This is a genomic window from Saccharospirillum salsuginis (assembly GCF_014651855.1).
In the GTDB taxonomy this organism is placed as follows: Bacteria; Pseudomonadota; Gammaproteobacteria; order Pseudomonadales; family Natronospirillaceae; genus Saccharospirillum; species Saccharospirillum salsuginis.
Genome location: NZ_BMXR01000001.1, coordinates 662,312 through 719,351, shown reverse-complemented (window position 1 = coordinate 719,351; position 57,040 = coordinate 662,312). Strand labels below are relative to the sequence as shown.

At 58.2% G+C, this 57,040-nt stretch carries 52 protein-coding genes and 1 tRNA gene (1 of these 53 only partly in view); 26 read left to right on the top strand and 27 right to left on the bottom strand.

Annotation, left to right across the window (positions count from 1 at the left end):
- Nucleotides 1–165: 165 nt before the first annotated feature.
- Nucleotides 166–1,869: an ABC transporter permease gene (locus tag IE111_RS03055; RefSeq protein ID WP_229805170.1), complete on the bottom strand. Its 1,704-nt coding sequence runs from the start codon at nt 1,867–1,869 to the stop codon at nt 166–168.
- Nucleotides 1,866–3,068, bottom strand: a complete 1,203-nt coding sequence (locus IE111_RS03050; RefSeq protein ID WP_189607000.1) for an ABC transporter substrate-binding protein — start codon at nt 3,066–3,068, stop codon at nt 1,866–1,868. Before IE111_RS03050 ends, IE111_RS03055 begins: the two co-directional genes overlap by 4 nt.
- Before the next feature lie 630 nt (nt 3,069–3,698).
- Between IE111_RS03050 and IE111_RS03045 the strand changes: the two genes are divergently transcribed.
- From IE111_RS03045 to IE111_RS03035, 3 genes are all read left to right on the top strand, one after another.
- Nucleotides 3,699–5,240 carry a phosphoenolpyruvate carboxykinase gene (locus IE111_RS03045; protein WP_189606999.1) on the top strand — a complete coding sequence of 514 codons (1,542 nt, stop codon included), beginning with the start codon at nt 3,699–3,701 and terminating at the stop codon, nt 5,238–5,240.
- 425 nt (nt 5,241–5,665) lie between these two features.
- Nucleotides 5,666–6,610, top strand: coding sequence for a thiamine-phosphate kinase (gene thiL / locus IE111_RS03040; protein WP_189606998.1), 945 nt, complete (start codon nt 5,666–5,668; stop codon nt 6,608–6,610).
- A gap of 52 nt (nt 6,611–6,662) precedes the next feature.
- A complete protein-coding gene (locus IE111_RS03035) occupies nt 6,663–7,145 on the top strand; it encodes a phosphatidylglycerophosphatase A family protein (RefSeq protein ID WP_189606997.1) in 483 nt (160 codons plus the stop codon).
- A gap of 281 nt (nt 7,146–7,426) precedes the next feature.
- Here the strand turns inward: IE111_RS03035 and IE111_RS03030 are convergent, their stop codons facing one another.
- The 3 genes from IE111_RS03030 to ptsP all read right to left on the bottom strand — a co-directional run bounded on the left by IE111_RS03030 (nt 7,427) and on the right by ptsP (nt 11,752).
- Entirely contained in the window at nt 7,427–8,272 is an 846-nt protein-coding gene (locus IE111_RS03030; protein ID WP_189606996.1) for a hypothetical protein, read from the bottom strand.
- The gene (locus tag IE111_RS03025; RefSeq protein ID WP_189606995.1) at nt 8,269–9,072 is read right to left on the bottom strand and encodes a hypothetical protein; all 804 of its coding nucleotides are present in this window, start codon (nt 9,070–9,072) and stop codon (nt 8,269–8,271) included. The genes IE111_RS03030 and IE111_RS03025 overlap by 4 nt, the downstream gene beginning before the upstream one ends.
- Nucleotides 9,073–9,499: 427 nt before the next feature.
- Nucleotides 9,500–11,752: a phosphoenolpyruvate--protein phosphotransferase gene (gene ptsP / locus IE111_RS03020; RefSeq protein WP_189606994.1), complete on the bottom strand. Its 2,253-nt coding sequence runs from the start codon at nt 11,750–11,752 to the stop codon at nt 9,500–9,502.
- 783 nt (nt 11,753–12,535) lie between these two features.
- On the opposite strand from ptsP, the gene IE111_RS03015 reads away from it, so the two are divergent.
- From IE111_RS03015 to IE111_RS02980, 8 genes are all read left to right on the top strand, one after another.
- Entirely contained in the window at nt 12,536–13,162 is a 627-nt protein-coding gene (locus IE111_RS03015) for a TetR/AcrR family transcriptional regulator (protein WP_189606993.1), read from the top strand.
- Nucleotides 13,159–15,594 (top strand): efflux RND transporter permease subunit, encoded by a 2,436-nt coding sequence (locus tag IE111_RS03010; RefSeq protein ID WP_189606992.1) that lies wholly within the window; start codon nt 13,159–13,161, stop codon nt 15,592–15,594. Before IE111_RS03015 ends, IE111_RS03010 begins: the two co-directional genes overlap by 4 nt.
- Entirely contained in the window at nt 15,591–16,409 is an 819-nt protein-coding gene (locus IE111_RS03005; RefSeq protein WP_189606991.1) for an outer membrane lipoprotein-sorting protein, read from the top strand. Before IE111_RS03010 ends, IE111_RS03005 begins: the two co-directional genes overlap by 4 nt.
- The gene (locus IE111_RS03000; protein ID WP_189606990.1) at nt 16,406–17,782 is read left to right on the top strand and encodes a DUF1302 family protein; all 1,377 of its coding nucleotides are present in this window, start codon (nt 16,406–16,408) and stop codon (nt 17,780–17,782) included. The genes IE111_RS03005 and IE111_RS03000 overlap by 4 nt, the downstream gene beginning before the upstream one ends.
- Before the next feature lie 101 nt (nt 17,783–17,883).
- Nucleotides 17,884–18,276, top strand: a complete 393-nt coding sequence (locus IE111_RS02995) for an OsmC family protein (RefSeq protein ID WP_189606989.1) — start codon at nt 17,884–17,886, stop codon at nt 18,274–18,276.
- Nucleotides 18,277–18,438: 162 nt separating this feature from the next.
- Complete coding sequence (locus IE111_RS02990) at nt 18,439–19,467, top strand: YjgN family protein (protein ID WP_189606988.1); 1,029 nt, start codon at nt 18,439–18,441, stop codon at nt 19,465–19,467.
- A 53-nt stretch (nt 19,468–19,520) separates the two neighbouring features.
- A complete protein-coding gene (locus IE111_RS02985; RefSeq protein WP_189606987.1) occupies nt 19,521–20,546 on the top strand; it encodes a M48 family metallopeptidase in 1,026 nt (341 codons plus the stop codon).
- Between the two features lie 119 nt (nt 20,547–20,665).
- Nucleotides 20,666–20,742, top strand: a tRNA-Ile gene (locus IE111_RS02980).
- Between the two features lie 200 nt (nt 20,743–20,942).
- Here the strand turns inward: IE111_RS02980 and IE111_RS02975 are convergent.
- The 7 genes from IE111_RS02975 to rnk form a co-directional block, all read right to left on the bottom strand.
- Nucleotides 20,943–21,101: a hypothetical protein gene (locus IE111_RS02975; protein ID WP_189606986.1), complete on the bottom strand. Its 159-nt coding sequence runs from the start codon at nt 21,099–21,101 to the stop codon at nt 20,943–20,945.
- Nucleotides 21,102–21,238: 137 nt separating this feature from the next.
- On the bottom strand, nt 21,239–22,108 hold the full coding sequence (locus IE111_RS02970) for a HEPN domain-containing protein (protein WP_189606985.1): 870 nt from the start codon (nt 22,106–22,108) through the stop codon (nt 21,239–21,241).
- A gap of 187 nt (nt 22,109–22,295) precedes the next feature.
- Nucleotides 22,296–22,547 carry a type II toxin-antitoxin system Phd/YefM family antitoxin gene (locus IE111_RS02965; protein WP_189606984.1) on the bottom strand — a complete coding sequence of 84 codons (252 nt, stop codon included), beginning with the start codon at nt 22,545–22,547 and terminating at the stop codon, nt 22,296–22,298.
- 197 nt (nt 22,548–22,744) lie between these two features.
- A complete protein-coding gene (alr, locus tag IE111_RS02960) occupies nt 22,745–23,815 on the bottom strand; it encodes an alanine racemase (RefSeq protein WP_189606983.1) in 1,071 nt (356 codons plus the stop codon).
- Between the two features lie 151 nt (nt 23,816–23,966).
- Nucleotides 23,967–25,232 carry a D-amino acid dehydrogenase gene (locus IE111_RS02955; protein WP_189606982.1) on the bottom strand — a complete coding sequence of 422 codons (1,266 nt, stop codon included), beginning with the start codon at nt 25,230–25,232 and terminating at the stop codon, nt 23,967–23,969.
- Complete coding sequence (locus IE111_RS02950) at nt 25,229–25,741, bottom strand: Lrp/AsnC family transcriptional regulator (RefSeq protein WP_189606981.1); 513 nt, start codon at nt 25,739–25,741, stop codon at nt 25,229–25,231. The genes IE111_RS02955 and IE111_RS02950 overlap by 4 nt, the downstream gene beginning before the upstream one ends.
- 19 nt (nt 25,742–25,760) lie before the next feature.
- Nucleotides 25,761–26,168: a nucleoside diphosphate kinase regulator gene (gene rnk / locus IE111_RS02945; protein WP_189606980.1), complete on the bottom strand. Its 408-nt coding sequence runs from the start codon at nt 26,166–26,168 to the stop codon at nt 25,761–25,763.
- Between the two features lie 542 nt (nt 26,169–26,710).
- Between rnk and IE111_RS24770 the strand changes: the two genes are divergently transcribed.
- Nucleotides 26,711–27,079: a GreA/GreB family elongation factor gene (locus IE111_RS24770; protein ID WP_189606979.1), complete on the top strand. Its 369-nt coding sequence runs from the start codon at nt 26,711–26,713 to the stop codon at nt 27,077–27,079.
- 281 nt (nt 27,080–27,360) lie between these two features.
- On the opposite strand, the gene IE111_RS02935 is transcribed toward IE111_RS24770, so the two are convergent.
- Nucleotides 27,361–28,146, bottom strand: coding sequence for a uroporphyrinogen-III synthase (locus IE111_RS02935; protein WP_189606978.1), 786 nt, complete (start codon nt 28,144–28,146; stop codon nt 27,361–27,363).
- 89 nt (nt 28,147–28,235) lie between these two features.
- Nucleotides 28,236–29,072, bottom strand: coding sequence for a MurR/RpiR family transcriptional regulator (locus tag IE111_RS02930; protein WP_189606977.1), 837 nt, complete (start codon nt 29,070–29,072; stop codon nt 28,236–28,238).
- A gap of 95 nt (nt 29,073–29,167) precedes the next feature.
- Here IE111_RS02930 and IE111_RS02925 point away from each other — a divergent pair, with 95 nt between their 5' ends.
- The 8 genes from IE111_RS02925 (at nt 29,168) to IE111_RS02890 (ending at nt 36,807) form a co-directional block, all read left to right on the top strand.
- Complete coding sequence (locus tag IE111_RS02925; protein WP_229805164.1) at nt 29,168–29,974, top strand: N-acetylmannosamine-6-phosphate 2-epimerase; 807 nt, start codon at nt 29,168–29,170, stop codon at nt 29,972–29,974.
- Nucleotides 29,971–30,879, top strand: coding sequence for an ROK family protein (locus IE111_RS02920; RefSeq protein ID WP_189606976.1), 909 nt, complete (start codon nt 29,971–29,973; stop codon nt 30,877–30,879). The genes IE111_RS02925 and IE111_RS02920 overlap by 4 nt, the downstream gene beginning before the upstream one ends.
- 110 nt (nt 30,880–30,989) lie before the next feature.
- Entirely contained in the window at nt 30,990–31,955 is a 966-nt protein-coding gene (locus IE111_RS02915) for a sialic acid TRAP transporter substrate-binding protein SiaP (protein WP_189606975.1), read from the top strand.
- A 73-nt stretch (nt 31,956–32,028) separates the two neighbouring features.
- On the top strand, nt 32,029–32,511 hold the full coding sequence (locus IE111_RS02910; RefSeq protein ID WP_189606974.1) for a TRAP transporter small permease: 483 nt from the start codon (nt 32,029–32,031) through the stop codon (nt 32,509–32,511).
- Nucleotides 32,508–33,779 (top strand): TRAP transporter large permease, encoded by a 1,272-nt coding sequence (locus tag IE111_RS02905; RefSeq protein WP_189606973.1) that lies wholly within the window; start codon nt 32,508–32,510, stop codon nt 33,777–33,779. Before IE111_RS02910 ends, IE111_RS02905 begins: the two co-directional genes overlap by 4 nt.
- A 4-nt stretch (nt 33,780–33,783) precedes the next feature.
- Nucleotides 33,784–34,659 (top strand): N-acetylneuraminate lyase, encoded by an 876-nt coding sequence (locus IE111_RS02900; protein WP_189606972.1) that lies wholly within the window; start codon nt 33,784–33,786, stop codon nt 34,657–34,659.
- A gap of 515 nt (nt 34,660–35,174) precedes the next feature.
- The gene (locus IE111_RS02895) at nt 35,175–35,789 is read left to right on the top strand and encodes an SGNH/GDSL hydrolase family protein (protein WP_189606971.1); all 615 of its coding nucleotides are present in this window, start codon (nt 35,175–35,177) and stop codon (nt 35,787–35,789) included.
- A gap of 115 nt (nt 35,790–35,904) precedes the next feature.
- Nucleotides 35,905–36,807, top strand: coding sequence for a DMT family transporter (locus IE111_RS02890; RefSeq protein WP_189606970.1), 903 nt, complete (start codon nt 35,905–35,907; stop codon nt 36,805–36,807).
- Between the two features lie 63 nt (nt 36,808–36,870).
- Here the strand turns inward: IE111_RS02890 and alr (IE111_RS02885) are convergent, their stop codons facing one another.
- From alr (IE111_RS02885) to IE111_RS02860, 6 genes are all read right to left on the bottom strand, one after another.
- On the bottom strand, nt 36,871–37,944 hold the full coding sequence (alr, locus tag IE111_RS02885; protein WP_189606969.1) for an alanine racemase: 1,074 nt from the start codon (nt 37,942–37,944) through the stop codon (nt 36,871–36,873).
- A 79-nt stretch (nt 37,945–38,023) separates the two neighbouring features.
- On the bottom strand, nt 38,024–39,388 hold the full coding sequence (locus tag IE111_RS02880; protein ID WP_189606968.1) for an alanine/glycine:cation symporter family protein: 1,365 nt from the start codon (nt 39,386–39,388) through the stop codon (nt 38,024–38,026).
- A 374-nt stretch (nt 39,389–39,762) separates the two neighbouring features.
- A complete protein-coding gene (locus IE111_RS02875; protein ID WP_189606967.1) occupies nt 39,763–40,368 on the bottom strand; it encodes a nucleotidyltransferase in 606 nt (201 codons plus the stop codon).
- Complete coding sequence (locus IE111_RS02870; protein WP_189606966.1) at nt 40,365–40,739, bottom strand: winged helix-turn-helix domain-containing protein; 375 nt, start codon at nt 40,737–40,739, stop codon at nt 40,365–40,367. The genes IE111_RS02875 and IE111_RS02870 overlap by 4 nt, the downstream gene beginning before the upstream one ends.
- 105 nt (nt 40,740–40,844) lie before the next feature.
- The gene (locus IE111_RS02865) at nt 40,845–42,752 is read right to left on the bottom strand and encodes a Clp1/GlmU family protein (protein ID WP_189606965.1); all 1,908 of its coding nucleotides are present in this window, start codon (nt 42,750–42,752) and stop codon (nt 40,845–40,847) included.
- Between the two features lie 162 nt (nt 42,753–42,914).
- Nucleotides 42,915–43,463 (bottom strand): rhomboid family intramembrane serine protease, encoded by a 549-nt coding sequence (locus IE111_RS02860; protein WP_189606964.1) that lies wholly within the window; start codon nt 43,461–43,463, stop codon nt 42,915–42,917.
- 218 nt (nt 43,464–43,681) lie between these two features.
- On the opposite strand from IE111_RS02860, the gene malE reads away from it, so the two are divergent.
- Nucleotides 43,682–44,932 (top strand): maltose/maltodextrin ABC transporter substrate-binding protein MalE, encoded by a 1,251-nt coding sequence (gene malE / locus IE111_RS02855; RefSeq protein ID WP_189606963.1) that lies wholly within the window; start codon nt 43,682–43,684, stop codon nt 44,930–44,932.
- Nucleotides 44,933–45,051: 119 nt separating this feature from the next.
- Here the strand turns inward: malE and IE111_RS02850 are convergent, their stop codons facing one another.
- The 3 genes from IE111_RS02850 to IE111_RS02840 form a co-directional block, all read right to left on the bottom strand.
- Nucleotides 45,052–45,894, bottom strand: a complete 843-nt coding sequence (locus IE111_RS02850) for a carbohydrate ABC transporter permease (RefSeq protein ID WP_189606962.1) — start codon at nt 45,892–45,894, stop codon at nt 45,052–45,054.
- A 12-nt stretch (nt 45,895–45,906) separates the two neighbouring features.
- The gene (locus IE111_RS02845; RefSeq protein ID WP_189606961.1) at nt 45,907–46,821 is read right to left on the bottom strand and encodes a carbohydrate ABC transporter permease; all 915 of its coding nucleotides are present in this window, start codon (nt 46,819–46,821) and stop codon (nt 45,907–45,909) included.
- A gap of 505 nt (nt 46,822–47,326) precedes the next feature.
- The gene (locus IE111_RS02840; RefSeq protein ID WP_189606960.1) at nt 47,327–48,580 is read right to left on the bottom strand and encodes an ABC transporter substrate-binding protein; all 1,254 of its coding nucleotides are present in this window, start codon (nt 48,578–48,580) and stop codon (nt 47,327–47,329) included.
- Nucleotides 48,581–48,885: 305 nt separating this feature from the next.
- Between IE111_RS02840 and IE111_RS02835 the strand changes: the two genes are divergently transcribed.
- From IE111_RS02835 to IE111_RS02815, 5 genes are all read left to right on the top strand, one after another.
- A complete protein-coding gene (locus tag IE111_RS02835; protein ID WP_189606959.1) occupies nt 48,886–50,124 on the top strand; it encodes an ABC transporter substrate-binding protein in 1,239 nt (412 codons plus the stop codon).
- Complete coding sequence (locus tag IE111_RS02830; protein WP_189606958.1) at nt 50,124–50,855, top strand: response regulator; 732 nt, start codon at nt 50,124–50,126, stop codon at nt 50,853–50,855. Before IE111_RS02835 ends, IE111_RS02830 begins: the two co-directional genes overlap by 1 nt.
- Entirely contained in the window at nt 50,842–52,314 is a 1,473-nt protein-coding gene (locus tag IE111_RS02825) for an ATP-binding protein (protein WP_189606957.1), read from the top strand. Before IE111_RS02830 ends, IE111_RS02825 begins: the two co-directional genes overlap by 14 nt.
- Nucleotides 52,315–52,560: 246 nt before the next feature.
- The gene (locus tag IE111_RS02820) at nt 52,561–53,040 is read left to right on the top strand and encodes a YbhB/YbcL family Raf kinase inhibitor-like protein (RefSeq protein WP_189606956.1); all 480 of its coding nucleotides are present in this window, start codon (nt 52,561–52,563) and stop codon (nt 53,038–53,040) included.
- Nucleotides 53,033–53,488: a nucleoside deaminase gene (locus tag IE111_RS02815; protein WP_189606955.1), complete on the top strand. Its 456-nt coding sequence runs from the start codon at nt 53,033–53,035 to the stop codon at nt 53,486–53,488. The genes IE111_RS02820 and IE111_RS02815 overlap by 8 nt, the downstream gene beginning before the upstream one ends.
- Before the next feature lie 105 nt (nt 53,489–53,593).
- On the opposite strand, the gene IE111_RS02810 is transcribed toward IE111_RS02815, so the two are convergent.
- From IE111_RS02810 to dxs, 4 genes are all read right to left on the bottom strand, one after another.
- Nucleotides 53,594–54,421: a phytanoyl-CoA dioxygenase family protein gene (locus IE111_RS02810; protein ID WP_189606954.1), complete on the bottom strand. Its 828-nt coding sequence runs from the start codon at nt 54,419–54,421 to the stop codon at nt 53,594–53,596.
- Between the two features lie 272 nt (nt 54,422–54,693).
- A complete protein-coding gene (locus IE111_RS02805; protein ID WP_189606953.1) occupies nt 54,694–55,350 on the bottom strand; it encodes a glutathione S-transferase family protein in 657 nt (218 codons plus the stop codon).
- Nucleotides 55,351–55,379: 29 nt separating this feature from the next.
- Nucleotides 55,380–55,772: an MmcQ/YjbR family DNA-binding protein gene (locus tag IE111_RS02800; RefSeq protein WP_189606952.1), complete on the bottom strand. Its 393-nt coding sequence runs from the start codon at nt 55,770–55,772 to the stop codon at nt 55,380–55,382.
- Between the two features lie 84 nt (nt 55,773–55,856).
- Nucleotides 55,857–57,040, bottom strand: the 3' portion of a protein-coding gene (gene dxs, locus IE111_RS02795) for a 1-deoxy-D-xylulose-5-phosphate synthase (protein ID WP_189606951.1). The gene runs 700 nt beyond the window's last position; 1,184 of the gene's 1,884 nt are visible here — the last part of the coding sequence; its start codon lies off the right edge, out of view — the gene reads right to left on this strand; it ends in the stop codon at nt 55,857–55,859.

Sequence of the window (57,040 nt, the reverse complement as noted above, 5' to 3'; positions counted from 1 at the left end):
CCCAGATTCCCGAGGGCACTTCAGACTAGCGCCGGGTGCCGGGTAGTCCTATTCGGGGATGTCGGCAGCCATGGATGGCTGCCGTCAAGCCCCCATGGACGGGTTTACGGCGACCCTGAATAGGTCTACCCGGCACCCGGTGCGGGTTCTGGCACTTCAGTAGCCTCATCGGTGCTGCATCGCCCGGTGGTGCCTGTATCGCCAGGCCGGTAACAGTATGGCCAGTAAGAATCCGAGCAGGGGCAGGCCCTGTTGGACGAGGGCGTAGACGGCGGTGGTGCGTCGGTCGCTGCCGCTGGCGAGGCTGACGGCTTCGGTGGTGACGGTGGCGAAACGGCCGCCGCCGATGAACAGGGTCGGCAGGTATTGAGCGACGGAGACGGCGAAACCGGTGGCGAGGGTGTAGGCGATGGGGCGCCAGAGCATGCCGAGTTTGATCTGCCAGAAGCTGCGTACTGTGCTGCCGCTGAGGCTGATGGCGACCCAGGCGTAGCGGTCGTCGAAGGCGCGGTAGGGGCCGCTCAGCGTGAGAAAGGTGTAGGGCAGCACGAAGACGAGGTGGGACCAGACGAGGACCCACCAGGTGCCGTCGATGCCGAGCCAGATGAGGCTGACCTGGAAGCCGAACAGGAAGGCGATCTGGGGGACGAGCAGTGGAAGATAGAGGACCCAAAGCAGGTGTTGGCTGTTGAAACGGCTCTGGCTGTAGCGCAGGCGGACTTCGTTCTCCAGCGCGCCGATGACCAGGATCAGGGCGATGACGGCGCTGGTCAGGCCGGTGCTCAGGGTCAGCCAGAGCGGGTCGGCGATCCGGTCGAGCGAGTCGGTCCAGTGACGCAGGCTGAACCCGGCCGGCAGGGCATCGGGGTAGCGCCAGCGGTCGGCGATGGACCAAAGCAGCAGGATGCACAGGGAGCCGGCGTAGGCGATGGCGCCGACAGCGACGGACAGGCCGCCGAGCATGCGCAGCGAGCCGGCCTTTTGCCAGCGCCGGCCATTGGCGAGCCAGCGGGTGAGCAGCCGGTGGCCCGGGTATTCGAGCAGGCGCAGAAACAGCAGTGAGCCAACGGTGACCAGCAGCAACAGGGTCGCTCCGGCAGCGCCGGGCAGGCGCAGCAGCAGGTCGGGGTCGTTGAACAGCCGGGTGACCAGGACGGCGAGCGTCGGCGGTGTGGTCGGGCCGGCGATCAGGGCGATGTCGACGACGGACAGGGCGAAGGCGACGACGGCGTAGAACGGCAGCCGCAGCCGGTCGTACAGCGGCGGCCAGAGCAGCATCAGCCAGGTTTTCAGGCGGCCGTAGCCGAGGCTATGGCCGAGCCACAGGGTTTCGCGCACCTTGAGGGCGGGCAGGGAGGCCAGGGCCATAAACAGCAGAAAGGGGATTTCCTTGAGCGCAAGCACGCCGATCAGGCTGAACCCCCAGGGGTCTTTGAACGTCAGCCAGTTGGGCGGGATAGACGGCCAGCCGGTGACGGTTTCAATGATGCGCAGCAGCCAGCCGCTCGGCGCGACCAGGAAACCGATGCCGATGGCGAAGGCGGCGTGGGGCACGGACAGAATCGGGGCCAGCAAACGCTCCAGACGCCGGAACGGACGCGAGGGGTAGAACGCGACCAGGATGATGGCGGTGACGGCCAGAGCGAGGACGGCCGATCCGAGCCCGGTGACCAGCGTCAGCCGCAGCGCATGCCCGACGCCCGGGTAGGCCATCAGGTCAACCCAGGGCGCGAACGTCAGTCGGGTCTGGTCAAGCGCCGGAAACCACCCCAGAGCCGGCAGCCAGGTGCCGGCCAGGCCCAGAACCACCGGCGTCAGGAAGGCGGCGATGGTCAGGCGTGGAAACCAGCGCAGTATGGCCGGTCTCAATTGGCGTAACGTTCCTGCCAGGCGCGTTCCAGGGCCTCCACCCAGCTGGTGTGCGGTTCGCGCAGAACGGCGCCGAGTTCATCGGCGCTCAGCGTGGCCTTGCCCTGGGGCAGGGCTTCGAACAGGGCGCGGTCTTCGGCCGGGAGTCGGTCCACGTCCAGCACGGTGGGGTCACCCCAGATGTCGGTGTTGGCCTTGCGGGCCTGGGCTTCGGGCGACATCAGGAAGTCGGCGAGAACCATGGCCCCTTCGGCACTGCCGCTGTTGTAGGGAATGGCGACGAAGTGGGTGTTGCCTATGGAGCCGTCGTCGTGAACGTAGGTGCGGATTGTCTCCGGCAGTTCGCCGGTGGCGATGGCGTTACTGGCGTCGTTCGGGTTGAAGCTCAGGGAGATCGCGATTTCACCGTCGTTGAGCAGTTGCTTCATTTCCGGAGCGCCGGAGGTGAAGGTCTGGCCGCGACGCCACATCAACGGGTGCAATTGGTCGAGGTAGTCCCAGAGCGGAGCGGTCACGGCGTCGAAGTCGGCGTTGTCGACCGGGTTATACAGCGGTGTGCGGTTGTCGGCCAGTTCCAGCAAGGTTTGCTTGATAAAGGTCGTGCCATAAAAGGACGGCGGTGCCGGGTAGGTCACACGGCCCGGGTTTTCGCGGGCGAAGTCGAGAAGGCTTTCCATCGAGGTTGGCGGTTCACCGATTTCGGCGCTGTCGTACATAAACACCAGTTGCGCCATGCCCCAGGGCGCTTCCATGTTCTCGACCGGAGTGGTGAAGTCGAACAGGGTGGTGGGTTTGTCGGCGGTGTCGACCCATTGGTAATTCGGCAGCCATTGCGTGAACGGGCCGTACAGCAGGTCGTTGTTTTTCATGGCGGCGAAGTTTTCGCCGTTGATCCAGACCAGATCGACCGCGCCGTCGGTATCGCGACCGGCGGTTTTTTCCGACAGCACCTGGCTGACCACATTGCCGGTTTCGGTAACCTTCACGTGTTGAACATTCACGCCGTACTCTTCCTGAACGCGCTGGGCGGCCCAGTTGATGTAGTCGTTGATCACGTCGCTGCCGCCCCAGGCGTGAAAGTAGACGGTCTGGCCTTCGGCGGTGTCGGTAATCTCATCCCAGCGGTCTTCGGCCTGGGCCGTACCTGCAGTGAGGGCGGCGGCGAAGGTGGCGGTCAGGAATAAAGCGGATTTGTACATTCTGTGTCCTTCAGTCGTGTGTCGATCGGAGTTCGTTGAGCATATTGGAGGTGAGACCGGGATTTCCAGACAAAGTTCCGGCTCGCTTGCTACGCAAGGCCGCTCATTTTGGTTCAGAGCATCCACTGTCGGTGCCCGGCTGTTCGATTAAAGACAGTTTTTCGATATTCACATCAATGAAATCGAATTACGAAATCCCCCGTTCAAAACGGTAAATCTTGTAACTTAACAACAAATGGCCGTTAAGAATTGACAAAAAGTGTATGCAACGCCCCCGCCTTTTGCCACGGTTCTGTGGCGGTTTCAGCGGTGGCTATTGCGAACCGGTGCCCGAATGGTCGATCTGCTGGGTTTTCCGGGCGGCACTATTCGTGTGCTTGGGACGGCCCGGGTGGATCGGCAAGCCGGAACAGGGAATCTCTGATCGAACGGTCAGGTGTCGCTTTCTTTCAGTCTTACCTCTTTGGGATGACGCATGTCAGAAATTCTTTGACGAATTATTGTTTTTTGTCCTGGCCCGGGCGCAGTACACTGGCGGCGCCTATCAAGACATATCAATAAAAGAATTTCCAAAAACAAAACGACTCAGTTACGACGCTGGACAATCCCCAATTTAAGGAGACCAACGCGATGGCCGCTTTTTCCCCTCATGCCCATGTGGACCTGAGCACCCCCTTGCTGCTGGAGTTCGCCGTTCGCCGCGAGGAAGGCGAATTCGCGAGCAACGGCGCATTCGTGGCGCGCACCGGGGTTCGTACGGGCCGGTCCCCGAAGGACCGTTTTATTGTTGAGGAGGCGAGCAGCCGCGACAACATCGAATGGGGCAAGGTCAACCAGCCTTTCCCGGCCGACAAGTTCGATGCCTTGTGGCAGCGGGTCTCCGACTATGTGAACGATCGCGAGCACTTCGTCGGCCATCTGGAAGTGGGCGCCTCCGAGCGGCACGCCGTGTCGATGCAGGTGACCACCGAACTGGCCTGGCACCAGGTGTTCGCACGTAACCTGTTCATCGTACCGGAGCAGTGGAATGTCTCCGGTCGCGATACCTGGGAAGTGATGAACGTACCCAGTTTCGTCTGCGATCCGGATCGCGACGGTACCCACAGCGACAGTGCGGTGATCCTCAATTTCGAAAAGCGTCGCGTGTTGATCGCCGGTCTGTACTACGCCGGTGAAATGAAAAAGGCGATGTTCTCGGTCCAGAATTACCTGTTGCCGGCCGAAGACGTGTTGCCGATGCATTGCTCGGCGAACGTGGGCGACGACGGCAAGACGACGCTCTTCTTCGGTCTGTCCGGCACCGGCAAGACCACGCTGAGCGCGGACCCGGACCGCTTCCTGATCGGCGACGACGAACACGGCTGGGGACCGGGCGAGGTCTTCAACATCGAGGGTGGTTGCTACGCCAAGTGCATCAACCTGTCCGAAGCGAACGAACCGGTGATCTGGAACGCCATCCGCTTCGGCACCATTCTGGAAAACGTGGTGCTGGGCAAGCATCGCGAGCCGGACTACGCGGACGACAGCCTGACGCAAAATTCCCGCGCGGCCTACCCGCTGGAGCACATCGAAAAGCGTCAGCCGAGCAATCGCGGTGACGAACCGAACGCGGTGGTCTTTTTGACCTGTGACCTGAATGGCGTATTGCCGCCGGTCTCCAAACTCTCGAAGGAAGCGGCCGCCTACCACTTCCTGAGCGGTTACACCGCCCTGGTCGGTTCCACCGAGATGGGTGCCGGCAGCGGCATCAAAACCACCTTTTCGACCTGCTTCGGCGCTCCCTTCTTCCCGCGACCGGCCGGTGTCTATGCCGAACTGCTGATGAAGCGAATCGAGCAGGCCGGTACCGACGTCTACCTGGTCAACACCGGCTGGACCGGTGGCGCCTACGGCGAAGGCAAACGCTTCAGCATTCCGGTGACCCGGGCCGTGATCAGCGCCATCACCAGCGGCGCCCTGTCGGATGTCGAGACCAAGCACATCGATGGCCTGAATCTGGACGTGCCGGTTGCCGTGCCGGGTGTCGATGCCAAACTGTTAGAGCCGCGCCAAACCTGGAAGCACGAAGACGATTACGATGAGCGCGCCAAGGCGTTGATCGAGGAGTTCCAGCAGAACTTCGCCAAGTACGATGTGGCGGACACCATCGTTGAGGCCGGGCCGCACCTTTAGTTGTGGTTCCATGGCTGGGCCTGCTACCAGTACCGTGGCTGGGTTCGCCCCTGAGGCGGGGGTAACCCTCCCAGGGGCCGCCATGAACCCATCCATGGGGGCTTGACGGCAGCATCCCTGCTGCCCACATCCCCTGGGAGGGCCACCCCCGCCTCAGGGGCTTGCTGGGGTGCCAACGTAGGGTGGGCATTGCCCACCATAGAAGGATACCTTGGCTCCGGTCTGTCTATTGGCTGAAAGTGGTCAGTCTGTAGGTTGGATTAGTCGCAGACGTAATCCAACGATCCTGGTTGAGTCTCCCAAACCTAAGCGGGCACACTAGGTTGGATTACGCCTTTGGCGAAACATCGGCCGATCCAACCCACGACCTCAACCAACCCCTCACTGTATTGTCTTTTACCCCGCCCGGGGCGACACTTCCCGCCATGACGGAATTCGAACTGATAGAACGCTGCTTCGGCGGCTGGTCCCTGACCGATCCCGGTCTGATCGTGGGCCAGGGGGACGATTGCCTGGTGTGGCAGGACAGCGCGCCCCTGGCGATGTCGATCGACACGGCCGTATCCGGCCGCCACTTCCCGGAAAACGCGACGGCGGAACAGGTGGCGCAGCGCGCCTTTTTGCCGGCGGTGAGTGATCTGGCGGCCATGGGCGCGGATCCGGCGTTCTTCACCCTGGCGCTGACGTTGCCCAAAACCGTGGACGATGTCTGGTTGCTGGCGTTCGGTCGACGGTTGCGCGAGCTGGCGGAGCAATGGGGGCTGGTTCTGGCCGGTGGCGATACCACCTCGGGGCCGGTTGCGGTGATCTCCGTGCAGGTTCATGGCCGGGTACAGCACCCGCTGTTGCGCTCGGGGGCGCGACCGGGTGACGACGTCTGGGTGTCCGGGCAAACGGGTCTGGCCGCCGCCGTCTTGCCGAACATTCTGGACCCGACGCTACCGCCCGTGCCGGAGCACTGGCTGGCGGCCTACTGGCAACCCGTCCCCCGAATCGAGTTGGGGCAAAAGTTGGTCGGCCTGGCGTCGGCCGCGATTGATGTTTCCGACGGTCTGGCGGCGGACCTCGGGCACCTGGCCGAGGCCAGCGGCGTGCGCATCCATGTCGATTGTGAGCGCCTGCCCATGGAGACGGAGTTGCGGACGCGTTTCGGCGAGGCGGTCTGGGAGACGGTGCTGGCCGGCGGGGATGATTACGAACTGGCCTTTACCGCACCGGCGGAACACCGCGAAACCCTGGGCTCGCTGGGCCGGTCGTTCAACCTGGCACTGACCCGCATCGGCCGGGTGGAGGCGGGCGACGCCGGCGTGCAAATCCGGCATAATGGCCGCCCGCTGACCTTGGGGCACCGGGGCTTCGAGCATTTCTGAACACCCGGATACCCCTCTTCGTGCAGAAACACCATCAGACAGGAAGGATCGCATGACCGAACATTCGGCTCGTCGCTGGCACAATCACTGGACGCACTTTCTCGCCTTCGGTTTCGGCAGTGGTGCCCTGCCCAAGGCGCCGGGTACCTTCGGCACTCTGGCGGCGATTCCGGTGTTCCTGGTGCTGGCGCAGGCGCCGTTCTGGTTGTATGCGGTGTTGGTGGTGCTGGCGTTCGTACTGGGGTGCTATCTGTGCGATTGGGTGTCCCGGGATATGGGTGTGCACGATCACGGCGGTATTGTCTGGGATGAGTTCGTCGGGTTCTGGATCACGATGATGCTGGTGCCGGTGAGTTGGATCACGGTGGTGCTCGGGTTTGTTCTGTTTCGCTTTTTCGATGTGCTGAAACCCTGGCCGATCAAATGGTTCGACCAGCGGATTCACGGTGGCATCGGCATCATGATCGACGACGTCATTGCCGGCGTGTTTGCCTGGGTGTGTTTGCAGGGGATTGTTTGGGTGGCTGGTTTTTAGTTAGGTGGTTGGGTCCGCATGGGGTGCCGGGGTGGACCCTTGCGGGGTCGCGCGGTATGCCGCCCACTCAATACGTCCATGTAGGCTTGACCGCAGCATCCATGCTGCGAACATCCCCGCCAGGGTCCACCCCGACACCCCATGCTCGCAACTCGAACCAAGCTCCAAACTGCGTAGCCAGGTAGGGTGGGCACCGCCCACCATAGAAATAAAACCTCCCACGGAAACAACCCAATACCTCCTGTGACTCCTTATCCTTCCCATGGTGGGCCGTGCCCACCCTACGGAACCCTCCGCACCATCAACATTCCGGTAATTCGCCCTTCTTCCTCCACAACCAACTCATCCTCGACGGGCCCGATACGTGTCTGCTCTCGCAACGCATCCAACAACGCCCGCCAATAATCGACAAACGGATCGGGCCTTTCCATCTCGAATTGCACCTCGCAAAACCGCGCACTGCATTGCAACGCCAACATGCCGGCGTTGTGTTGGTACCGGTCGTTCTGTTGGGCCAATACCGGTTCTATCAGGTCATACAGTTGCTCCTGGTACGGGTAGTCCGGCGCCTGAAGGATGATCTGGTAGTGTCGCTGCACACGCTCCAGGTGTTGGCGGGGGTGGGCTCGCATTTGTTCACGCAGGATGTCGGAGTCGTTCAACGGGTGCGGGTAGGCGAGCATGGAGTCGAGCCGGTATTGCGCGTCGAGGTCGCTGAGTTCGGCCTGTCGTTGCTGTTGCTCGGCGATCCGGTCGGCAATGGCCTGGTCGAGCTCGGCGAGGCGGTCTTCGATGTCGGATTTGCGTTCTTCGTAAGCGGCGAGAAAGGCATCCCGCTCGGCCTGGTAGCGGTCCAGTTCATCCATCAGGGTTTGCGCGCGCGCCTGGGCGAGGCTGTGCTGGCCGCGGATGCGGTCGACTTCGGTTTCCAGGCGTTCGATGTTTTCGACCAGGATGTCTTGTTGGTCGTTCAACTCGGGCTTGGTTAATTGCAACGGCGGTTGCTCTTCCAGCAAGCGTTGCGCGGCCGGTTCCGGCGTCGGTGGTTGCAGATAGTAATGCAAGCCCACGGTGCCGCCGAAGCTCAGCAGGAACACCAGCACTGTCGTCCAGACCACCTGTTTCATGACCCGGCTCCGAGAATCCAGACCTGTATCTGCACACCCTCGCCCCGGTACTGGTGCGCCCCCGCCAGCCGCGTCAGATCATACCAATCCGTCCGCTCCAAATCGTGATAGATAGCCTCGTAGGCCTGGTAATACGGATCCTCCCATTCGCCCGACAAATGCAATTCGCACAAGGACTGCCGGCACTCGATGATCACCCTGTTCAGATCGTATTCCGACAAAAACCGGCGCAATGGCCCCTCATACCGAGCCGCGAAACTGACATCCCGGGGTTCCTTGATAAATCGATTGTGAGCCCGGGCAACCTCGCCGCCTTCGCGCACGATCAGATCCCGATACACCGACGGAAGCGCCATCAGCGAATCGCCATCCTCCAACGGCACGAAACTCTCCGTCTCCGACATCGCCCGCTGATAATCCCGGTACCGGCTCACCAGATCGATGTACAACTGCGTCTGCTCCTCCTGCGTCATCCGCACCCGTTCCTGATGCAGCGACCGGTACGTGCGCACATCCGCCTCCAGCGGTGCCAGATAATCGTTCACCGAATTCAATCGCGCCAAAGCGTCCGACCGTTGTCGTTCAAGCGCTTCCACCCGGGACTGGTAGATCGCGTTTTGCAACGCCAGCGATTCCCGGGAGTCGGGCGTGACCAGTGCTTTCAGGGACGTAACGAAATAGGTTCGGTCCGGCACCCGGTTCAAATCAAGCCGATAGACGAAGGAATTCCCCGACCAGATACCCAGGATGATGGCCAGCAGGCCGGTGAACAGCAGGGTTGGGGTTCGGCTTTGGGGCATTGTTGTGGCCGTGGTTGATTGAATAGTGTGCAGTTTAGGTGGGGATTTGTTGGGTGGGCAAGTTGGGGGGGGGAGGCGGTGGGATAATTCGGGGGTTGGTCAGTGTATTTGGTGGGCGGTGCCCACCCTACGATGTGGCGAGGTGTTCCAGTTGGGTTCGATCACATTATGGCGGTGATGACGTGGCACAGTTGCGAGCGCCGGGTGTCGGGGTAGACCCAGACGGGGATGTCTGCAGCATGGATGCTGCGGCCAAGCCTACATGGACGTATTTACGGCGACCCCGACTGGGTCTACCCCGACACCCGGTGCGTACCCAGCCCCATGGATGGTTTCACGGCGCCCCCTAATGGACACCCCCCGGGCACCAAGCGCGGACCCCGGCACCCGGAGCGAACCCAAGCTCCCGGCACGGACCAGTGCCAGCTCACTGGATCAACGCATTCAACCCCAAATCCCGGAGGTGATTGTTGATCAACCCTCGCAGCTCGGCCTCGGTCGCGCAATCCCGGGCCTGGTCCAGCAGGGCGATGCAATCGCCGATGTGCAAATAGCGGATCAGCCACTTGATCCGGGGCAGATGGAACGCCGACAGACTCAGAGTGCGAACCCCCATCCCCAAGAGTAATACCACCGCCGCCGGATCCGACGCCATCTCCCCGCAAATGCTCACTGGCAGATTCAACCGCCTGCACTCCCGCACCAACCCGCGCAACGCCTCCAGCACCGCCGGGTGCAGATGACTGTACAACTTAGCCACCCGCGGGTTGTTCCGGTCCACCGCCAACAGATACTGCGTCAGATCGTTCGAACCGATCGACACGAAATCGATGGTGTCGCGCAGACGCGGCAGCAGCCACAACACCGCCGGCACCTCCACCATAATGCCCACCGGCGGCTTGCTGACCGGGTGGCCTTCCTCCTTCAACTGCGCCACCGCCTCGTCGACCAGCGCATGGAAACGCTCCAGCTCATCCTCACGGCTGAGCATCGGGATCATCAACTGCAGGTTCTGGGTCTCGATGTTGGCGATCAGCATCGCCCGGATCTGGTCGAGCAGAATGTTGCGATAGTCCAGCGTGAAGCGAATACCCCGCCAGCCGAGAAAGGGGTTTTCCTCCTTGATCGGGAAGTAGGGCAGGGCCTTGTCGCCGCCGATATCCAGCGTACGCATCACCACTGGCTTCGGCGCGTAGGCGGTGAGCACCCCCCGATAGATGCGCACCTGCTCTTCCTCGGTCGGGAAGGTATTGTGCACCATGAACGGAATTTCCGACCGGTACAGACCGATGCCCTCGGCGCCGCGTTCCAGCCCCGGCGTAATGTCCGCCAGCAGGCCGGTGTTGGTGTAGAGCCGCACCCGGACATTGTCCTTGGTCTCCGCCGGCAGCGTCTTCAAATGCGACAGATCCGCCTGCAGCGCCCGCTCCTGGCGGGTCAACCGCTCGAATTCCTCGCGCAGACTGGCTGGGGCGTGGGCGACCACCTGACCGCGATACCCGTCGACGATGATTTCGGTGTCGTGCAGCGTCGTCAGGTCTTCATCGCCGATGCCGACCACCGCCGGAATCCCCAACGCGTTGGCCAACACCGCCGTGTGCGACAGCGCCGACCCTTCCAGGCTGACGATGCCGACCAGCTTGTCGCGGTCGATGCGGGTGAAATGGGAGATATTGATGGTCCGCCCGACCAGAATGACCGGATGATCGGGTTCGATCCGCTCCGTCAGTTCCTCGTGCATGTGGCGATAGATGCGCACCGCCAGCACGCGTAAATCCTCGGCCCGGGCCTTGAGATACGGGTCTTCCATGGCCTCGAACACGGCGATCTGCCGCTGCATGCCGCGTTTCAGGGCCGTGCTGGCACTGACTTCCGTTTCCAGCTCTTCTTCAATGGCCTGGTTCAATTCCGGGCTGACCAGCAACAGCTTGTAGACTTCCAGTAGAGAATCCAGCGTATCGCTGCCCGCGCCCAACTGATCGAGCCCGGCGTCGAGTTCCTCCTGGGTCTCTTCCAGCGCTTCCTGGATACGTCGCCGCTCGAAATCGACACCGCTGCCGTTGCGCTCGGGAATGTCCTCCATGCGGATGTCGTCTTTCACCACATAGGCCGGTGCGATCTGAATGCCCGGCGCCCCCTTGATGCCCTGGAAGCGCAGGACCGGCATCTGGCTGTCGGCGGTCGGTCGCGCCGCCTTTTTCAGATTTCCGGCCAGGCTGCCCGCCATGTGAGCGGCCATGGTCACCAGAAAGGCTTCTTCCTCTTCGGTGAACCGACGGGACTCGCGCACCTGCACCACCAGTACGCCGAGCGTCTGGCCGAGATGGATCATGGGTACACCGAGGAAGCCTTCGAAGCGTTCTTCGCCGGTTTCCTCGAAGTAGCGGAAGCGGGGGTGCTGGCTGGCGTGGTCGATGTTCAGGGTATGCTGACGCTGGGCGATGGTGCCGACGAGGCCGTGGCCGGGGGTCATTCGGGTTTTGCCGATGGCGTTTTCGGCCAGCCCCAGGGTGGCGGTCAGGACGAGTTCGCCCTGTTCGTTCATGACGTAGAGGCTGCAGACGTCGACTTTGAGGGCGGTACGGATGCGTTCGACGATCAACCGGACCAGGGCGCCGCTGTCCGTGACCTGGGCGGCGGCTTGCAGGATACGTTTGGCGGTGATCAGGGGGTTGAGCATCTAGGGTGGCCTCGTGGCGTCGACAACGATAAACAGCATCCCCTCTATTGTCGCTGGTTTCAACGGGCTGTACCACTGGTCGTTAAGGTTCGGTGCCAGTGGTTGTCGTTTGTGGCCGGGATTGCGGTGCCTTGGTTCGAATTGTGCCAGGAGTTCGCGATGCGAGGCGCGTGATGCTCTTCCGGAGACCGCCGTAGACCCGTCCATGGGGGCTTAGCTTCGGCATCCATGCCTCAGATGTCTCCTCCAGAACATCCCCCGCCCCGATCGCTTAATTCCGGTATCACCGCTTACTTCCAAATCCCTTAAACCAATGAATAAACATTTAGCCATCTGGCCAAGTAGGGTGGGCACCGCCCACCAGTGGACCAGGCACTAACATGACCACTGGCATGTAGTTGGATTACGCCCACCAATATGTAGGTCGGATTAGACCCGAAGGGTCGTAATCCGACGATGGTGGTTCTGGCACTATCAAAGCCAATGGCACCATGTTGGATTACGCCTACCGGCTATTCAACCTACTTACTGCGGTCAAGCCTACATGGACGTATTGAGTGGGCGGCACACCGCGCGACCCTGAAAGGCCCTGCGCGGTACCGAACACGGATTCAACCACAGTCCCAAGAAGCCTAACCAACCACATTCCCATCCATAGACTCATGTCGGACTTTGCCAGTTGATCACTACATGAAGTTTGATGAATGAAAGTCGTGGCGTCGGGAATCGACCGGGACTAGGGTATTAATCAATCGATTGATTGGTGGCGGTTCCGGAGGCGGTATGACCGAGAAAGAAGAGGCTGAGTTGGTGCCTGGCGCGGACGGCGGTGCTCGGGAGAAGTTGCTGGAGGCGGGGCGGTATCTGTTTCTGCAGCAGGAGTTTCACCGGGTGTCGATTCGCCGGATCGCGGAGCGGGCCGGGGTGAATTCGGCGATGATTGCGTATTACTTTGGCGATAAGCGGGGGCTGTTTCAGGCGGTGGTGATGAGTTACATCACGCCGATGAAGGGGTACCTGCTGAACGGGTTGCGGGAGATGCCGCGTCGATCGTTCGGTGACATCTTTCGGTTTTATTTTCGTCATGCCCCGCGCGAGCTGATCCAGATCGTGATCAAGAGTCTGTTGTACGACCCCGGCGATCAGGGGCGCTGGCTGGTGGAGACCATTCTGCGGCCGTTGCTGACGGAGGTGGAGCGGCAATTGGATCAGGTGTTGCCCGAAGGGCGCGAACACCAGCCGGAGTTTGCGCGTTTGATGATTCAGAGCCTGTTGATCTTTCCGGTTCTAATGAAACCGATACTGGAGACGCTCAGCCGCCATCCCATGGATGAAACCTATTACGACGAATTGGCCGACTACTTCGGAATGATGCTGGATCGCGCCTTTGATATGGAGAACGCTCAATGACCCAACGTCCTGTACATGCTTTCCTCGACCGCTACACGGCCGGGGTGATGCGGTATCCGAAAACGGTTCTGGTGTTGCTTCTGGTGGTGGTCGCTGCGCTGGCGACCCAGTTGCGCACCATTGAACTGGATACGGATCTGGAAAATTTCATCGATGAGTCGACGCCGGCGCGTCAGGCCTATAACCGGGTCAAGGATCAGTATGGCCGCAACGATGTGGTGGTGGTCGGGGTGTCCGCCGAGGATGTGCTGGCGGATGCGACCCTGCGCCGGTTGGCGACCTTGCATGAACGCATCGAGCAGGATGTTCCCTGGGTCAACCGGGTCAACAGCCTGATCGATGCCCCGTACCAGCAGGGCACCGAAGACGGGCTGCTGGTTGATGACCTGATTCCGCGTCCGGTGGGGACCCTGAGTCGCGCCGAGATCGAGTCGCGCATTGCGTCGACGCCGACGCTCGAAGGGTTGGTGATCAATGAAAGCCGGACCTTCACCACCCTGGTGATCGAGCCCTACACCTACGATTTCGACCCCGACGCCCAGTCGAACGATGAGTCGGCGTTCGACGATGCCTTCGGCGATGATTTCACCGCAAGCGGGGCGGGCAATTCGACGCCGTCCCCGTCCGAAGCCGAGTTTTTACCGGTCGAGAAAACCTATGAACTGATCAACGAACTGGAACGCACCCTGACTGAGTTCGACGATCTGGATCCGGTCGTCGCCGGCATGCCGGTGATCAACCAGCAACTCGAACACACCATGCAATCCGAGATGTCGAGTTTCATCCGCCTGACCATTGTGTTAATCGTGGTCGTGCTGGTGTTGTTCTTCCGTCGGGTGTCGGCCGTGGTGGCGCCGATGTCGGCGGTGGTGCTGGCGATTCTCGCGACCTTCGGGATACTGGCGCTGACCGGCCGGCCGATTCAGATGCCGTTGATCATGGTGCCGTCCTTCCTACTCGCCATCACCGTCGGCGATGCGGTGCATTTGCTGACGCATTTCTTCAGTCATTTCAATCGCGGCGAGGCCAAGGTATCGGCCATGCAGGCGGCGATTCGGCTGACGGCGATTCCGATGCTGCTGACCTCGTTGACCACGGCGGCCGGTCTGCTGTCGCTCGCCACCGGGGATATCATTCCCATCACGTTGCTCGGTGTTTTCGCGGCCCTCGGGGTGATACTCGCTTTCCTGTTGACCGTGTCGCTGATTCCGGCGTTGATGGCGGTCTGGCCCGTTAAGCCCAGGGCCGATCGATCCGACACGCCGAAGGGTGAGCGGTTGATGCAGGGGATCGCCAATCTCGCCTGGCGTTTCGGGCCGGTGATGTCGCTGGTCTGGCTGGGTGTGGTCGCGGTAGCCATTGCGTTATTGTTGCAGTTGCGGTTTTCGCACAACCCGATGAACTGGATGCCGGCCGATCTGCCCATCCGCCAGGCGACGGATACCATCGATGACCGCATGAGCGGCACCATCAACATGGATGTCATCATCGACACCGGCACCGAGAACGGCATCAAGAACCCGGATCTGTTGCAGCGGCTGGACGCGGAACTGACCGACCTGCAGAACACCACGCCGGGGGGCGTGACGATCGGACACGTCAATTCCATTCTGGACATCATCAAGGGCACGCACCAGGCCCTGAACGAGGGCGACCCGGCTTTCTACGCGATTCCCGACAACCCCCGTCTGCTGGCCGAGGAACTGCTGCTGTTCGAAAACAGCGGCGCCGATGAACTGAGCCGTCTGGTCGACCCGTCCTACAGCGAAACGCGCGTGACCCTGATCATGCCCTGGGCCGATGTCCTGGCCTATCAGGATTTCATCGAGATCACCGAGCGCCGGCTGACCGAGGCACTGGCGCCTGAAGCCGAGATCACCATCGCTGGAGTGTTGCCGTTGCTCAGTGCGACCCTGGATGAAGTGGTGAGCACCACGGCCTGGAGTTATGGCATCGCCGCGCTCGCCATCACCCTGATGATGATGGTTCTGCTGCGCTCGCCCGGTCTCGGGGCCGTGGCCATGCTGCCCAACCTGGCGCCGATTCTGGTGGTGATGGGCTTGATGTATGTGATGTCGATTCCGCTCGACCTGTTCACCATGTTGGTGGCGACCATCGCCATCGGTATCACGGTCGACAACACGGTTCACTTTACGCATCACTTCCGCGAAGCCTTCGCCGAACACGGCGACGCCCGGGCCGCCATCGACACGGCGTTCCACCATGCCGGCCGCGCGTTGCTGACCACGTCGATCGTGTTGACCACCGGTTTCTACGTCTTCCTGTTCAGCCAGGTGCACAGCATCTTCAATTTCGGTTTCCTGAGCGGCACCGCCTTCCTGTTGGCCATGGTGTCTAACTTCACGCTGACGCCGGTGCTGTTGCGCTGGTATTCACCTCTGTTATCCCAACCCAAGGAGCAACTCTCATGATGCTTCAACACTCCGTCCGTACCCTGACTCAACCCGCCATCGTGCTGTTGGCGGCCCTGGTTTGCCTGAGCTATGGCGCGCGCGCCGAGACCGGTGACGAGATCATGGCCGAGGTCGACGCCCAGCCGAGCCCGCCGGCCATGGCCTCCGACATGACCATGGTCCTGATCGACCGCAACAATCAGCAACGGGTGCGCCAGTTGAATTCCCTGCGCAAAACCTTCGAGGACAGCGAGCGCAGTTTGCTGTTCTTCCTGTCCCCCCAGGATGTGCGCGGCACCGGCTTCCTGATTTTCGATTACGACGACCCGGACAAGGGCGACGATCAGTGGCTGTTCCTGCCCAGCCTGAACAAATCCAAACGCATCGCCGGCAGCGACCAGAGCGGCAGTTTCATGGGCTCGGATCTGTCCTACGCCGACCTGTCGTCGCGCAATCTGGAGGACTGGACCTATAAGCTGCTCGGTGAAACCAAAGTCAGTGACGAGGCGATCTGGCAGGTGGAAGCCACGGCGGCGAACGACGACGTGATCGACCGCACCGGCTACACACAATCCGTGCTCTATGTTCGGCAAAGCAACCACACCGTAATCCGCGCCATTCACACACTCGAAGCCGAAGGCGAACGCAAGCTGCTGAACATTCCCGAGTGGGAGCATCGGGACGGATTCTGGATTCCCACCGTCATGCAGGTGGTCAGCCAGGAGGGTGGTCAGACGGTTCACCGCACCCAGCTGACCTTCGAGAACATCGAACTGAACCCCGACATCCGCGAGGGCAACTTCAGCGTTCAACGATTGGAGCAAGGCTTATGAGACGACTGAGCTGGCTGTTGGTGGCCGGGTTGAGCGCCGGCCTGGCCGCCGAAGACGATCCGTTTGGCGAGAACTTCGAAGAGGGGTTCGGCGACATCGAGACCGATACCACCGCCGCCCAATCGAACCTGTACGTCTCGACCCGGGTGTTTCACCGCGGGCAGTTGAACACCCAGCAAGGCTCGCCGGAGGCGGGTGAAACGGACCACCGGGGCCTGTCCAGTTTCGCCTTCGGCCTGCAGCCCCGACTGGAATGGCGACCCGGCGACCGGTTCGACGCCGTGGTCGACGTCCGCCTGAGCCGGGACTGGGTGTTCGACCTGAGAGATAGCACGGACTGGAAAGACCCCTACCGGGACCAACGTGAAACCCGCGTGGACTGGGAGGAAGCCCTGGTGCGTTACCAGACCGGGGCCTGGGCCGTCTCCACCGGCCGCCAGGTGCTGACCTGGGGCTTCAACGACGCCCTGTCCATCCAGGAAGTCGTCAACGCCCCGAGGATGTCGCAGCCCGGCCTGTACGAACCCGAGGAGGCCCGCCAGGCGCGGTGGCTCAGCGAAGCCCGGATCTACCTGGGCGGCTGGACACTGCAGGGCGTGGTGGCGCACGAAAACCGCATGGCCGAACAACCGGTCTACGGCAGCGACTATTACCCGCTCGACGTCGAACTGGACGACCGGACCCCGGCCCATGGCTGGGACGAGCCGGCCAACCACACCGGCGGCGCCCGGCTGAGCGGCGTCTGGCAGGGCATCGACCTCGCGGCCTTTGGCTGGAGCGGCTACAACCCGACCGGGCATGTGCTGTTCGAACCGGGCGAAATCCGGCGCGAATACGAACGGTTCACCACGGTCGGCGCTGGTCTGAGCGTCCCGATCAGCGACGCGGTCCTGAAAGCCGAACTGACCCACGAACAAGGCCTGACCTACGCCCCGGTCAGCATGCAGACGGTGGGCGGCCAAATGGTTCCCGTCAGCGGCGACACGGCGGAGACCGAACGCTGGTCCGCCGCCTTCGGCCTCGACATCAGCCTGCCGGAAGACACCCGCCTGCTGATTGAATACCAACTGCGCCACCTGCCAGACTACACAGACGCCATGGAAACCAACCTCGGCGACGAAACCCAGGTCGGCTGGGCGCTCGGCCTGGAGCACACCACCTGGCGCGACCAGCTCACCCTGAGCGGTGCCGTCCTCGGCTTCGGCGATGACTTCGAAGGTGGCCAGATCACGCGCTTCTCGGCCGACTGGGCCATCAACGACCAATGGCGAACCGAACTCGGCTACGTCGCCTACCTGGAAGGCGACACCAAGCTCCTGGAACAAGCCCAAGACAACGACCGTCTATACTGGCAAGTCGATTACTTCTTCTAACCCGGGAACTAGCTGTCATGCTCCATGTCCAATGTTGTCGGTAGGGTGGGCACCGCCCACCATGGAAATAAACACGAGCGAGGCACAACCCCATGCCACAAATGACCATAACCCTAAACCGCAAAGACAACACCGCCTCCGAGGCCCACATCCGCGACCACACGGTCACCATGGACCGCCCCACCGACAAAGGCGGCGAAAACCAGGGCCCCATGGGCGGTGAAACCCTGCTCGCCGCCCTCGGCGGCTGCTTCATGTCCAACCTCGTCGCCGCCGCCCAGGGCCGGGACATCGACCTCGGCCCGGTGGATGTCGCCATCACCGCCACCATGGGCGGCAACCCGGCCGTGTTCGAGCGCATCGACATGACCGTCACCGGCGGCCCCGACGTCCGGGATCTGGACAAACTGGTCACAATCGCCGAGCGCGGCTGCATCGCCTCCAATACCCTGAAACAAGGGCTGCCGGTGAACATCAAAGCCCAGCAGGGGTGAACCAACGACCGAGGCGGAACCGGGCAGGTATCACATCGGTCCGCTTTGGCTTTGATCTGAACCGGAGAACCGGGTAAAGTCCGCGATTCGTTCCAAGGCGGAGCGACGGGCGCCGCGCGCCCGTGCAACACACAAAAACCCGATTTCAAACAAGGAAACGTTATGACGACCCTGTCCTCGACCGACGCTCCGGTCTCTTCCCATCCCTCCCTGCGCCCCGTTCCCGTCGACTTCCACGGCAAAGGCGGTGAATACTTCGGCATCTGGATCGTCAACATCGCACTGACGGTGCTGACACTGGGCATCTACTCCGCGTGGGCCAAGGTCCGCAACAAGCGGTACTTCTACGGCAACACCGAGATTGCCGGCGCCTCCTTCGAATACCTGGCCACCGGCGGCCAGATCCTGAAGGGACGCATAATCGCTGTAGCTTTTTTCATCACTTTGCAGCTGGTCGCGAACTTCGTGCCGGAAATCCTCCTGGTCTTTATAGTCGCGTTCTTATTGGCCTTGCCCTGGCTGGTGAACGCCGGCTTGCGCTTCAACGCCCGTTATTCCGCCTATCGCGGTGTACGCTTCCGCTTCACCGGCAGCTATTGGGGCGCCTGCAAGGCATTCTTGCTGTACCCGCTGTTGGGGATGATCACATTCGGCATCATGCTGCCGAACGCCATGCATTATTCGGCCCGATACATCGTCACCCATCACGCCTATGGCAATAAAGACTTCAACTTCGACGCCACCGTGAAGCACTACCAGTCCGTCGTGTTCGGTCTGGTCATCGGCATCGTCGCCTCGATTGCCCTGATCGCCATCGGGTTCAGCGTGGCCTCCATGGCCCTGATCGGGGTGGGGTACCTGGCCATCTACGGCCTTATGCTGGCGTTCAAACCCATGCTGTTCAACGTCTACTGGAAAGGTGTGCACATCGAAGGCAACCGTTTCGAAGCCAACATGCCGGTCGGGCGGTTCATCTGGGTGTTCATCAGCAACTCCATCGTGGTCGCGCTGACACTGGGTCTGGCCTATCCCTGGTCGCAGGTCCGGCTGGCCCGCCTGAATGCGAATTCGCTCGCCTTCCTGGACGCCGGGAACGTTGGCACCATCGCCGCCGGCCAGGCCAAGGAGCAATCCGCCCTGGGCGAAGAGCTGGGCGAAGTGTACGACGTGGACGTCGGTTTCGGCATTTAAGACCCTGGCCGAGGCCGCCGATGGCGGTCTTCGGCTCCGAGTAGAGCACCCGGATGACCCAACACTTCAGTGCCAATTTCTACCCCGACGGCCTGGCCGAAAGCCAGACCGTGACGGTCACGCTGGATGCCAGCGGCTGGCTCAGCTTTCAGGCATTCGACCGCAGCTTCCGTTGCCCCTTTGCCGCTGTCGAGGTCAGTGACCGGCTCGGCCGCTCACCGAGGTTCCTGACGCTGCCCGATATTGGCCGTCTGGAAACCCGCGACAACGACCGGATCGACCAGGCCCTGCGACAGTTCGGCCACAAGAGCGAACGCACGCTCTGGTTGCCCAAACTGGAACGGGCGCCGTTGTGGATTCTGGGGCTATTGATCGTAGTGGTCGCCGCCGGTTGGGCAACCTACCGGCACGGCATTCCGGCCATGGCCGAAGCCACCGCGCCGCTGGTGCCGGACAAGGCCCGGGAGATGGCGGGAAAAGAGGCCCTGCACTGGATGGAACGCAGCTGGCTGGAGCCGACCACGCTCAGCGAGGAACGCCAACAGGCGTTGCGCGCGTCCTTCGAGCGGCATTTCGCCGACCACCTGGCCGACCTGAAGGTGCGCGTCCTGTTCTACAGCAGCGACGCCCTGGGCGCCAACGCCTTTGCCCTGCCGGATGGCACCCTGGTGTTTACCGATCAATTCGTGGAACTGGTCGAAGAGGACGAATTCCTCGCCGTGGCCGCCCACGAGATCGGCCATGTACGGCATGACCACGGCGTGCGCGGCATCATCAGCTCCTCCGCCTTGCTGGCGGCCACGCTGCTGATCACCGGCGACAGCGAAGCCTTGTCCGAAATCGTCGTCTCGGCCCCCTACGCCCTGGCGCAGCTGTCGTATTCGCGCGACATGGAATGGGAAGCCGACACCGCCGCCATGGACCTGATGCAGGCCGCCGGCCTCGAGCGGCAGGCCTTCGCCTCGGCCCTGGAGAAAATGATGGACAGCCACGGCGCCGACCCGGACAAGACCGCCGCCTGGAAAGAGTACCTCTCCAGCCACCCCGCGACGCGAGAGCGGATCCAACGCTTCGAATGACCGGTAAGAGGCGAGAGAAGCGAGAAAAGCCCAGCAGAATCAACAACCTGGGTAGACGTACGCGGCATGGACGTTATAATGCCGACTGCTTTCCGGGTTGGCTCCCGCCGACCCGTCTTGGGCCCTTAGCTCAGTTGGTTAGAGCATCCGACTCATAATCGGCAGGTCGGCAGTTCAAGTCTGCCAGGGCCCACCATCTTTACCCGTGAAAAGTAATTAGTGTAATGACAGCTTTCAATGGAGTGATTCATTGATGTCAGGTGTTTTAGCCCGCTGGATTATTCACTGTTCGATAAACACAAGGACTACTGCTTTGCAGCCATACAAGCAGGTGTAGCTGGCGATATTCGATATGTGAAAATGGGAAATGCTGGTGAAAGATTCTCTGGAAAAACTTTAGTCTGCCAATTTCAGATCCTTGAATTTACTTAAGTTGGCCTTGAGCCGTTGTTCAATGGCTTTAATAGAACCACCAGTTTCTATAGCCGTGGAGCTGGCAACAGCTCTGTAAATACGGTCTTTGCTGACTTTTTTAGGGGTATGTCTGGCAGTCATGTAATATTCTCCTGCTTACTGAATGAAGTATATCAGTTGATGGCTATTAACACAGCCTGACAAGCAAACTGAACATCGTTCAAGGTGCTGTCTGAAACTGATCAGAAACGTCGATAACCAGGGTGGATCGAATCGTGTTAGACGAGATTCTGAATTTTGTGCTGACAGGCTAAATCTACTACATCTTGAAGTTGTTTTACGCCGGTGGCCAGCTGCTTCAACTGCCCCTCTGTGATGCTATAGCTGTAGTCATACCGGGCACCGATATAAGCGTAGTCCAGCAGATCAAACAAGTCCTGTTCTTCCTTGGTTTCCCGTGGGATCAAACCTTCGATGTCCGGTAAATAATCAATTGCCCAGTCTTCCAGTTTATCCAAAAGGTGTTCGTGTGGGCTTTCGCCACCAAAGATTAGAAGGACAGCCTTGTAAGTATGCTCACAAGCTTGATTCAATTGAAATGCGGCTATTTTGTATGACCCTTTATTGAACACATATTCGTAGACATCGTAAAACTCTTTAGCGCTGCCAAAGACATCGTCATAAACACTCTGCGCAATGCGTTTCTGTTCTTGGGGGTCAAGCGTCTTCCGTTCTTCCAATGTCATACGGCCACTGTCATACAACAAAACACCTTGCTCAATAACCTCGCTAAAAAAGTACTGACCTTCTCTTAACTTCTGGTTCACGAAGAAGATATCGCGAGGGATGAGGCTTAAATAGGTGCTCAAACCGGATTTTTTACAGGTGTCCTTCACACCGCGCCAGAGGGAAGCATCGCGCGCACTATACTCATCCAGAGTGATGACCAAAATGTCATAGTCACTCTGTTTGTGAATCACGAGTCGGCCTTTGCCTTGCTCGTGAGGGCCGTCCTTCCAGTCACCTCGGGCGTGGGAGCCATACAGAATCACCATCTCCACCGCGTCGCAGGCGTCAAGGATAGTAGCTACGATGCGCTGTAGTTCTTGCTGTTTAGTTTCTGGTAAATGGTCGATGTTTGTTTTCATAGCTGCCCGTTTTAATAGGCCAGACATGTGCCGGGCTTTGATCCGTAGTGGGTTCGATGCTGTTCAGTTTTTCAGTGCGCCATCCGCTACTTTATACACGAGAGAGCGTTCCCGGTCGATGCGGTTTGGCCCTTAAACACCTCAACCGAGTGCGAGTGGCTCTGGGTTGTCTAAACCTTTGCTTAGTTCATCCCTTGTTATATCTTCGGATTCCCTGGTCACCCTCAAGCGCTTCAATCGCTAGGGCCAGTCGTTGTGCATTGTTGGCACTGCCCAGTAGATAGGCAGTTTCCTCATAAGAAGAAAACTCATCCAATGAGAGCAGCACGGCTGGTTTTCCGTTCTGCCGTGTGATCATGACTGGAGTGTGATCTTCGTTTACCCTGTCCAGCACCTGATCCAGTGAAGCGCGGAATGCTGAGAAGCTGATCGTATGCATCGGTTATTACTCAGGGATTCAAAAGTTGGTTAGGTGCTCGAACGCTAATTGAACGGTTGCGTTGCATTCGCCATGGCTGAGCCTAATGTTGTGCAAGTCGGCTGACAAGTCAAATTACCTGTCCAATACGACGGCCAGTCAACTCAATTGCTCCTTTGTGTGAATCATGGTGCAGGAACCGCTGATCAATACTCACTTTATTCGAAATACCGAGGAACGCGAGCCGTAACCTGACTCACCAGTTCATACGGAATGGTGCCGCATTCCCGGGCTATGGTCTCAATGGGCACGTTCGGCCCCCAGAATTCCACACGGCTGCCGACCCCGGCATCCGGTAAGTCCGTCAGGTCCACCGTCAGCATATCCATCGACACCCGGCCGACGAGTACGCTGTCGTGGCCGTCGATCTGCACCGGTAAGCCATTGGGCGCATGTCGTGGAAAACCGTCAGCGTAGCCCATGGCGACAACGCCGACGCGCATGGGGCGGTTGGCGCGATAGTGATCGCCATAGCCCAGCGTATCTCCGGGTTCGATCCGGCGTTCGGCGATTACGGCCGATTCCAGGGCCATGGCGGCTTTTAAGCCCGGTTGTGTGTCGGCGATCGGGTTGGCGCCGAAGAGCATCATGCCGGGGCGAATCCAGTTCGCGTGGGTCGCGGGCCATTCAAGGACGCCCGGGGAATTGGCGATGCTGATAGGTAAGTTCGGGTACTGATCCAACAGTGCATTTAATCGAGCCAGTTGGTCTTTGGTGGTCGAAGTGCCGGGGTCGTCGGCCTGGGCCAGATGCGTCATCAGGATCCGTTCGCTCCCCTGACGGGACCGGTCCAGTCGCTGGATCAAATCTGGAACATTGTCGGGCGCGAACCCGAGTCGGTTCATGCCGGTGTTCACTTTTAGCCAGACAGCGATCGGCTCGCTGAGGTTCGCCTGTTCGATGGCGTGGCACTGGTAGTCGGAGTGGACGGTGACGTCCAAACGCAGTCGGTCAATCTCATCCAGTTCATCGGCGGTGAAGAAGCCTTCCAACAGCAGCAGTCGGTTATGGATGCCGGCGTCGCGCAGTTCGCGCGCTTCTTCGATGCAGGCCACGCCAAAGCCGTCCACCTGATCGGCCATAGCCCGGGCCACCGGTACCGCACCATGGCCGTAGGCGTTGCCTTTGACGATGGCCATCAGTTGGCTGTCCGGGGCGAGGGTCTGTGCCAGTCGGGCATTATGCCGGATGGCGTCCAGATCGATGCGGGCGCGTGCAGGGCGGGCCATACAACCTCCAGGATGGGAAAGGGGGCCTGCGGGTGCAGGCCCCGGGAAGGGTTTGTCAGACAGTCAAATAGCTGAACCGTCAGGCGGATTGGGCGTCGCGCTTTGAGATCAAAGTTCAAATAAGCCGCGGCCACTAATCAAAACTTCTTGTTCACCCATTGCTGTACCGAACGATGGAATAGTCTTCGGGGGACACGTCAGGTCGGAGTTCCGAAATAATCGCCGCCAGGGTTCGTGCCGATCCGAGAGACAGTGTCCACCCAAGTGAGCCATGTCCCGTATTCAGGTACAGATTAGAGTACCGTGTTCTGCCTAAAATAGGTGTACTGTCCGGTGTCATCGGTCTCAAACCTGCCCAGGCTTCCGGCTCATCCAGACCGACTGATCCGGGGAACAGATCGTTCAAAACGAATTCGAGCGCTTTTTGGCGCTTTTTGTAGGCCTTCAAATTGAATGCAGCAATTTCAGCCATGCCTCCCACTCGAATTCGCTTATCAAATCGGGTAATTGCCACTTTATAGCTTTCGTCCATGATGGTGGACCTTGGTGCGTGGTTTTCCTGATCGCTGATCGAATAGGTTAGCGAATAGCCTTTAATCGGATAGATGGGCAACTTGACACCCAGTGGTTTCAACAGTTCAGGTGAATAAGACCCCAAAGCGCATACATAAGCGTCCCCCTTTATCACTCTGCTACCAGTGCAAACGTACATGATATTTCGGGTAGTGGCTTTGATAGAGTCGATGACGGTATCAAACCTGAACTCAACCCCCATTTTTCGACATTCGTCGACCAGTGTTTGAGTGAATAGGTGGCAGTCACCCGTCAAGTCATTGATCAATCGGAGACCACCGACGAAGTTTCTTGATCCATGAGCAAGGCCTGGCTCAACTGCTAAACAACCCTCAGCATCGAGAAGTTCATAGGGGATACCCATATCATCGAGGACATCTAAGTCCTGCCGGATTGAGTGAAGTTGCTTTTTGTTTCTAAACAGCTGCAGGGTCCCATGTTTACGGTTGTCATAAGCAATGTTCAGATCATCTTCCAATTTAAGAAAGCTTTCACGACTGTACTCCGCCAGTGTTAACAGACGCTGTTTATTGGTTGCGTAGGCCGAATGACTGCAGTTACGAGTCATCTGAATGAGCCACGGCATAGAATGACGGTTCAATGCTCCTGGCGACACTTTAAAGGGAGCCAGGCGTTGAAACATCCACTTTATGGCCTTAATAGGTACTCCCGGTGCTGCCCAGGGTGTGCTGTATCCCGTTGAGATCATCCCGGCATTTGCAAAGCTGGTTTCCATGCCAGCGGCACCCTGGCGATCGACCACGATCACCTTGTGGCCTGCCTTTGCCAGGTAATAGGCGGTAGTAACACCGATGACACCTGCACCCAGTACGACAACTTTCATTGGCTTTTCTCCTGAAGTGCCAGTGTTCCATCCGTAAAGTCCTGAGTTCGGGATTTAATGGTTTGTAGCACTGGCTTGTTGTCTAAGCTCAAAATATCGGGAATGTGCTGATACAGTTTCGTAACGAGTTCGCGAAAATCTGCGATGTCTTCGGTGCATACTTTCATTAGGTACTCGCTTTCGCCGGATAGATAAACACACTCGATCACAGAAGCTTCGTTAAGTACGAAGTGCTCGATTCTCCTGTGATTGTTGGCTGTCTGATGGCCGAGGCTAATCAGTAAATAGGTGTTGAAACCTGTATACAATCGATCGACATCGACAATGGCCTGATACCCTTTTATGTACCCACACTGTTCTAACTGCTCAAGCTTCTCTCGGGTTTTCGTGCAACTCAGCCCAAGTTGGTCAGACAGATCGTCTATGGGGATTCGACCGTTCGACCGAAGTATGGACAACATGTCTTTGTCCAGTGCTGATAAATCATGATTGCTTGTCTGATCAGACATACTAGCCCCCTGGTAGTTCTCACCGGTGCATGTCACCGCTGCTCTCCGGTTGGTAGTAGATGTTTATCACGCGAATCCGTGAAGTTTTGCCATTGCCGTGATCAAACGACACCTCGGCATCGCGACGACACCCCAGAAGTGCTGTTCCAATGGGAGCAAAAACTGATAGCGTTGACTGCGTGCCATTCACTTCTCGTGGGTAGACCAAGGTCATTTCGAAAGGCTCGCCGGAATCAATAAGCTCGAATTCAACCACTGAGTTCATGCTGACTACATCGCCAGGTACTGAAGAGGGAGGGACAATGGTTGCATTGGCAAGCTTCTTTTGAAGCTCGACAGTATTTCTTTGGACAGTCGCGGGGGCGCTGTCGATCAAACTCTCCAGACGCTCACAGTCCAGAGAAGAAATGACAAATTCGATGTCCATAGGTGATCCTTGCGAACGAGCACAATAAAAAATCAGTGCAGGCCAAGAAATTGGCGCCTTGCACTCGATCCGAATTCAGTTGTTTGGAGCAAAGGAAATAGCCGGACAGCCGATGGCCGCCCGGCTTAGATGGGGAAGGTCAGGGAGGTTTTGTGATGCGGTTGACGTATTGCGTGGTTCATCACTGGGACATTGTGGCTCGTGAAAAGATACTTCAACCATAGGCTCTACTAAGGACAAAATCAAGTCAGTCTCACGATACCTTTACATAAAACAAGCCTGCTATTATTCGATAACATGAATACGAGTGAACGCAGGCATTCGCAAAAGTAAGAATTGCAGTCCACGCGGTGGACCAGATCGTGCTCTTGTCTTTATTTATTTCGGGGGTATAGTCCGGTAGCTAAACCAGAACACGAAGTATCACACCATCATGCCTAATGATACACATCACCTCACCTTCCTGAATTAAGCCGAGAGGCAGAATGTGTCTCTCGGCTAACCCAACGATATTGTTTTTTTTGATTGTGTTGGAGTGAGAGATGTCTACAAAGTCTGTAATTGGTACTTCCAAGTGGTACCAATTTATGCGCCGGGCTGGTTACACCAGTACTGTACACGCATTGGCTCGACCGTATGAATTGATGGCCACGTTTGAAATGATGGAGACCTATGGTCTCAAGTCCCCGTTGCGGGTGGGCGTAGGCAGTACAGTCCAGGTTCGGATACTCGATACCGATGAACACATCGTAGCGACACTAACGAACGACCTCGCCTCTACGGAGATGCCGTTTCTAAGCGTCTTTTCACCTATGGGGGCTGCGTTGCTCGGAAAGCGGGAGGGGGAGACATTTCGCGTTCGTGTATTTCGAAATTCTATTCAGTGTAGTGTTCTAAGGGTATTCGATTAAATTCACTGAGGACGGGGAGGGTGCCGCCTTGAAGTACTTGATTGGCCCACGTTCGGTGGACTAAGCGTGTTTGTAGATAATCAAGGTATATAATTTATTGGGTAAATGGTATGGCTAAAGACAGACAAGAGAAAAAGAAAGCTCAGAAAACCTTGAAAGAAAAACGGAAGGAAAAACAGAAAAAAAGAAATACCGATAGTTGAATACAAGCACTCTTTGGAGGTCTGAACTAGAGAGATTTCGGTAAATGGCTGATTCGGGGTATAAGGACAAACACCGGCTCAGCCACCTTCTATCCTACGATCCGTGAAAAAGCCCCTAATCGCCAAAGCCATGTCCATTGCTGTGTATTTTTTAGGAAGAATATCAACCTGGAAACCGGCTTTCATGCAGGCTGCTTTGGTAACATCACCAATTGCCGCAATGGTCATCTCACTTAAGTAGTGCATTGCATTGTGACGTTCCAGGTTTTTTAGCAGGCCATGCAGTGAAGATGGGGATGTTAGTGCTATGCAATCGGTCGATTCCAGTACCTTATGGATCGTGTTTTCCGAGTGGTGGGCGAAAGTGTTTTTGTATACAACGGGTGAAGTAACTTTGTATCCCTTATTGCTCAGTCCTTCAATGATCTTATTGCTGGCTTTGTTCCCCCTGGGAAAAAGGACTTGAAGCTTGTCGCTATCGGGTAGCCCCATCAGTTGTACGATTCCAGATGCGTTAAAAGTGTCCGGTACTACATCCACTCCGATGTCAATCGACTTAAGAGCATCAGCCGTGGTAGTCCCGACAGCGACTACTGTCATCCCTAGAGTTGCGGCGGATTTGATAGATTGTGTATATAAATAATGCGCGATGACTTTAACGGTCTCGACAGAGGTTACTACTAATACGTCATATTTGGCGATGTTCCTGAATATGTCTTCCAGATCAGATCGGTACAGTATGTGTTCAATGCTAATGGTCGGTAGAGCTTTGACATGGAAGTGTGGAGGGGGCAAGACCGAACGAACGCTATTCAACGATGCTGAAGAACGGGTGTAGAGAACCTGTACACTAGGATAAACCACTATTTCACCTTTTTACCGATTGCCCCACTCCAGCCTTTTTGGATAGCGCTGGAATTGTTGGATACTTAGCTTGATGTGACTGGGTATTGCTAATAGGACAGGCCTCCAGTCGCATCCGCCGTCTCCTGGAAGGCAGATTCGAACGTTTTCTTCCCTCCTTCCAGCTCCCCAAACAAAATGTCCAGTATCAGAAGCTGCCCGACTTTCGAGGCCAGTTTGCCAGCAGTTAGTGGTGACTCTGGGGACGAAGCAATCAAAGTCAGGGTTGCTACCGACGCCAATGGGCTTTTTACCGTATTCGTGATCGCCAATACGGTTGCACCGCGATCCTTGGCAATCCGAGCCGCTTTAACAATATCGACTGTTGAGCCTGAACTCGAGATGCAAATCGCCAGATCTTGTGCGCCTAATTGAGAGGCACTCATCAGCCCCAAGTGCATATCACTGAACAGGTGAGGACGCATACCGAGCCGCAGCAGTCGGTATTCTCCGTATGCGGCCGTAACGGAAGACGCTCCTACGCCGTAGAGGTCGATCCCTCTGGCTTTGTTCAGTGCTTTTACGGCTGACTTCACTGCGTCTTCGTTCAGCAGCGATACCGTGTCGTCCAGAGCGCTGACAGCATTCTGGCCGTACTGAGCGATCATGCCCCCTGAATCTGGTTCGCGTCGTCGTCCTCGCTTTTCACGATTCGTCAGGTCCAGCGCCAGAGCCATCTTGAAGTCGGCGAAACTGCTGAACCCCAGGTCTCGGCAGAACCGGATCACACTCGCTTCGCTGGATTTTGACTGTTCGGACAGCTCAGTAATGGTTTGGTAGATCACTGTATCGGGAGATTCCGAGACGTATTGAGCGATCCGTTTCAACGCCGGGCTCAGGCTGGCGACGTTGGACTGGATTTGTACCAGGATGTTTTTGTTGTTCAACGTGTCCTTTCCTTCATAACGGGGGCCTTAACGTACCACCAGGCCATATAGCAAACAATCACAATGATATCTGGTTTTCAGGTGTAGGTCTCTTTTTGGCAAAAAATTTCTTCAAAAGGGTTGCAAAGTGTTTTCTGCGGTACATAATGGTGAAAAATTTCTACACAAAAGATGTATCGGATAAAAATATGCGCCATCTCCAATCAAAAGCCCTTCAGTCCATTAGCGGAGCACTGTTCGTTTCCTGTCAGCCCACTGTGGGCGGGCCTTTTGACGATGTTGATGGTGTTGTCCGGTTCGCGAAGGCTGCATTGTCTGGAGGCTGTCACGGTTTGCGCATTGAAGGTGCAGAGCGGGTCGCTGCGGTGGCGGCTGTCACGCATAAGCCCCTGGTCGGTATTGTGAAGCGCGACCTTGAGGACAGCCCGGTGCGGATCACTCCTTACTTGGAGGACGTCGACTCGTTGGCTGATGCTGGAGCGACGATCATCGCATTCGATGCCACAGATCGGATTCGCCCAGTTCCTGCCAAGGAGGTACTGGCCAGAATCCACGAGAGAGGGTGTATGGCTATGGCCGACTGTTCGACGTTCGAAGAGGGCGCCGAGATGGTCCAGGCGGGTTGCGATCTGATTGCGTCCACCTTGTCAGGCTACGTTGACGGACCTGTACCTAACGAGCCCGACTTCCAGTTGGTCAAACGCTGGTCAGACAAAGGGTGGTTGGTCGTTGCAGAAGGACGAATTAGAACCGCTCAGGATGCCCATGAAGCTATAAAGGCCGGTGCACTCGCCGTGACAGTGGGCTCAGCGATCACACGTCCGGACGATGTGACGGGGTGGTTCCTTTCGGCTATGAATAAGGTGAATGAGAGCGCTTTGGAAGGGCGGGAACCGCAATGAATATTTTAGCAGTGGATGTTGGTGGAACAAAAGTGCTGGGCGTGTACTTCGCAAATGGAGTAATACAAGCCCGTGAGCAGTGGGCATCCCAAAGCATGACGTGGGAAATACTGAAAGATTGGCTTCGAACGATGGTTGGTGACTTGCCCGTAGATGCTGTGGCCGTCGCTTCAGCGGGGCGTGTTTCCCATGATCGGATAGACCCGTTGAATCGCTCCGTTTTGAGCTGGATCCAGTCAATTGATGTCAGAGCCGATCTTGCACGGCAATTTAAAGCCCCAGTGACTCTCGTCAATGATGCGACTGCGGCGGCGTATGCCGAATACTGCGTTCGTACATCGGGAGATCAGCCAGAGCCGGAAAACCTGGCATTTGTCACTGTCTCCACCGGCATAGGGTGCGGCCTGGTCATAAATGGGCGGCCTCTCATCAGTGGGACAGGGTTGGCGTCACACGCTGGCCACATACGCGGTATTGAGAGCCCGGAAACCGATGAGTTGACGATCTGCAGTTGCGGGATGCCGGGCTGCATAGAAAGCAGAGCCTCTGGCGCGGCCTTGGGTCGACAGCTGAGTCAGAGGGTTGGCCAGCAGGTGACTGCCAAATCACTGTTTGACGGTTCGGTTCCGGAAGCGGTCAGTGAGCAACTGATTTCAGCGAGCGCACGTCAGATAGCTCATTTGATCGATACGTTGCATATGACGCTTGATCTGGATCAAGTCGTACTCGGTGGGAGTATAGGCTTGCAGCCGACTTACTTAAGTCAGGTCAAAGCGTTATTGATCAGCCGTGAACTGATTGATGGCCCACGCATTGAAGTCGCGGAATGTGGCCATCTTTCCGGGGTGCAGGGGGCTGCGTTTATTGCTGAGCGCCAGTTGCTGATGGATCTCGCGAACGACTAAGTCAAAGATAAACGATGAATCCTGTCAGTGGGATGATACCGCTGACGAGTTGACGCTATTGTTGGCATTGACTCAATTACAATCCTGTCACAACAACAAGAGGTAGTACCATGAAACTGAAAAAAATCACTTCCATTGTCGCATTGACACTTGGGGTGGCTGGCTATTCGCTGGCGGACACCAATCTTAGATGGGGCATGCAAGCCTCGGTCTCGAGCCTTGAGTACAAGGCGGCCGAGCTCGCAGCTAAACAAGTCGAAGAGACTACCGATGGTCGAGTAACCATCAGTCTGTTTCCGGAAGGGCAGTTGGGCGATGATCGCGACATGTTAGCTCAGGTAACCTGGGGCACACTGGACGTCACCTATGCCCAAATGGGGCGTATTGGTGACTGGATCCCGCGTGCCGGCGTGACCCAGCTTCCGTATGTGATCCGTGACTATGATCACATCAAGTCGATCTACAACAGTGATTTTGGTCAGGACCTGCGCGATGAAATGACCGAAGAGTACAATTGGCATCCGATGGCGGTATCCTACTTTGGTACCCGGCATACGACATCGAATCGACCGATTGAGTCCATTGAAGACATGGACGGGCTGAAGCTTCGGGTGCCTAATGCCCGAGTTTTGCTTGACTTTGCCAAGTACTCTGGAGCTTCTCCGGCACCCATCGCCTTTTCTGAAGTCTATCTGGCCCTGCAAACCAATGCCGTTGATGGGCAAGAAAACCCACTGCCCACCATCAACGCTCAGAAGTTCTACGAAGTTCAGGACTATCTGGCGCTGACAGGTCACATGGCCCAGGACATCATCACGATCGTCAGTGAGAAAACCTATCAGGGGTTGTCCGGGCAGGACCGTGATGCACTGGAAGAGGCGTTGCAGGCAGGCGCCGACTTTATGGCACAGGAAGTGATCGAGGGTGAGCGTGAGTTGGTCGACTTCTTTAAGTCGGAAGGTCTGACGGTAACCCGTCCTGATCAGCAGCCATTCCGGGATGCCATGCAACCGATGTATGACGAATTTGAAAAAGAGCTTGGCGAGTCTTTGGTTGCCGATATCCAGGCACTGTAACCACTATAGTGGGTAAGGCCTCGGCAGGTGAATACCTGTCGAGCCTTTCCGCCTCTGATCAAACGAGAATCGTATGTCAAAGTGGATTAAAGACTTCGAGGAGACCTTGGGAATGTTGCTGATGGCTATGCTGTTGGTAACGCTGTTCCTTCAGGTCTTTAGTCGATTTGTATTGGGAAGCCCGTTGATCTGGACGGAAGAAGTCTCTCGATACCTGTTCATCTACTGTGCGTTGCTAGGCATTTGCACAGTCGCGAAACGTCGTGAACACGTAAAAATCGACTTTTTTGTTAACTTCCTACCGCGTGTGCCTCGGAAGACGATTGAGGTCGTGCTCGACATATCGATTGTGGCCGTTATGTGTTACCTGATCTACATCGGATACAACATGGCCCTTATGCAGCATCGACTGTCCATGGTCAGCCTGGATTTGCCGATGTCCTGGCTCTACGGCGCCTATCCAGTCGCTACCGCGCTTCTGGTAATTCGTTTAGTACAGCGTTTGATCCTGGATCTTCGCGACTTCAATCAACCACAGTCAGGAGAAGAATCATGATTTGGCTGTTCCTTGGGTGGATTCTGTTGCTTTTTGTAGGGATGCCGGTCGGGTTCTCCTTGATCATGGTTTCCGTCATTTATCTGGTGTTCAGTGATTTGGGTATCGTTTTTGCGACACAGCGCATGATCGCGGGGTTGAATACCTTTCCATTGCTGGCGGTTCCCTTCTTCGTGATGACGGGGATCGCAATGAACGCCGCTGGCGTGACTGAACGGATATTCAATTTTGCCAAAGCGATGGTTGGCCACATTACGGGCAGTTTGGGGCATGTGAACATCATGGCCAGTCTTCTCTTTTCCGGGATGTCCGGGAGTGCGCTGGCAGATGCTGGCGGGCTGGGTCAACTCGAAATCAAATCCATGAGGGATGGTAAGTACCACGACGATTTTGCAGGCGGTATTACTGCGGCTTCTTCGATCATAGGCCCTCTGGTACCCCCATCCATTCCGTTGGTGATATACGGTGTGGTATCCGGATCCTCCATTGGCGCTCTTTTTATTGCGGGAATGGTTCCTGGGGTGCTGTGTGCATTGGCCCTCATGACCATGGTGTATTTTATTGCCAAGAAGCGGGGTTACGAGGTACAGGACAAGCAGACCATGGCCATACGCTGGCAAGCAGCCAAAAAGGCTTTTCTGCCCATCTTGACCCCGGCCATCATCATTGGTGGTATCTTTTCAGGGGTCTTTACTCCAACAGAAGCTGCGGTCATTGCGGCGATCTATTCTCTGTGTTTGGGGGGCTTTGTATATCGGACAATCGGTTGGAGCGATTTGATTACCATTTTCCGCGAAACGGTCAGCACGACCGCCGTAGTGGCCTTGATGGTAATGGGCGTCACTCTGTTCGGATACGTCGTCGCTCTGGAAGAATTACCCAAGAAAGTAGCCGAATTCTTCCTGGCGTTCTCGGACAGTCCATGGATGTTTCTCATTCTCATAAACTTGATGTTGTTGTTCCTGGGAACGTTCATAGAAGCGCTCGCCTTGCTGTTGCTCGTGGTTCCAATTTTAGTCCCAGTAGCTATGACGTTTGGTATCGACCCCGTCCACTTCGGTGTGATGGTGATGATGAACCTAATGATCGGAATATTGACACCCCCTATGGGTATGGCACTGTTTGTTGTTTCTAAAGTTGGGGATATCCCGTTTCATACTCTGACGCGCGGTGTGATTCCTTTTCTCATTCCATTGTTCATCGTATTAATTCTGGTCGCTGTGTTTCCCCAGATAACACTGTTTTTGCCCAACTTATTATTAGGATAATCCCATGTTTGACTCCAAAGGCATTATCATCCCTCTGGTCACTCCATATGACGACAACGGAAAGATTGACCCTAGTTCAACCGAAAAGCTGTTTGAGCACTTCCTGGAGAAAGGGATCCGCAGCTTTTATATCGGTGGGAGTTCTGGTGAATGCTATCTACAGACACAAGACGAGCGTCTTGAATTTCTGGAGGTTGTAGCCCGAATCAACCAGGGACGAGCCAAGCTGATGGCCCACATCGGTGCTATCAGTACCCCCAATACGATTGAGTTGGGCCGAAAAGCGCACGCGTGTGGTTATGACGCCATTTCGTCAACACCTCCGTTCTACTATGGATTTACTAAGACCCAAATAATGGGGTTTTACAAAGAAATCGTGCGAACCGTAGATTTACCCATGGTGGTTTACAACGCCGCGTCAGTAACCGGTGTCGATTTTTCACTGGATGAACTGGGTGAAATGTTGTCGTGGGACAATGTTATCGGTCTGAAACACACAACCACCAATATGACTGTCATCGAACGGCTCAAACAGCGTTTCCCAGAAAAACTGATATATCACGGTGAAGACTATATGTTGGTCAGTGGTGCGGTTATGGGGGCAGATGGAGGGATTGGCTCTACATACAATGTAATGCCTGATCGTTATCTGCGGTTATGGAAGGCCGTGGAGGATGGCGATTTCGTAACGGCATCAAGAGAGCAGAACGAAATCAACAGCGTCATTGATGTATTGCTTAAACCCGGATTTCTGGCGGGTATAAAAGGTATGCTGAAGCTTCAGGGTTACGATGTCGGACAACCACGTAAACCATTTACCTGGTTGTCGGATGATCAATGGGACGACCTGAAGAGGATTAAAGATACCTACCAACTTTGACGAGAAGGGCTTGTCATTGCTCTTGGGGGCTTCGGCCCCCCTTTTTATTCAGTGATGTTCGGCTGTGGCCACCGAATATCGTAGTAAGAGTCTAATGGAACAAGTGGCTGAAGCTAGTGGAATTGTACCTTGCTTAAGCTCGATATCGAGGCTGATCAGATTCATGGCTACGAATTTCGAATCCGAATGCGGTTCGTATCCAACAGTCGTATTACAAACTACTTCGCCGATGGACCAAACCGCTCCCTGCCTATCCTATCATGGTCATCGAGCGGTGAATTGGTGATGAAGTTGGAAGGTAATTTCACCGTGAATGAGTTCATATTATGGCTGCTGGATAGTGGTGGTTTCCGGGTCGGAAGGACACAGCACTACTTGGTTTCGAAAAATACAGACAACTCGATATTGAGCAATGCATCCTTGAATTTGGGCATTAGACGTGTGCGTAACTTGATGCTTTGATAGATGCTCTATGGTGACCTAGTCTATATCGTCAATTGTGAGGGTAAGCTTTAATGCACACAATACTTTGCTATGGGGACTCAAACACTTGGGGTGCAGTCTCTGGTATGTCTCGCCGGTATGGTAAAAAGGAGCGTTGGCCGATGCTTCTTCAGGAAGCCTTGGGGAGTGACACTTATCATGTCGTCGAGGAGGGTTTGCCTGGGAGAACGACGGTATGGAATGACCCGTTTGATGGCGCAACCAGAAATGGAGTACATTTCCTTCCTATAGCGCTCGAATCTCATCAACCCGATATGGTTATACTCTTACTGGGGACTAATGATCTCAAGAGTCGATTTGCATTGTCTGCTTACGATATATCCATGGGGGTAAAAGCCTGCGCAGAGGTTGTATTGACTTTTCAACTCAGCTTAACCAATAAGTCGCCGGAAGTTCTACTGATAGCACCACCCCCTATTGTAGAGGCGGGGACGGAAGCTGGGTCGTTTCAAGGATCTCAAGGCAAGTCAAGAAAAATCGGTTTGGAATATCAGAAAAGGGCTCAAGAACTCGGGTGTAAGTTTCTGGATGCTGGCCGTCTTGTTAAGAGCGACCCCTCCGAAGGCATCCACTGGGACTCCTTGCAGCATCGTACCTTAGCCGAAGGTGTTATTCCGTTTATTTGAATAATTCTTTTCAACAGTGAATTGGTGCCAACAACCCATCATGGATGACTTCCTTATGTTCGTGAACTGTTGTAGGTTGGCACGTCTATCTTATTAGTCCAAGAGTGAGGTGTCTATGAGTCAAACACCAATAGTTGATCACCGGAAAGGCATTGCGGTTGCGAGCGTTGGGATCACGGTTCTCAGTTTTGATGCCTTACTTGTGCGCCTCGCAGAGACTCAGGCGTTTAATATTACCTTGTTCCGAGGACTGTTTGTTTTTATCGCATTGACAGCATTACTCGCGATGCGAAAACAACTATCACAGTTTCGAGTCTATCGTGACCACGGACGAGCGGCACTCTTGGTTACATTGCTATACGGTATCAATACCGCGCTTTTTGTGTTCAGTATTAGTGCCACCAAAGCCGCTAATACAGTCGTAATCCTAAGTAGCTCCGCTTTTTTTGCGGCGTTGTTCTCGTGGTTCCTACTGCGCGAGAAAATTCCATTGCGTACTTGGGTCGCTATTGCAGTTTCTTTGGCCGGTGTGGTTGTCGTATTTGCAGGCTCCATCGGCCTTGAGTCGTGGGTTGGGGACATGATAGCGCTTCTCCTTGCATTGATGATGGGGCTGACGCTCACACTGCTGCGCCGTTTACCTGACCTTCCTAAAATTCCTGTCGTAGCCATGAGTGGGCTAGTTACGGCGGCTATTGGTATAGGGTTCACAGACCTGGGTGACATGACTATCGTCAGCTACAGTTGGCTTGCGGTTATGGGGTTGCTGCAAATGCCAATAGCCTCGGTGATGCTGATGAAAGCAACCCGATATCTGCCATCCCCAGAAGTCAGTTTGTTCTTACTGATCGAGTCAGTGCTTGGTCCGGTCTGGGTATGGCTGGTGTTGAGTGAAACTGTGCCGCCATTAACCATATACGGTGGCGCAGCGATACTTGGTGCCGTATTCGTGCATTCATGGTTGGCTTTGAAGCATCCATTAGGTTCGGATGTTTCACCAATTGAACCTCCGTTATAATGGCATCTTTAACTTGACATAAGTCGTACGAATAATCGGTGCTATCACCGCCTGATCAGTGTTTCAATAGGAATAGGTGCGCGTAACACGAGCGGTTATTTGACTCACAAGCTCATAAGGAATGGTGCCACATTCCAGGGCAATGGTCTCAATGGGCACATTCGACCCCCAAAACTCCACTCGGCTGCCGACCCTGGCATCCGGTAAGTCTGTCAAGTCCACTGTTAGCATATCCATCGACACCCGGCCGACGAGTACGCTGTCGTGGCCGTCGATCTGCACCGGTAAGCCATTGGGTGCGTGTCGGGGGAAGCCGTCGGCATAGCCCAGGGCGACAACGCCGATGCGCATGGGGCGGTTGGCGCGGTAGTGGTCGCCATAGCCCAGTGTGTCTCCGGGTTCGATCCGGCGTTCGGCGATCACGGCCGATTCCAGGGTCATGGCGGCTTTTAAGCCCGGTTGTGTGTCGGCGATCGGGTTGGCGCCGAAGAGCATCATGCCGGGGCGAATCCAGTTCGCGTGAGTGGCGGGCCAGCCAAGTACTCCGGGGGAATTGGCGATACTGAGGGGCAGGTTCGAGCACTGATCCATCAACTTCTCCAGCCGGGCCAGTTGATCTTTTGTGGTTGAAGCGCCCGGGTTGTCGGCCTGGGCCAGATGCGTTATCAGGATTCGTTCGCTCACCAGGCGAGAGCGGTCCAGTCGCTGGATCAAGCCGGGAATGTCTTCGGGTGCGAACCCGAGTCGGTTCATGCCGGTGTTCACTTTTAGCCAGACAGCGATCGGCTCGCTGAGGTTTGCCTGTTCGATGGCGTGGCACTGGTAGTCGGAGTGGACGGTGACGTCCAAACGCAGTCGGTCAATCTCATCCAGTTCATCGGCGGTGAAGAAGCCTTCCAACAGCAGCAGTCGGTTATGGATGCCGGCGTCGCGCAGTTCGCGCGCTTCTTCGATGCAGGCCACGCCAAAGCCGTCCACCTGATCGGCCAGAGCCCGGGCCACCGGTACCGCACCATGGCCGTAGGCGTTGCCTTTGACGATGGCCATCAGTTGGCTGTCCGGGGCGAGGGTCTGTGCCAGTCGGGCATTATGCCGGATGGCGTCCAGATCGATGCGGGCGCGTGCAGGGCGGGCCATACAACCTCCAGGATGGGAAAGGGGGCCTGCGGGTGCAGGCCCCGGGAAGGGTTTGTCAGACGGTCAGATAGCTGAACCGTCAGGCGGTTTGAGCGTCGCGTTTGGCCATGGCCGTGCGTGTCAGTCTGAAGACAACCGGGCTCAACAGAGCCAGGGCTACCAGGTTGGGGATGGCCATCAGGGCGTTCAGGGTGTCGGCCAGCAGCCAGATGAAGTCGAGGCCGGCCAGGGCGCCGACGGGCAAGGCCAGGATCCAAAGCAACCGGAACGGCAGGATGGCTTTCACGCCGAACAGGTATTCGGCGCTGCGCTCACCGTAGACGCTCCAGCCCAGGATGGTGGTGAAGGCGAAGATCGCCAGGGAAATCGCCACCAGGCTGTCGCCCCAGCCCGGCAGCGCCTGTTCGAAGGCGGCCGAGGTTAACGCTGCGCCGGATTCACCGCCGGTCCACAGGCCGGAGGTGATGATCACAAGGCCGGTGATGGAGCAGGTGACAATGGTGTCGATGAAGGTGCCCAGCATGGCCACCATGCCCTGGCGCACCGGGTCGTTGGTTTGCGCGGCGGCGTGGGCGATGGGCGCACTGCCAAGGCCGGCTTCGTTGGAGAACACACCCCGTGCCACGCCAAACCGGATGGCGGCCCAGACGGCCGCGCCGGCGAAACCACCCTGAGCGGCGGTACCGGTGAAAGCGTCCTGGAAGATGGTGGCGAGCGCTGCGGGAATGGCATCGGCATTGATGCCCAGCACGATCAGGCCAATGATCAGATAGGCCGCGGCCATCAACGGCACCAGGGAACCGGCCACTCGACCAATACGCTTGATTCCGCCCAGCAGAACCGCACCGGTCAGAATCATCAGGGCCACGCCGGTGACCCAGTCGGGCAGACCGAAGCTGGCCTCCAGCACATCGGCGACGGAGTTGGACTGCACTGTGTTGCCAATACCGAACCCGGCCACCGTCGCGAAGATGGCGAAGAGCGTGCCCATCCAGGCCCATTTGGAGCCCAGGCCATTCTTGATGTAATACATGGGTCCGCCGACGTGGTTGCCGTTCTCGTCGACTTCACGAAATTGCACGGCCAGTACCGCTTCGGAATATTTGGTCGCCATACCGACCAGGGCGGTGCACCACATCCAGAAAAGCGCGCCGGGGCCGCCGAGAAACACGGCGGTGGCGACACCGGCGATGTTGCCCGTACCGACGGTTGCGGACAGTGCCGTCATCAGGGCCTGAAAGGGGGAAATTTCACCGGCATTGCGGTCACTGTCGGAGGTGGAGCGGCCTTCCCACATCATCTTGAAGCCGGCTCCCAGCTTCAGGATGGGCATCAGACGGAGGCCCAGTTGCAGGAAGAGGCCGACGCCCAGAATCAGCACAAGCATCATCGGGCCCCAGACGACGCCGTTGATGGCGGAAATAATTTCGGTTAGCAGTTCCATGATGGGTAATCCTCATCGTTGTTTTTATCTGAGGTGAGTCGGGCGAGCAAACGCCCAACCGCGGACCGCAAAAATTCTATCGATGAGGCTTAAGTAGGTGTGCCTGAAACTGGGTCGGATTTTTGATGATGACCCTGATGAAAGGGTGTGCTTGCAGGAGAAATTAACGCAATTAAAGAAAAGAATAGTGAAAATTTCTGTGGAGAAGCGGTTCAGGGCGACCAAGCCCTGAACGCACCGGAGTTGATCTGTCCGATGGTGCCGGTGACAGCGCCACCGGTTCGGTCGCTAGCGATCTGTCGTTTTGTTTGCCCGATGAACTTCCAAGGAATCCTATGCGAATGCCAATTCATCCAATACTGGTGTTCAGCAGGTCAAAGGCTGTCTAGCAAGGTTTTCGTCAGCAGTGTTTCCAGGTGTTCCATCGTGGTTACTTGCTGGGATTCCGCTTCGGTATACAGGGCCTTCAGCAGTGTATATGAAGCCGATGCACCCTCTTGAGTACAGAATTCCTGGAATGTATTGGGTTCGATATCATGTTTCAGCATCATAGCCAGCGCTTGAATCAGCGACTGTTGATCTCCCCAGTGTATGTAGGCTGCCAGTCGGTCCTTGATGACATCTTTGATGCCAAGAATGGGAATTTGGCCTTCTCCAACTCGGGTGATTTGGTCAACCGAGATCAGAGTATTGCCGACAGCCAGAGGCCCAGGTGGAAATTCCAGTGTGATATCTGTTGTGTCGTTGACGTAAATCCGTCCCTCTTTGTGGAACCCCAGTTCCGCCAAGGCCGGATTCATTTTCTTGGGCGTTTGATAGTTTGTGTTCACCATATCGATATCTTTGGTGAGATAAAGATTGTCCGTATAGATCTCCACAGCCAGTCCGCCCACAAGCACAACGTCTATACCGTGCCGCTCAAGGTGTTCGGCGACAATGGCCGCTAGTTCAATGATGGAGGTTTTACTGAAATCCCTCATGATCCCGGGTCCTCCTCCGAACGGTTTCGGGCTGCAACCAATGGTTTACCGGGTTGGCGTGGTCGTGTCCGCCCAACCAAAAGGCGGTTAACCATTTCGGGTGGGTAGGCCGAGATTGCTGCTTTTAAAAGCTCTTTCAGGGGCTGAAAGAAGGGGTAGCGGGGGTTCAACTCATAGACGCGGACCTTGCCGACCGCATGGCTGACGATGACGCCATCTGTCTCCAACCGAGCCAATTGCTTTTGGATCGGGTTGGTGGGTACATCGAAGAATGTCGCGATCTGCTTTCCATATCCGGACCCACAGAGGAGGAGGTAAATGAGTACCTTCTCCTGGCTTTCCGCCCGTAACACGCCTTTCAAGACAAACATGGGTACATTCCAGCTAACCTACATTTGGTAAATATAGACCATTAAGTGGTTTATATAAACCAATAGTTGGTACAATCTGGGTGAGGTTACAAAGTTGCTAATCTCTCAGTCACTATCCTGAACCGACCGCCCAAACCCTTCCTCAATTTCCCGATACACCGCCCCCGCATCCTTTTTGTACCGTTTGGAGAAATGAAACGGCACCAACCGCTTCACGCCGGCAGCCGCCGCGATCTCGCCACAGGCTCGGGCGGTCAGGTGCTGGGTGCTGCGGGCCTGTTCCCGGTCCGCCTGCAGGAAGGGGGCTTCGCAGACGAAGGCGTCGGCGCCACGGGCGAGCCCGATCAGGGCGGTGCGGTTGGCTTGGGTGTCGGCCAGGTCGGTGGCGTAGACGAGGGTTTCGCCTGGGGTTTGCTCCACCAGACGGTCGGCGAGGGTACGGACCGTGTGTTCCGTGCCGTCCGGCAGGGTCAGTGTTTCGTCCATCCGGTTATGCTGTACGGCTTGTTTAAGGTCGCCCAGCCAGGGTCCGGGCGGCTGCTTCATGTCCCGAAGCGCGGTCTCGCGGATCGAGAGTTTGTTCGCGTGCTCCAGTGCGTAGGCGAGCACGGGGATGTCATGGTCCAGCGTGACGGTACGGACCCGGAAACCGGATTCGCTCAGCAGCAGGCCGTTGTGGAGGTCGCTGGTGGCCTGGTGTTGCAGGGGGCCGCCGGTGACGATGCGGTAGTGCTCGATGCGGTCGCCGTGGACTTCCTGAATGTGGAACTCGGGGGCCTGTTCGCCGATGCGGTCCCAGCGCACGCCGCCGATCCAGCTCGCGATGTGCTGCGCAAGGCCGGGTGGGCCGTAGAGTCGGCAGGCGGGCAAGGGCAGCAGGCGGGCGCGTAACAGCCAGGGGAAACCGCCGATGTGGTCGAAATGGGCATGGCTGAAGAAGACGTCGCTGACCCGGTGCGCCAGTCGCGCCGGCAGGTGGCCGGCTTCGCCGAGGTCGAACAGCACGCAGTGCTGACGGGTGTTGAACGACACTTCCAGCATGGGGTCGCCGAATACGCCGTTGTGCAGGGTGGCGTTGAGGCGGCCGACGGTGAAATGCATCGGCTGGTTGGGTTCGCCCAGCAGGACCGGCGCCCGGGTTTTACCCCGGCTGACCGGTTCGGCGGCGGTTCCGAGGGTCCTGTCCGCTTTGCGCACGGCATTGCGGATCAGCAGGGTATCGCCAGGGGCGGAGTTATCGAGCCAGGCGGTGGGTCGGTTGCCGTCCAGCGAGCGGACTTCGCCCAGTGCGACGGTGTGGCCCCGGTCGAGCACCGCGATCTGTCGACCGACCCAGGCTTGCGGCGCGAACCGGGGCGGTGGCGTGCCGGTCACGCGGCTGTGGTCCAGATTGAAGGTCCTCGGTTCGCACTGCGCGAGAAAGGCGTTCCAGCGTTGGCTGCGTTGGTTGCGCCGTTCCGGTGTCGTGGGCTGTCGGGCGTCGGGGTGGCTGCGCATCCGGGTGATGGCACAGGGCAGGGCGGCCAGTTCGTCGGGCAGCGGCAGTGTGCCGGGCTGGCCGAGCACCACCAGGTGGTCGACACCGGCGGCGTCGACCAGCGCGGGTAACAGCTCGGCGGCGGCGATGCCCCGGGTCAGGCCGGGCGCGTCGATCAGCACCGGGCGGTCGTCGGCGAAGTCCATCAGTCGGGTGACGATCTGGCAAAGCGGCAGACGAAAGCGACCGGCATCGAGCGTACACAAGGCTTCCCGTCGCAGAACCTGCCACTGTTCTCGCTGACGTCGGCCCAGGCTCAGGGTTCCGGGCGGCCCAAACGCAGGCGAGGCCGGGTCGGCGTTCACACAAAGGCATTCCCGGCCGATGTGCAGAAGGGCGTCCGCCAGGTCGGCGCAGAGCCGGCTCTTGCCGCTGCCGGGGTCGCCGAAGACCATCAGGCGCGTGCCATCCTCCAGGCCCTCAATCAGCCCATCCGGGTCGTAGTCGTGCCAGGTTGGTGCGGTGGGTGGGGTCATCACTGGGCTCCGTCAGCGGTTGAACGTCCAGAACCACGGTCGCTATCTCCAGCCTATGTCGGTCGGTTGGACCTATAACACTAGTGTCTTCCCGCCAGTACTCAAGGTGATTGCCGTACTACACCCATGGGACCGACGAGCCAGGCGGAAAAGGGGAGCGGTTCACCGGCGCGCCACACGGCGGTTGCGGTGGCTGAAGCCGGAATACAAGACCCCGGCCACCAGCCCGCCCAGGTGCGCTTCGAAACTGACCGTCGCCTGCGGCAGCAGCCCCCACACCATGCCGCCGTAGAGCAGGATCACCAACAGGCTGGTGAGCACCGCCGTCGGTGTGCGTTCATACCAGCCATCGGCGATGATCAGCCCCCACAGCCCGAAGACCCAGCCGCTGGCACCGATGTGCAGCGCCGGGCGACCGATCAGCCAGAGGAACACACCGCCGACGACGATGATAAAGGCACTGGCAGCGATAAAGCGGCCCGTACCGCGCCGCATCACCAGCCAGCCGAACAACAACAGGGGTATGCTGTTGCCGATCAGGTGGGCCATATGGCCGTGCAGGAAAGGGATGGTCAGAATCGCCCACAGCCGATCCGTCTCTCGCGGGACCAGGCCGAAAACACGAAGATCGATTCCGGTCAGATAACCATCGACCAGAAAAACCGCCCATAGGACAGCGACGGCAAACACGGGCGGTTTTAAACGGCTCATGCCGGGAATTCCCCTCTTAATCAGACCGATCAACCCCGGCTCCACCGGGGTCTAACCAGGGTGTCCACCCCCAAAATCAACTGAAATCTTACGGAGTGGCTGTGGATAATGGCCGAATACCAAAATGCCGGACCGGGCTAAACCGGGGCCGGACAGAAGAAAAACAATAGGCCAGATCCGAAGGCGGATGCAATCCGCCCGGATCGACGGAGAAGACGATGTATATGATCCGTACCTTGCTCGCTACCCTGTGTATCCCGCTGATCTCACTCAGCTTGCCGGTTCACGCGTTTGAATCCGGCGCGCTGGAAGTCTGGATCAACAACGATAAGAGCTACGAGGGCCTGCAGGCCGTCGGCAACCGTTTTACCCGCGACACCGGTATTCCGGTCATCGTGCGCACCCAGGACGATTGGGACAGCGAGGACGACCCCGCCGCCCGCTTTACCAAGTTCGCCGCAACCTCCAAGGGTCCGGATGTGATTTTCTGGGCCCACGACCGTTTCGGCAGCTGGATCAACGAAGGCTATCTGGAGCCGGTAGACCCGCCCGGCGAGGTGCGCGACGCCATCCACGACTTCGCCTGGGGCGCCATGACGGTCGGTGACCGACTATACGGCTACCCGGTCGCCATGGAAGCCATCTCCCTGATCTACAATCCGGATCTGGTCGCCAACCCGCCCAAGACCTGGGACGAGGTCATCGCGCTCGACCGCGAATTGCGCCAGGACGGCAAGCGCGCCATTGTCTGGGATTACACCACGCCTTATTTCACCTGGCCTCTGGTGACTTCGGCCGGTGGTTACTCGTTCCGCAAGGTCGATCAGGTGTATCAACTGACCGATGTCGGCGTGGACAACCGAGGCGCCGTTCAGGGCTTGTCGACGCTCAATCGGCTGATGGATGCCGGTGTCATCGAAGCGGACGATAATTACGGCTTGATGATGGACAGCTTTCTGGCGGGCGAGACGGCCATGATCATCAACGGCCCCTGGGCCTGGAATCAGATCAGCGCGTCCGGCATAGATTTCGAACTGGCCCGGTTCCCGGCCGTGAACGAGTCCGCCGGTCACGGACGGCCCTTCGTCGGTTTTCTGGCCGGTGCGATCAACGGCTACAGCCCGAACACCGACATGGCGCGGAAGTTTCTGGAAGAGTATGTAGTGGTCTACGACGGCGTGAAAGCCCTCAACGACGACCGCCCGCTGGGCGCCGCCGCCAACAAGCAATTGATGGATGAACTGGAAGCCAACCCGCGCATCGCCCATACCTTCGCCATGGCTGCCACGGGTGAGACCATGCCGGACATCCCCGAAATGCGCCGGTTCTGGAGCAGTTGGGAAGCGCATTTGCAGGAGATGGCGATGGGGGAGATTCCGGTTCAGGCGACGCTGGAACGTATCGGTGAGCGCTTGCGGAAGTTGGACGAAATGAAGATGTGGTCGCGGAAGCATTATTTGGCGAATTGATGGGTGTGTGTCGTGCCTCGGTTTGTGTTGGATTACGCGTTACGCGCTAATCCAACCTACTGTCAATAGTAGGTTGGATTAGGTCCGATAGGACCGTAATCCAACAACCTGGGCGTGGACTACTTCACCGCCCCCGAGGTCAACCCGCGAATCAACTGCTGCGAGAAGAAGACATACAACACTAGCACCGGCAGTACCGCCAACGTCAGCGCACTCAACACCGAATTCCAGTCCGTCACATACTGTCCGATGAACTGCTGAACACCCAGCTGAATCGTCTGCGTCGCTTCACCCGGTGCCAGTATCAACGGGAACCAGAGGTCGTTCCACATCGGCACCATGGTAAATACCGCCACGGTCGCCACGGCGGGTCGAATCAGCGGCAGGATGATCTGAAAGAACAACCGATACTCGCTGATGCCGTCGCAGCGCGCGGCTTCTTTCAATTCGGTTGGCACCTGGCTGACGAACTCGGTCAAAATAAATATCGCCAGCGGTAACCCCTGAGCCGTGTACACCAGAATCAACGCCAGCCGGGTGTTGACCAGGTCCAGCCCCACCATGATGTCCAGAATGCTGACCGTGCCCAAACGGATCGGCACCATGATGCCCATGGCCAGGAACAGGGCCATCCAGCGATTGCCCGGGAACTTGTATTCACTCAACGCCCAGGCGGCCATGGCGCCGAACAGGAGGACGAGAGCCAGTGGGATGAGAGTGACGATCAGGCTGTTGCCGAAGAACAACAGAAAATTCGATTCCTCAAGCACCTTGGCGTAACCGGTCAGGCTGAAGCTGTCCGGTGTGGGCAGCGCCAACGGGTCGTTGAAGATGGCGCGCCGGGATTTGAACGAATTGACGATCACCATCAGGATCGGGAACAGCGCGATCACAGTGTAGCCGGCCAGGGCGATATGAACGAACGCGGTCCGGCTGTGCTGTCGGGTGTTATGCAAAGTCATGAACCGGTCTCCTCAGAGCTGGTAGCGGGTCAGCCGCCGCTGGATGAAATAGAAATACGCCATCACACCGAACAGGATGACCAGGAACATCATCGTCGCCACGGTCGCCCCCATGGTCGCGCTGCCGATTTGGGACTGGTAACCGAAAAAGGTGCGGTAGAAAAACGTCCCCAGAATATCGGTGGCGAAATTCGGACCGCCGAGCGCGCCTTTCACGGCGTAAATCAATTCAAATGCGTTGAAATTGCCGACGAACGTCAGGATGGTGACCAGCCCCAGAGTCGGGAAAATCAGCGGCAGCCGGATCGACCAGAATATTCGCCAGGGCGAAGCGCCATCGACATGCGCCGCCTCGATCAAATCGTCGGGAATGGACAGCATGGCGGCGTATATCAGCATCATCGGAATACCGATGAACTGCCAGACGGAAATCAACGCCAGGGTAACCAGGGCCGTGGACTCCTTGCCCAGCCAGGCATCGAACAGGAAACCGAGCCCGAAGAATTCCAGAAAGCCCTCGGACACGCCCCACAACGGACTGAGGATCAATTGCCAGATAAAGCCGATGATGACAACGGACAATAACGTGGGCAGAAAAATCAGCGTCCGGTAGGTGCGTGCGCCTTTCAAACCTTTCAGGCTTAACAGCGCGGCCAATGCCAAACCGATCGGGTTCTGAACCAGCAAGTGGATAATGAAGAACTTCGTGTTGTTCCACATCGCGTTCCAGAAGGCATCGGACCAGGTGTCATCGCCGAGCAGGGTGATGAAGTTGGTCAACCCCGCGAAGCTGCGTTCACCGGAGGTGCTGTCGGTGAAAAAGCTCAGGCGCAGGGTGTCGAATAAGGGGTAGGCACTGAAGACGGTGTAGATCAGCACCGCTGGTGCCAGAAATACAACGATGTGCCAGGGAAAGGTACGTCTCATAGTGGAAACCACACTGTTTTAATCATGGCTGTTGTTGTCGTGTTGGGTAGGGCAGAAGAGGTGGAGCCGACATCTGCCGTTTTTGTGCCAGTGGGTCAGTCTGTGGCACTGCCTTCTCCCCACGGCAGATATCGGCTGGGCCTCTTCTGCCCTACGGTATGAGGGTGTCGCTGTATGTAGGGCAGAAGAGGTGGAGCCGACATCTGCCGTTTTTTTGTGCCAGTGGGTCAGTCTGTGGCACTACCTTCTCCCCACGGCAGATAACGCCCTTCGGGCTCTTCTGCCCTACGGTATGAGGGTGTCGCTGTATGTAGGGCAGAAGAGGTGGAGCCGACATCTGCCGTTTTGCGTTGTGCCGGTGGGAACGTCCGAGGCTCGACGTTCTCCCCACGGCAGATATCGGCCAGGCCTCTTCTGCCCTACGAAGTGTTCAAAAAAGGAGGAGCCCCGGAGGGCTCCTCAAAGGAGCCACTGTGCAGGTTCCGCAGTGAGCTCCACAGCCCGATTACTCGGACTGAGGTTCGTACCATTGCGCGAAGCCGGACTGGATTTTCTCGGCGGCGGCTTCGGGTGACAGGGTGCCGTTCAGAACCTGACTGCTCACCACCCACAGTTCCTGCTCCATGTTCGGTGTACCGCGATTCATCACTTGCGCGTTCAGTCGGATCGTCGATTCACACTCCTGACGCCAGCTGATCATCTCCGCCGCGACCGGGTCCTGAACGTCCACATCGTGATTGGACAGCGAGAAGAAACCGGTCACCTTGTTGGTGAACAGGTCGGCGAATTCCGGGCTCGCCACCCAGTTCAGAAACGCCTTGGCCGCTTCGGTGTTTTCGGAGTGCTTGTTGATGCCGATGCCGATGTCGGTGTGGTCGGAGATGTAACAGGTGTCTCCCTCCTCGGCGACCGGTGGTTTGAACGCACCGAAGTCGGACAGGGCCTGGTCGTTGAAATAGGCGATGTCCCAGGAACCGGTCGGATAAATGGCGGCGCGACCGAGCGCGAACAGGTTTTGCGAGTCGCCATACGTCTGGGCTTCATAGCCACGACCCATGTAATCGCCCCAGCGTGCCATGTCTTCCCAGGCGTCAACGAAAGCCGGGTCGGTGAACTTGGCCTCGCCGTTCAGCAACGCCATTCGACCTTCTTCACCGTTCCAATGGTTGGCGCCGATGTTGGTAAAAACGATCTGGTTCGATTCCCACTGGTCATTGGTGCCGAGCGCCAGCGGCGTATAGCTGGAATCCTGTTTCACCGTTTCCAGAACCCCGAAGAAGTCTTCCCGGGTGGCCGGCACTTCAAGATCCAGTTCCTCGAAAATGTCCTTGTTGTAAAAGAAGCCGTGAATGACTGAGGCCATCGGCAGACAGAAGGCGGTCTGGCCGTCGTCGGTGCTCCAGGCGCGCTTGGCGAAGTCCTGGTAATGGTCCAGACCCCACAGTCCGTTCAGGGCTTCGAGGTGCCCCTGTTTGTAGAGGTTCAACGAGACATCGAACGGGCGGCAGGTGATCAGGTCGCCGGCGGTGCCGGCCTGCAGGCGAGCGTTGATCGATGAGTCGTATTCGGTCGGCGAGGTGGGCTTGAAACGCACCTCGATGTCCGGGTTGTGTTCGTTGAATGCGGGAATCAATACGTCTTCCCACAGGTCCTTGTCGTCCACACGCCAGCTTTCGATGGTCAGGGTTTGGGCGGTGGCGTTCAGGGTCAGGGCGCAGGCCGCGGTGGCCAATACCAGGCCACGTTTAATCGCAGGCATAAGGCGTTCCTCTTTGTTGTTATTGGTCGTTTGGGCTCGCATCGAACGAGCGCAGGGTCACTCTAGAGCCGGAGCCTGTCTGACTGTTAATGCACTGTTCGAGGCGTTGAAAGGGAGTTGGAAAGAGACGCCGGAACGCGATGCACTCGGGCGGGAACCTGGATTGGTTTTGTCGGTGGGGACCTATCCGAATCTTTCAGGAAAGACAGTCGATACCCATTGAAAGATAGCGGTAAGATTAAGCAATACTTTGAAGGGGACTTGTGCGTTAGGATGATGTTCTGACGGTGACGATAACAAAAACCATGAAGCCGATAGTTGTACTGACGATCTTCATTGCGATGGCCATTCGCCCCGCACTCGCGACCGACCAGGCGCTCGAAGTGCTGCACTGGTGGACTTCCGACGGCGAACAGGCCGCCGCCGATGTCCTGAAAGCGAGCCTGGCGGAGCAGGGTGTGGCCTGGACCGATTATCCGGTGCGCGGCGGCGGCGGGGATTCCGCCATGGCCGTATTGAAGGCCAGAGTGATCGCCGGCACCCCACCGGGTGCGGCGCAGATCATCGGCCCCAACATCGAACACTGGGCCAACCTGGGGTTTCTGCAGCCATTGAGCGATCCGGTACTGAATCGGACCGAGTTGTTTCATCCGGTGGTCAACGAATTGATTCGTGTCGACGGCGCGCGCGTCGCCATTCCCCTGAGCATCCATCGCATCAACTGGCTGTGGCTGAATCCGCGTGTCTTTCAGCAACTGGACCTGCCGCTGCCGACGACCTGGAGTCAACTCATCGATCTCGCGCCCGCGTTGCGGGAAGCTGGTATTGTTCCCCTGGCGCACGGCAATCAGCCCTGGCAGAACGCCACCTTGTTCGAAACCTTGTTGCTGAGCGTCGCCGGGCCCACGTTTTACCGCCGTTACTTCGTCGAACACGACGACGCCATCCTCAACGACCCCCGGGTCGTGGAAACGTTTCGTCTGCTGCGTGAACTGAAAAGCCTGATGGACCCCGGCATCGGCAATCGGGAATGGCAGGAAGCCAGCCGCATGGTGGCCGAAGGCGAAGCGGCGGTGCAGATCATGGGCGATTGGGTGAAGGGCGAGTTCAGGGCCTGGGGGCTGAAACCGGGTGAGGACTACCTGTGCCTGCCTGTCCCGGGCACGACCGAGCAACACCTGTACAGCATCGACACCTTCGTCGTCTTTCGCGATCACCCCAACCCGGAGGCGGTGCCGGCCTTCATCGACACCTTGCTGTCGCCGTCCGTGCAACGGGCGTTCAGCGAAGCCAAAGGCACGCTGCCGGTGCGACGGGATGTATCCGTCGCGGACTTCGACGACTGCGCCCGAGCCGCACACCATGTCTTCGTACAAGCCGGCGACGAAGGGCGGCTGGCGCCGAGCATGGCGCACTCCATGGCGACCTCGCCGGAATCCGAAGACGCCGTATTCGAGATCGTCCATCGTTTCTTTATCGACGCGCGAGTCACGCCTGAAACGGCGACGGCCCAACTGGCGCAAACCTTGAGAGCCCTGAAGTAATGACGTCGAATCGCATCGTGGTCGTCGACGACGACTATAAAATTCGGGAACTGCTGAAAAGCTACCTGGAAAAGAACAACTATCGGGTGTCGGTCGCCGCCGACGGGGAATCTTTCCTGACCGATTTCCGCGAGTCCGCCTCAGAAGTGTCGCTGGTCGTACTCGACATCATGTTGCCGGGCCAGGACGGCTTCAGTGTCTGCCAGAAGATCCGCGCCGTCTCGGACGTGCCCATCATCATGCTCACCGCCAACGCCGAGGAGACCGACCGGGTCGTCGGCCTGGAAATGGGCGCCGACGACTACATCGCCAAACCCTTCAGCCCACGCGAACTGCTGGCGCGGATAAAGGCCATCCACCGGCGCTACGAACCGGCCAACGTCACGCCGACCGACGGTGGCCGTTACTACCGCTTCGGCGACCATTACCTGGACACCCTGGAACGCACCCTGGGCCGGGGTTCCGGGGCCGCCGAGACCATCAGCGGGGCCGACTTCCAACTGCTGCGTCTGTTTCTCGACCACGCCGGAGAAGTGCTCTCGCGCAGCTATCTGATGAAAGCCACACGGGGCCGCGACCTGGGGCCGCTGGACCGGTATCTGGACGTCCAGATCAGCCGACTGCGCACCCGGCTCGGCGACGAGGGTCGCGCCAGCCAGTTGATCAAAACCGTGCGCGGCCAGGGCTATGTGTTCACCGCGGAAGTGGAGCGCGTGCATGACAAGCCTTAAACGCTGGCTGCCACGTTCGCTGTTCGCCCGGCTGCTGGTGGTCATGCTCACCGGCATCACCCTGGCCCAGGTGCTGACCAGCCTGATCTGGGCCGGTCAACTCGACAGCGACAGCCGCCAGCGGGTCGAGAAAAACGCCCAATACCTCGCCACCTCCCTGTCCGCCACCATCCGCTACTTTCTGGCACTGCCGGACAACGTCCGCCCCATCGTCATCGACCAGCAGCGCGAAGTCGGCGGCAGCCGGCTGTTCATGAGCGTCAACGACATGCGCATCCCCATGACCCGCGAGGTCAACGCCCCGCTCAAAGGCCCGCTGATCGACGCCATTCGCGACCAACTGATCGACGAACTCGACGGCATCGACCTCGCCCTCGCCCTGTCCATGCCCGAAGACGTGCGCGTCTACGACCAGCGCATCCCCATCGCTGACATCCCCGTACGCTGGATCCGCCAAAGCCTCGTCCTCGAACCCGACCCGGCGCCCATCCTCACCACCCAGGTCAGCCTCAGCAACGGACAATGGCTCTACCTCGCCACCCTGCTGCCGGACCCCTACCTGCTCAACAAAAACCGCGTCCTCACCGTCGACCGCTGGTGGTCCCTCGGCGCCACCCTCATCGTCGTCGGCGTCCTCAGCTTCCTGTTCGTGCGCTGGCAGACCCGACCGCTGCGTCGTCTCTCAGAAGCCGCCGACGCCTTCGGCCGCGGCCTCGACCAGGCCCCCGTCCCCGACTCCGGCATGCGCGAACTCGACGCCACCTCCCGGGCGTTCCAGTCCATGAAAATGCGCATCCAACGCTACCTCAACGACCGCGAACGACTCTTCGCCGCCATCTCCCACGACCTGCGCACCCCCATCACCCGGCTGCGCCTGCAAGCCGAAATGATCGACGACGAACCACTGCGTGCCTCCCTCGACGAAGACCTCGAAGAACTCGAAATGATGGTCAAAGGCGCCCTCCAGACCGTGCGCGACTCCGACATCCACGAAGACCCCAAACCCGTCGACCTCGGCGCCCTGTTGCACAAAATCGCCCGCGAAAAACACCTCGCCGGCCAAAGCGTCAGCGTCCACATCGACCAGCACGCCCAATACATCGGCAAACCCCTCGCCCTCAAACGCTGCCTCACCAACCTCATCGACAACGCCGTCCAATACGGCAGCCGCGCCGACATTCACCTCGGCATCGAAGCCGACCAGGTCGAAATCCGCATCCGCGACCACGGCCCCGGCCTCCAAACCGACCGCCCAGACACCCTGTTCAACCCCTACACCCGCCTCGACCACGGCAAAACCACCAATGCCGGCGGCATGGGCCTCGGTCTCGGCATCGCCCAAAGCATCATCCACGGCCACGGCGGCGACCTGTTTCTGGAGAACCACCCCGAGGGCGGATTACTGGTTCGGATCCACTTGCCGTTGATCTATACCCTGGAGGGCACATCGGAAGATTGACCTGACCGACCTGGATTGCGCTATGCTGATTGAAACCAGCAGTTTGGAATTTGGAATGAGGTGTTGGCTGGAATGTAAGCGACCGAGGGCCGGGGTGCCCTGGAAGGGACATCTGAGGCATGGATGCCGAAGTTAAGCCTACATGGATGTATTCACGGCGGTCCCTGGAAGGGCGCGCCGGTCCTCGGTCGCGGACCAATGGCACCCAGCCCATCCAACCCACGGAATAAGAAAAGGAGGCACATTATGCCTTTCGCACTGTCTGAGTTAGCCCTGACCAGCTCCGCCTTCGAAGACGGCGGCGCCATCCCCCAAAAATACTCCGGCGAAGGCGAAGACGTCTCCCCGCCGCTGAGCTGGACCAACACCCCCGACGGCACCCAATCCATCGTCGTCGTCTGCCACGACCCCGACGCCCCGCTGGTCTCCCCCAACGGCACCTACGGCTTCGTCCACTGGGTCCTCTACAACCTGCCGGCCAACACAACCAGCCTCAGCGAAGGCACTACCGAAGGCACAAAAGGCAAAAACAACTTCGGCAAAGTCGGCTACGGCGGCCCCATGCCCCCCGAAGGCCACGGCACCCACCGCTACTACTTCTGGGTTCTCGCCCTCGACACCGACCTCGACCTCGACGACGGCATGTCGCTCTGGCAACTGCTCGAAGCCTGCGAGCCGCACATCATCGGCATGAACCGGTTAGTGGGGACTTACCAGCGTGACTAGCCAATCATCCACAGATCCCAACCTCCAGGCCGCCATCGAGGAAGCTGAACTCGGCGCCCGCGAAGGCGGCATCCCCATCGGATCGGTCCTCGTGCACCGGGGAGAGATCCTCGGACGCGGCCACAACCGCCGCGTCCAAAACGGCTCGGTCGTGCTGCACGGCGAGATGGACGCCCTGGAAAACGCCGGCCGCCAACCCGCCTCCGTCTATCGCGACAGCGTGCTCTACACCACGCTGTCACCGTGCCCGATGTGCACCGGAGCGATCCTGTTGTACGGCATCCCCAAGGTCGTGATCGGGGAGAACCGGACTTTTTTGGGCGAGGAAGAGGTGTTGCGCAGTCGGGGTGTCGAGGTGGAAGTGGTGCAGGACGAGGCCTGCATCCGGATGATGGAGCAGTTTATCGCCGATCGCCCCGAATTGTGGAATGAGGATATAGGAGAGTAGGTTGGATTAGACGCGCTTGCGCGTCGTAATCCAACATCATACCAATGGCGTTAGCCCAGCCAGAGCCACCATCGTTGGATTACGGCCCTTCGGACCTAATCCAACCTACATGTTAAATACACCGAGGTTCGGGCGCTGCAGCCAATTCTCCTTCGCATACTCACAGGCCGCATCCACCACATGAAAGGTCAGCGCCAACCGCGACCGATCCGACCGGTTCGATGCGCTGTAATGCGGTAAATGCCCGTGAAACACCAGCAGACTGCCCGCCTTCACCGGCATCGGTGTCCCCGCGTCGGTGGGCCAGGACGTGTCGTCGAGCGGCTCCATCCGCAGGTCGCCCTGTTCGTGAAAATACCGTTCCCGCAAAGGCCCCCGGTGACCGCCCGGTTCCACCCAGAGGCAGCCGTTTTCCAGAGTGGCGTCTTCCAGCGCGAACCAGTAGGTGATGACGCTGGTCGGGTCGGTGTGAAAAAACGTGGCGTCCTGATGCCAAGTCACTTCACCACCGATCCGCGGCTGCTTGAAAATCACCATGGTCTGGTAAAGCGCCGGCTGGGCGTGGCCCAGGTCCCGGGCCAAGTCGCCGAAATCCGGGCGGCGCGCGAAGCGGGTAAACACCGGTTCCAGGTCGTGGAGTGCATGGCCGATCTTGTTGATCGATTGAGCGCGGGGCTGCTGCAATACGCCCTGGTCGTTGAAGGCACCTTCCTCGAAAAAGCAGCGAACCGCTTCGGCGGAGCCGAGGAAATAGTCGTTGTTGATTTGGGCGCGGTCCGTGGTGGAGAAACGGCTGGTCTGTTCCAGGTCGGCTTCTTCGATGATGCCGTAAGCCCGGTCGATCAGGGCTTGGCGTTCATCGTCGCTGAGGAGGTTCGGCAACAGCAGGTAGCCATCACGGTCGAATTGGTTTTTTTGTTCGTCGGTCAACATGATCGGCATCTCGGTGGGTTGTCCATTCGGTCAGTTTATCACCGACTGAATGGCTCCGATCAAGTGTAACCTTTCCAACTCAAGTATCGGAGTTCGGATCGGACAGGTGGCTTTGGCCCGCATCGGCTACCGGGGATACCCCTGTGGGGTCGGCGTAGATCCATCCATGGAGCCTAGACCGCAGCATCCCTGCTGCGGACTCCCCCACAGGGGTAACCCCGGCATCCGACGCTAGTCTATCTGGCGAACTCCGAAACCAGAGTCTCCCTTAGCTATTGATCAGGCACTTCCTCGCGCTCGATGACCTCGGTCTCGGCTTCAGCCTCGCGCTGCCAGTCCTGCATGCTCTCCAGCCCTGCGATCTTGTCCATCCAGGCGCCGACGGGAGCGGGTACTTCGGTGCCGTAGGTGGTAAAGCGGGAGGCCACGGGTGCGAAGAAGGCATCGGCGATCGAGAAGCGCCCCAGCAGGAAGGGGCCGCCCGAGCGTTCCAGACATTCGCCGAGGAGCTGGTTGATGCGGTTGATGTCCGCCACGGTGGCGGCGTCCGGTCTGAACCCGTGCACACGACGTCGACAGTTCATCGGCATGCTGGCGCGCAAGGCCGGGAACCCGGAATGCATTTCGGCGCAGGCGGAGCGGCCCAGAGCGCGCAGGTCCGGTTTGCGGGGCCAGCCGGCGCCTTCCAGGAAACGTTCGTTCACCGTCTCGGCGATGGCGAGCGAATCCCAAACGTGAAGGTCGCCGATGTTCAGCACCGGTACCTTGCGCGATGGCGAATGACGCTCCATCAGAGCGTGGGTTTCCGGCATGTCGAGCGGGATGCGGATTTCCTGGAAATGCACATGGAACTCGCGCAGCAACAGCCAGGCGCGCAGCGACCAACTGGAGTAGTTCTTGTTGCCGATGACCAGTGACAGGTTGTTCATGGGGGGCCTCCTTGGCCAATGGGGCGGGTTCAGGCGCCGGTCAGTTGGGACTGAATCCGCTTGGGCAGCTTGGATTTCACCAGTTCGTAAGAGTCGTCGACCCAGCCCTGAATCAGCTCGGTCTCAAGACCGGCCAACAGATCGACGGTGTTCCAGTGCTTCTTGTTCATATGGTAACCCGGTATGACGGCGTCGAAGCTGTCGCGGATGATCATCGCTTCCTGCGGGTCGCACTTCAGGTTCATGCCCAGGCGGGTCTCGCCCAGGCTGATCAGGGCGAACATCTTGCCGGCGACCTTGTACACCAGCGCTTCGGGGCCGAAGGGCGTGTCCTCGGTCGCACCGGGTTTGGCCAGCAGTCGTTCGCGCCACAGGTCGACCGTTTCGGTGTAGCCGGGGAGTCCTTGGGCGTGCAGGGTCATGGGCTGTCCTTTTACGAGGGCCGGACGGTCAGTTTAGCCAAAGACGGGCGGAATTCGAGCGAAAATGCCCGAATCCCGTCGCGATCAGCTTTCCAGGCGCAACTCGATGGCCCGCTGAATGCCGGCGGCGTCGAGACCGACACTGGCCAGCATGTCCGCCGGTTTGCCGTGGTCGATGTAGGTATCAGGCAGGCCCAGTTGCAGCATGGGCACGCTGATGCCGTGCTCGTGCAGCGCCTCGCTGACCGCGGAGCCGGCACCGCCCATGATGGCGTTTTCCTCGACGGTGACCAGCAGATCGTGCTGGGCGGCCATCTCTTTGACCAGCTCCACATCCAGCGGCTTGATGAAGCGCATATTGACCACGGTGGCGTTCATGGCCTCGCCCACGGCCAATGCCGGGCCAACCCGGCTGCCAAAGGCCAGGATGGCGATGCGTTCGCCTTCGCGCAGCCGTTCGGCCCGACCGATGGGCAGGTCGGTCAGTTCCGGGTCGATCGGCGCGTTCGGGCCGGTGCCGCGCGGATAGCGTACGGCGGCCGGACCTTCATGACGGTAGCCAGTGGTCAGCATGCGACGGCACTCGTCCTCGTCCTTGGGTGCCATGATCACCATGTTGGGTACACAGCGCAGGTAGGTCAGGTCGAAGCTGCCGGCGTGCGTCGGGCCGTCCTCGCCGACCAGGCCGGCGCGGTCGATGGCGAACAGCACGTCGAGATTCTGCAGCGCCACGTCGTGAATCAACTGGTCGTAGGCGCGTTGCAGGAAGGTGGAGTAAATGGCCACCACCGGTTTGGCGCCGTCGCAGGCCAGGCCGCCCGCCAGAGTGACGGCGTGTTGTTCGGCGATGGCGACATCGATGTAGCGCTCCGGATACTGCTCGGAAAACTGCACCAGATCCGAGCCTTCGCGCATGGCCGGCGTGATGCCGACCAGGCGTTTGTCGGCCGCCGCCATATCGCAGAGCCACTGACCGAAGACATTGGAATACTTCGGCCCGCTCGGCTTTTTAGGCACCGGCTTGGTGTCTTCTTTCTCGATCTTGGTGATGGCGTGGTACTTGATCGGCTCGTTCTCGGCGGGCGTGAAACCCTTGCCTTTCTGCGTGGCCGCGTGCAGAAACTGCGGTCCCTTGAACGTACGCAGGTTCTTCAGGGTGTGCACCAGCTCGACCACATCGTGACCATCCACCGGGCCGACGTAATTGAAACCCAGTTCCTCGAACAGGGTGCCCGGTGAGACCATGCCTTTCATGTGTTCTTCGGCCT

What these genes read in the sequence shown, in the direction of transcription:
- IE111_RS03050 (WP_189607000.1), bottom strand. Translation starts at nt 3,068, where the DNA reads ATGTACAAATCCGCTTTATTCCTGACCGCCACCTTCGCCGCCGCCCTC.
- IE111_RS03045 (WP_189606999.1), top strand. Translation starts at nt 3,699, where the DNA reads ATGGCCGCTTTTTCCCCTCATGCCCATGTGGACCTGAGCACCCCCTTG.
- thiL (WP_189606998.1), top strand. Translation starts at nt 5,666, where the DNA reads ATGACGGAATTCGAACTGATAGAACGCTGCTTCGGCGGCTGGTCCCTG.
- IE111_RS03035 (WP_189606997.1), top strand. Translation starts at nt 6,663, where the DNA reads ATGACCGAACATTCGGCTCGTCGCTGGCACAATCACTGGACGCACTTT.
- IE111_RS03030 (WP_189606996.1), bottom strand. Translation starts at nt 8,272, where the DNA reads ATGAAACAGGTGGTCTGGACGACAGTGCTGGTGTTCCTGCTGAGCTTC.
- IE111_RS03025 (WP_189606995.1), bottom strand. Translation starts at nt 9,072, where the DNA reads ATGCCCCAAAGCCGAACCCCAACCCTGCTGTTCACCGGCCTGCTGGCC.
- ptsP (WP_189606994.1), bottom strand. Translation starts at nt 11,752, where the DNA reads ATGCTCAACCCCCTGATCACCGCCAAACGTATCCTGCAAGCCGCCGCC.
- IE111_RS03015 (WP_189606993.1), top strand. Translation starts at nt 12,536, where the DNA reads ATGACCGAGAAAGAAGAGGCTGAGTTGGTGCCTGGCGCGGACGGCGGT.
- IE111_RS03010 (WP_189606992.1), top strand. Translation starts at nt 13,159, where the DNA reads ATGACCCAACGTCCTGTACATGCTTTCCTCGACCGCTACACGGCCGGG.
- IE111_RS03005 (WP_189606991.1), top strand. Translation starts at nt 15,591, where the DNA reads ATGATGCTTCAACACTCCGTCCGTACCCTGACTCAACCCGCCATCGTG.
- IE111_RS03000 (WP_189606990.1), top strand. Translation starts at nt 16,406, where the DNA reads ATGAGACGACTGAGCTGGCTGTTGGTGGCCGGGTTGAGCGCCGGCCTG.
- IE111_RS02995 (WP_189606989.1), top strand. Translation starts at nt 17,884, where the DNA reads ATGACCATAACCCTAAACCGCAAAGACAACACCGCCTCCGAGGCCCAC.
- IE111_RS02990 (WP_189606988.1), top strand. Translation starts at nt 18,439, where the DNA reads ATGACGACCCTGTCCTCGACCGACGCTCCGGTCTCTTCCCATCCCTCC.
- IE111_RS02985 (WP_189606987.1), top strand. Translation starts at nt 19,521, where the DNA reads ATGACCCAACACTTCAGTGCCAATTTCTACCCCGACGGCCTGGCCGAA.
- IE111_RS02975 (WP_189606986.1), bottom strand. Translation starts at nt 21,101, where the DNA reads ATGACTGCCAGACATACCCCTAAAAAAGTCAGCAAAGACCGTATTTAC.
- IE111_RS02970 (WP_189606985.1), bottom strand. Translation starts at nt 22,108, where the DNA reads ATGAAAACAAACATCGACCATTTACCAGAAACTAAACAGCAAGAACTA.
- IE111_RS02965 (WP_189606984.1), bottom strand. Translation starts at nt 22,547, where the DNA reads ATGCATACGATCAGCTTCTCAGCATTCCGCGCTTCACTGGATCAGGTG.
- alr (WP_189606983.1), bottom strand. Translation starts at nt 23,815, where the DNA reads ATGGCCCGCCCTGCACGCGCCCGCATCGATCTGGACGCCATCCGGCAT.
- IE111_RS02955 (WP_189606982.1), bottom strand. Translation starts at nt 25,232, where the DNA reads ATGAAAGTTGTCGTACTGGGTGCAGGTGTCATCGGTGTTACTACCGCC.
- IE111_RS02950 (WP_189606981.1), bottom strand. Translation starts at nt 25,741, where the DNA reads ATGTCTGATCAGACAAGCAATCATGATTTATCAGCACTGGACAAAGAC.
- rnk (WP_189606980.1), bottom strand. Translation starts at nt 26,168, where the DNA reads ATGGACATCGAATTTGTCATTTCTTCTCTGGACTGTGAGCGTCTGGAG.
- IE111_RS24770 (WP_189606979.1), top strand. Translation starts at nt 26,711, where the DNA reads ATGTCTACAAAGTCTGTAATTGGTACTTCCAAGTGGTACCAATTTATG.
- IE111_RS02920 (WP_189606976.1), top strand. Translation starts at nt 29,971, where the DNA reads ATGAATATTTTAGCAGTGGATGTTGGTGGAACAAAAGTGCTGGGCGTG.
- IE111_RS02915 (WP_189606975.1), top strand. Translation starts at nt 30,990, where the DNA reads ATGAAACTGAAAAAAATCACTTCCATTGTCGCATTGACACTTGGGGTG.
- IE111_RS02910 (WP_189606974.1), top strand. Translation starts at nt 32,029, where the DNA reads ATGTCAAAGTGGATTAAAGACTTCGAGGAGACCTTGGGAATGTTGCTG.
- IE111_RS02905 (WP_189606973.1), top strand. Translation starts at nt 32,508, where the DNA reads ATGATTTGGCTGTTCCTTGGGTGGATTCTGTTGCTTTTTGTAGGGATG.
- IE111_RS02900 (WP_189606972.1), top strand. Translation starts at nt 33,784, where the DNA reads ATGTTTGACTCCAAAGGCATTATCATCCCTCTGGTCACTCCATATGAC.
- IE111_RS02895 (WP_189606971.1), top strand. Translation starts at nt 35,175, where the DNA reads ATGCACACAATACTTTGCTATGGGGACTCAAACACTTGGGGTGCAGTC.
- IE111_RS02890 (WP_189606970.1), top strand. Translation starts at nt 35,905, where the DNA reads ATGAGTCAAACACCAATAGTTGATCACCGGAAAGGCATTGCGGTTGCG.
- alr (WP_189606969.1), bottom strand. Translation starts at nt 37,944, where the DNA reads ATGGCCCGCCCTGCACGCGCCCGCATCGATCTGGACGCCATCCGGCAT.
- IE111_RS02880 (WP_189606968.1), bottom strand. Translation starts at nt 39,388, where the DNA reads ATGGAACTGCTAACCGAAATTATTTCCGCCATCAACGGCGTCGTCTGG.
- IE111_RS02875 (WP_189606967.1), bottom strand. Translation starts at nt 40,368, where the DNA reads ATGAGGGATTTCAGTAAAACCTCCATCATTGAACTAGCGGCCATTGTC.
- IE111_RS02870 (WP_189606966.1), bottom strand. Translation starts at nt 40,739, where the DNA reads ATGTTTGTCTTGAAAGGCGTGTTACGGGCGGAAAGCCAGGAGAAGGTA.
- IE111_RS02865 (WP_189606965.1), bottom strand. Translation starts at nt 42,752, where the DNA reads ATGACCCCACCCACCGCACCAACCTGGCACGACTACGACCCGGATGGG.
- IE111_RS02860 (WP_189606964.1), bottom strand. Translation starts at nt 43,463, where the DNA reads ATGAGCCGTTTAAAACCGCCCGTGTTTGCCGTCGCTGTCCTATGGGCG.
- malE (WP_189606963.1), top strand. Translation starts at nt 43,682, where the DNA reads ATGTATATGATCCGTACCTTGCTCGCTACCCTGTGTATCCCGCTGATC.
- IE111_RS02850 (WP_189606962.1), bottom strand. Translation starts at nt 45,894, where the DNA reads ATGACTTTGCATAACACCCGACAGCACAGCCGGACCGCGTTCGTTCAT.
- IE111_RS02845 (WP_189606961.1), bottom strand. Translation starts at nt 46,821, where the DNA reads ATGAGACGTACCTTTCCCTGGCACATCGTTGTATTTCTGGCACCAGCG.
- IE111_RS02840 (WP_189606960.1), bottom strand. Translation starts at nt 48,580, where the DNA reads ATGCCTGCGATTAAACGTGGCCTGGTATTGGCCACCGCGGCCTGCGCC.
- IE111_RS02835 (WP_189606959.1), top strand. Translation starts at nt 48,886, where the DNA reads ATGAAGCCGATAGTTGTACTGACGATCTTCATTGCGATGGCCATTCGC.
- IE111_RS02830 (WP_189606958.1), top strand. Translation starts at nt 50,124, where the DNA reads ATGACGTCGAATCGCATCGTGGTCGTCGACGACGACTATAAAATTCGG.
- IE111_RS02825 (WP_189606957.1), top strand. Translation starts at nt 50,842, where the DNA reads ATGACAAGCCTTAAACGCTGGCTGCCACGTTCGCTGTTCGCCCGGCTG.
- IE111_RS02820 (WP_189606956.1), top strand. Translation starts at nt 52,561, where the DNA reads ATGCCTTTCGCACTGTCTGAGTTAGCCCTGACCAGCTCCGCCTTCGAA.
- IE111_RS02810 (WP_189606954.1), bottom strand. Translation starts at nt 54,421, where the DNA reads ATGTTGACCGACGAACAAAAAAACCAATTCGACCGTGATGGCTACCTG.
- IE111_RS02805 (WP_189606953.1), bottom strand. Translation starts at nt 55,350, where the DNA reads ATGAACAACCTGTCACTGGTCATCGGCAACAAGAACTACTCCAGTTGG.
- IE111_RS02800 (WP_189606952.1), bottom strand. Translation starts at nt 55,772, where the DNA reads ATGACCCTGCACGCCCAAGGACTCCCCGGCTACACCGAAACGGTCGAC.